Below are 57,671 nucleotides of genomic sequence, written 5' to 3'. Positions count from 1 at the left end.
AAGCTGAGCCGCCCGAATGGCGGCAATATATCCGCCGGGGCCTCCGCCCAGAATAACGATATCGTAAAGCTCCATCCGTATCCTCTCCCCAGAAGATTATTTCTTCGCCTTTAGTTGCTCCGTCAGCTTGCGACCGGTTGGCGTTGCCGCCAGTCCTCCCAAAGCCGTCTCCCGATGCTCGACCGGCATTTTGGTACCCACCTCATGCATAACGCCAATCACTTCATCCGAAGGAATAATGCTGCGGACTCCGGCAAGCGCCATATCGGCAGCAGCAAGCGCATTAACGGCGCCAAGCCCGTTGCGAATGATGCAAGGGATTTCCACGAGACCGGCAACCGGATCGCAGATCAGTCCCAGCGTATTCTTAAGCGCAATGCCAACGGCATGCACAGCCTGAGCCGGCGAGCCGCCGCGCAGCTCGACCATCGCGCCCGCGGCCATGCCAATCGCCGAGCCAACCTCCGCTTGGCATCCCCCTTCCGCACCGGATATGAACGAATTGTTCGCAATGACATAACCGATAGCTCCCGCAGCGAACAATCCTAACACCACTTTCTCGTCGCTCCAGCCGAACCGCTCTTGAGAGCTGACGAGTACGCCGGGAAGAATCCCGCAGGAACCTGCCGTTGGCGTAGCGACGATTCGTCCCATCGAAGCATTCACCTCGGATACCGAAAGCGCGTAAGCCAGCGCTTTGCCCGCCCATTCCCCGACCAACGGTTCCCCGGCAAGGACATGCTCGTTCATCCTGAGTCCGTCTCCTCCGGTCAATCCGCTGCGCGACTGCGCGCCGCCAGGCTCAAGCCCTTTGCTTACGGCCTCTTTCATCACCTGATAATAGCTGCTCATCTTGGCTATAATGTCAGCCTCGGACTCATCCGTCTCACGCGCTTGCTCGGCGATCATTAGCTCCGCAATCGTCAGCGATTCAGCTTGGCATATGCTTTCTAGTTCTTTTAAGGTGCGGAATCGCATGCCTTCATCTCCTTCTTGCGACAAGTTTACCTGACATCGATTACCGACACGTTTTCTACGCTTGGCAGCTTATGGAGCGATTCAACCAACTCATCAGGCGGTACCCGGTCTCCTTCAATAATGGTCATGGCAGCGCCGCTGCGTGCCTTGCGGGCAACGTTCATGAACCCGATATTCAGCCCGGATGCGCTCACCATGCCCGTTATGGATGCGATAACGCCAACCTGATCTTGATGAGCGATAACAAGCGTCGGATAGTTGCCCGTGCAGCCCGCATCAAACCCGTTGATGGAATGAATCTCGATATTCCCTCCGCCGATGGAGGCTCCTTGAACGTTTGCTTCCCGCGAGCCTGCTCTTAGCGTAATTTCCGCAAAATTCGGATGAGGCATGACGCCGGTTCCAACGCGAATGTCGTAACGCATGCCAAGCCGCTCGGCTTCAGCGAACGCATCCGGAATCCTCGCGTCATCGGTATCGTAATCGAGTAAACCGCCGAGCAGCGCCAGGTCCGTCCCGTGACCGGAATACGTCTCCGCAAAAGAACCGTATAACGTAATCTCGGCCTCCTCCGGACTACATCCGAGCAGTTGCCGGGCCACGCGCCCGATTCTTGCCGCGCCGGCCGTATGGGAACTCGATGGCCCAACCATAACCGGCCCTATAATGGAGAAGACATGTTTGAAACGCATCGCAGATTACCCCCTATTATGCCCATGTTTCCTTTGGCAGCGAGGAATAATCGCTGCTTGCTGCTTTGGCGCTTTCCGCTTGCTCGCGCGCATGGTAAGAGCTTCGTACCAGCGGCCCCGCTTCCACATGAGCGAAACCGAGCGCCATGCCCGCTTCCTTCAATTCCTTGAATTCATCGGGATGATAATACCGATGAACCGCGATATGTTTAGGGGTAGGCTGCAAGTATTGGCCAATCGTTACAATATCAACGCCCGCTTTCCTAAGATCGCTCATCGCCTCTACCACTTCATCCTTCGTCTCGCCAAGCCCAACCATTAAGCCCGACTTGGTCGTTTGACCGGGGCGGAGCGCTTTTGCCGCTTGCAAAAGCGACAACGAACGGTCGTATTTCGCTTTTGCCCTCACCTTATCCGACAATCGCCTCACCGTCTCGAGATTATGATTCAGCACGTTTGGCTTCGCATTCAGAACGACAGCCAGCCGATCGGGTTCACCGCCGAAATCCGGAATAAGCACTTCAATATCGGTGAGCGGATTAAGATGGCGAACGGCCGTAATGGTCGCGGCAAACATCGTCGCACCATGATCGTTCAAATCGTCTCTTGCCACAGAGGTAATAACGACATGCTTCAGCCCCATCTCCTGGACGGATTGCGCGACATGCCTCGGCTCCTCAAGATCAAGCTCCGTTGGCATGCCCGAGGTGACGGCACAGAACCTGCAGGCACGCGTGCATACTTTTCCCAAGATCATAAACGTCGCGGTACGCTGACTCCAGCACTCAAAGATGTTCGGGCATTGCGCTTCCTCACATACAGTGTGCAGCTTACGCCCGCGCATCATTCCTTTTAATTCCTGGTAGCCATCGCCTGCGTTCAGCTTGATCTTCAGCCATTCCGGCTTTGGTTCTTTCGTTTGCCGCATCCTGCCGTCCCCTCCCTTAAATCCAGGTTATTTACCCTCGATAAAAGCCGCGTATGCCTCCGCGCTAAGCAGTCCCTCTACTTCCGCCGATGCGTCTCCGTCTACTTCGATCTCAATAATCCAGCCTTCTCCGTACGGATCTTCGTTAACCTTCTGAGGAGCGTCCAGCAGCTCTTCGTTAACTTGAACGACACGCCCGCCCACCGGACAATACAGATCGGACACCGTCTTAACCGACTCAATGGTACCCATGGCATCGTTCGCGTCCAGCTTCATTCCTACCTCCGGCAACTCCACAAATACAATATCGCCTAGCTGCGATTGCGCAAAATCCGTAATTCCGATCCTTACCGTCGTGCCGCGCGCCTCTGCCCATTCATGCTCCTCCGAATATCCCAAACCCGCTTTAATCTCGCTCATCATAAAAACTCCTCTCTAGGATCTATTCTCTCGAAAATAACGGAAACGCTCCTGCTAGCTCTGCGGTCTGTTGACCGATTCTGGCCATGGCAACCGGGTCATCCCGGTGCTTCAAAGCGCCGGCGATACATTGTCCAAGCATCTGCATCTCTGCCGCGCCCATACCTCTAGTCGTCAGCGCGGGCGTGCCGATCCGAACGCCGCTTGTGACGAACGGGCTTGCCGTTTCGCCCGGAATCGTATTTTTATTGACGGTAATGCCAACCTGTTCGAGCAGCTTCTCGGCTTCCTTCCCGGTAAGCCCCCAGGGCCTGACGTCAATCAGCATCAGATGATTATCCGTTCCACCGGATACAAGCGTTGCCCCTTCTTCTTTCAACGTGTTTGCGAGTGTTCTTGCGTTGCTTACAACCCGCTCGGCATATACCCGGAACGAAGGCTGAAGAGCTTCCAGGAAGCTGACGGCTTTCGCGGCGATCACATGCATGAGCGGTCCGCCTTGAATGCCCGGGAAAATGGATTTATTAAGGCCTTTGGCTGTCTCTTCGTCATTGGTCAGAAGAAGTCCGCCGCGCGGTCCGCGCAAGGTCTTATGCGTCGTGCTTGTTGTCACGTCCGCATACGGCACTGGCGACGGATGAAGGTCCGCTGCAACAAGTCCGGCAATATGCGCCATGTCGACCATCAATTTTGCCCCGACCAAGTCTGCGATTTCCTTAAACTTCGCAAAATCAATGATGCGGGGATACGCGCTTGCCCCTGCGATTATGAGAGAAGGTTTCTCTTTGCGGGCAACCGTCTCTACAAGATCGTAATTAATCAGATGCGTCTGTTCGTCTACCCCATAACTTGCGACATCGAACCATTTGCCCGACAGACTGACGGGACTGCCATGCGTGAGATGGCCTCCTTGCGACAAATTCATGCCCATAATCTTGTCTCCGGGCTTCAGGAAATGGAACAGAACGGCCGTATTGGCTTGCGCGCCGGAATGCGGCTGAACGTTGGCGTAAGCGGCGCCAAACAGTTGCTTGGCCCTCTCGATGGCGAGCGTCTCCGCTTCGTCCACGTACTCGCAGCCTCCGTAATACCGCTTGCCCGGATAACCTTCCGCGTATTTATTCGTGAGGACCGTACCCATCGCTTCCATCACTTCCGGGCTTACGATATTTTCGGAAGCAATCAGCTCCAATGTTTTTAATTGCCGTCCATGCTCCCGCTCGATAGCGGCATGCAGGTCGGGATCACGCGTAAGTAAACTCAAGTCAGAACACCTCCTATGTAGTAGACGGGAATAACAAAAAGGGACAGAGAACCGGCATGCGCCGTGTTCTCTGTCCCGGGTACCTGAGAGTTTAAACGATCTTCGTTAACCGAATCCGTTGTTACCCCTTTGGTGGCTTGTTCGCTCTCTCCAGAGTTGCGTCGGATGCAGGTACTTTTACCTGAGAGATTAATCTACGGCTGGCAGCCTTCGACTTGCTCCTTCGGTGCCTCCAGAGCCTATGCCCCTTCGGTCTCTCCCTTGCATCGTCATCCGCATATGAAATTTGGTAATGATTGCCCTTAGAATAATGCAGGGACAAGCCTCATGTCAATATACCTTACATAAAATTTTATTTTTCCGCGTTTTGTATTGACACCTATTCCCATACCTGTGTAATAATATAGTAAGACATTCCAAAATATGCGTATGAAGGCAATGGGAGAGATCGCCCGGTCAAGTTTGCGGCGGCGCCGAAGGAGTAACCCTCACATGGGAGGGGAATCTCTCAGGCAAAAGGACCTTTGCTGGACGCAACTCTGGAGAGAATCCCGCTTCGACGGGGTCGCCCACGGGGAAACTTGCTTAAGCGCAAGGTAACTCTCAGGTACAAAGGACAGAGCAACGAGGACAAGCGAGGACGGCTTCATAACCGTGCGCGCCGCCTTTTTGCTGCTGTCCTTTTTTGCGTACGGCATGACCAATCAATCGACTAGAGGAGGCGAATTGCAAATGACGCTCGATCTGAAAAAAACGCCGCTGCACCCTTATTATTCCGACCTTTTTGGCGTCCGCTGCATTGACTTTGGAGGCTGGGAATTGCCCGTTCAGTTCTCCGGCATTCAGAAGGAACACGACGCGGTAAGGCAGCAGGCCGGACTGTTCGACGTGTCGCATATGGGTGAATTTATGGTGACCGGAACGTTTGCCGAAAGCTTCCTGCAGCGCATGACGACCAACGATGTCTCCAAGCTATCCGACGGCCAGGCGCAATATACGTTAATGTGTTACCCAGGCGGAGGCGTTGTGGACGACCTGCTCGTCTACCGGATCTCGGCCGATCAATATATGGTCGTCGTAAATGCTTCCAATATCGATAAAGATTTTAGCTGGCTTGAAGAGCATCTCATCGGCGACGTTGTCCTTGAGAACAAGTCGGATCAGACCGCATTGCTGGCGCTGCAAGGACCACTGGCGGTGGAGATTATGAAAGCGGCCGGCGCCGATTCCGAGACGCTGGAACTCTCCTCCTTCCACTTCCGGACGGATACCGGATTGACCGGATTGCCTGTCCTCGTCTCCAGAACCGGGTATACCGGCGAAGACGGATTCGAGATTTACGTACCGTCGGAGCAAGCGGGTGACGTCTGGAAGACGTTGCTTGCGGCAGGCGAGCCGCTTGGCCTTCTTCCTGCCGGACTTGGCGCACGGGATACGCTTCGGTTTGAAGCCCGCCTTCCGCTGTATGGACAGGAACTTTCCAGTACGATTTCCCCGCTCGAAGCCGGCGTTTCCTTTTTCGTTAAGCTGGGCAAGGAAGATTTCATCGGCAAAGACGCGCTGGTTAAGCAAAAGCAAGACGGTCTGCCGCGCAAGCTGGTTGGCATCGAGATGATTGACCGCGGAATCCCGCGTTGCCACTATCCGGTCTACATCGGTGACGTTCAGATTGGCGAGGTGACAACCGGTACCCAATCGCCAACGCTGAAGCGCAACCTCGGGCTCGCCTTGATCAGCACGGAATATGCGGCTGTCGGCACGGAGCTCGAAGTGGAAATTCGCGGCAAGAAGCTGAAAGCAGCTGTAATCCCTACCCCATTCTATAAAAGACTTCCGAAGGAGTGATTCCCGTTATGCCAAATCTACACCGTTATATTCCGATGACTGATCAAGACCAAGCCGATATGCTCGCTACGATTGGCGTATCGAATACAGAAGAGCTATTCCGCGATATTCCGGAGTCGATCCGTTACCGCGGCACGTTGCCGATGTCATCGGCGCTCGATGAATGGTCATTACTTGAGCATATGAAAGAGCTCGCCGGACAAAACGCCGATACGGACCGCTACAAAAGTTTCCTAGGCGCGGGAATTTACGATCATCACCTTCCGGTTGTCATTAACCATATGATTTCGCGTTCGGAATTTTATACGGCTTACACCCCTTATCAGCCGGAGATCAGCCAAGGCGAGCTGCAAGCGATCTTCGAGTTCCAATCCTATATCTGCATGCTGACCGGCATGGCCGTGGCTAACGCCAGTATGTATGACGGCACAACCGCGCTCTCCGAAGCAGGCGCGCTAGCTGCGGGAGCAACCAAGCGGAAGCAACTCGTTATCTCCCGGACCGTTCATCCGGAAGCACGCGAAATGGTACTTACGATGGCCAAAGGGTTGAACCTGGAGGTCGTTGAAGTCGGTTATGCGAATGGCGTTACCGATTTGGAGGCATTGAAGGAAGCCGTAACGACAGATACAGCCGCTGTCCTGGTTCAATCGCCTAACTTCTTCGGCGCTGTTGAAGATCTTGCAGCCATTGAACCGATTATTCACGGCGTAAAAGGGTTGTTCGTCGTAAGCACGAACCCGATGTCGCTTGGCCTTCTCGAGACGCCGGGCAAGCTTGGCGCGGATATTTGCGTCGGCGATGCGCAGCCGCTTGGCATCTCGATGTCGCTCGGCGGTCCTACTTGCGGATTTTTCGCCGTAGCCGAGCCGCTTACCCGCCGGATGCCGGGACGGATCGTCGGACAAACGAAAGACCTCGACGGCAAGCGCGGATTCGTTCTTACGCTGCAAGCCCGCGAGCAGCATATCCGCCGCGAGAAAGCGACGTCCAATATCTGTTCCAACCAGGCATTGCTTGCCTTGTGCGCATCCATCTACCTGTCGACAATGGGCAAGCAAGGATTGATTGACGCCGCCAATCTGAATGTGCAGAAGGCGCATTTTGCGGCAAGCGAATTGCAGCAGCACGGCTTCGAGCTTGCATTCGGCACACCGTTCTTTAATGAATTTGTCATTAAACTCCCTGAGGGCGCTTCTGTACGCGAGACTAACCTTAAGCTGCTCGAAGCCGGCTTTATCGGCGGTTATGATCTTGGCATTTCCTATCCCGAGCTTAAAGGCCATATGCTGATTGCGGTCACGGAAAAACGCACGCGCAGCGAAATCGAGAGCTTTGCCAATAGATTGGAGGAGTCGGTAGCATGATTACGATGAATACAAAAGCAGAGAAAACAGAAGATGCGGGTAAACCGGAAAAAGCGCTGATTTTCGAATTAAGCAAACCTGGACGTGTCGCTTACTCCCTTCCAGCCTGCGACGTACCGGAGAAACCCGCTTCCGAATACATTCCGGCTTCCATGCTGCGCCAAGCACCGGCTGAGCTTCCCGAAGTCTATGAAGTGGATGTCATCCGCCATTATACCGAGCTTTCCCGCCGCAACTTCGGCGTAGATAACGGCTTTTATCCGCTAGGTTCCTGTACGATGAAATATAACCCTAAGATTAACGAAGATACGGCCCGCTTCGCGGGTTTTGCCAAAATCCATCCTTACCAGCCGGAAGAGAGCATTCAAGGCGCTCTTGAACTGCTCTATACGTTGCAGAACGATCTGGCGGCATTAACAGGCATGGACCAAGTGACTTTGCAGCCTGCCGCCGGAGCACACGGGGAATGGACTGGTCTGATGATGATCCGCGCCTATCACGAAAGCCGCGGCGAGGTGCGCACGAAGGTAATCGTACCGGATTCCTCCCATGGCACAAACCCCGCAAGCGCGACAGTTGCCGGTTTCGAGACGATTACGATCAAGTCGAACGAACGCGGCATGGTCGATCTGGACGCTCTCCGAGCAGCGGTAGGCAGCGATACGGCGGCGCTAATGCTGACGAACCCGAGTACGCTTGGTCTATTCGAGGAGCAAATCGTCGAGATCGCAACTATTATCCACGAAGCTGGCGGACTGCTCTATTATGACGGAGCAAACTCCAACGCTATTATGGGCATTACGCGTCCGGGCGACATGGGCTTTGACGTCGTTCACCTTAATCTGCATAAGACGATGAGCACTCCGCATGGCGGCGGCGGTCCCGGCGCTGGTCCGGTTGGCGTGAAGAGCAAGCTCATTCCGTTCCTGCCGAAACCGATTGTAGCCCAGGCGACAGACGGCTCCTACTTCTTCGATTACGACCGTCCGGCATCGATCGGCCGCGTCAAAGCGTTTTATGGCAACTTCGGCATTCTTGTTCGTGCTTACACTTATATCCGGACGTATGGACCGGAAGGTCTGAAGCATGTATCGGAATGCGCGGTGCTTAACGCGAACTACATGATGGCCCGTCTGGCCCCTTACTACGAAATGCCATACCCTGGCGTCTGCAAGCATGAATTCGTGATGTCGGGCCGCGGCTTGAAGGCGAATTACGGCGTTCGCACCTTGGATGTGGCGAAGCGATTGCTCGACTTCGGCTACCATCCGCCAACGATCTACTTCCCGCTTAACGTGGAAGAATGCATTATGATCGAGCCTACCGAAACCGAAAGCAAAGAAACGCTGGACGGCTTCATCGACACGATGATTCAAATCGCCGAGGAAGCCCGCACCAATCCGGAGCTTGTGCTGAACGCACCATACGGCACCGTCGTCCGCCGTCTCGACGAAACAACCGCGGCACGCAAGCCGATTCTGAACTGCTCCTGTAACTAAGCCGGTAACTTTACACAACTAACAAAGCGGCTGATCTCCGGATCAGCCGCTCTTTTTGGGATCAGCACACCATTCCCCCTTGTTGGCACGATGCTCCATCCCTATTCGCATTATCAAGCCACGTTATCTCACTCCAACAATAAAACAGGCCTCTATCGCCGAACAGCTGCAGTATACTTCAATTTCATCCCATACAGGCCATGCTACGCTTTTTCACTACTTCACACTGTCCTTCGTTCTTTCCCTACGTTGCACAGAATACATCATAAACGAGCAAATGAACCCCGTTACTCAGCATATCCTGCACGAAGTGCAGGATCATCTTGCAGTGCAGCCAAATTCGGCTCGATTTAGCGGAATATAGTGCATTCGGTGCAACCGATCTCCTCTACTCCACCTTTTTAGAGCCATTATCCTGCATTCCGTGCAGGGCGCTCCATAACAAAAAAAGGACCATCTAACGGTTAGCCACTCAGCTTCCCGATTAGATGGTCCTTCAGCTATTAAATTCGCTACACCGTCACTACTGACGGCTGCGATTGGCTTGCCGGCGGCTTCACTTCAGCCGGGAACGGGGCCACATACGTCTCGCCGCCAAGCCGTTCCAGCAGCTCGACCTTCGCTTTCGCGATCAGCGACGGGTCGAGCACCGCCGCAATGGCTGTGCAGGCCATCGCTTTACCGGCCAGCAACATTCCCTTATGCGCATAGCCGCTTTTCCCTTGCGCTACGGCCTGCCAAGAATGGGCTTGCGTCGCGAAGGCCCATGTTGCCGTACCGCATTGCGCCGTAGGGACATTCCAACTGACGTCTCCAACATCCGTAGAACCAGGCATAACAATCATTCGGTCCATCAGCGGAGCTACAAAGCCGGCAAGCGGCATCTCCATCAGCATAGCTGCGGCATCTTTCCCTACTTGTGCCGCGGCAGCCTGCCGGTCATCAGCCGGAATCGTATCCAGAATAGCCTTGGCAAACGAGATCTCTTCATCGGTGTATAGCGGCAGGTCCAGCTCTTGCAGAAATTCATGCATTTTGCCTTCCAGCGTTGCGTTTGGTATGAGGTTAGATGCCCCTCCCTCATAGTGGTAGGACATTTTCGTGCCTGTCATTAACGCTGCACCCCGCGCCACATCTAGTACTCGTTCGAATAGCGGGTGGACTTGGAACGCTTTAGGCGCGCGAATTAAATAATTGACCTCTGCTTCAGCCTGCACCACGTTTGGCGCAAACCCGCCCGTGTTGGTTACGGCGTAATGAATGCGGGCTTCGCTGATCATATGCTCGCGGAGGTAATTGACCCCTACATTCATGAGCTCCACAGCATCGAGCGCGCTCCGTCCAAGATGCGGCGCGGCTGCCGCATGGGCGCTCTTGCCCGCAAATTTGAAGTGGACATGCAGATTTGCAAGCGAGGACATATGCATCACGACGTTTGTCGTCGCCGGGTGCCAGCAGAATGCCGCATCGACGTCCTCGAACAGCCCCGCTCTCGCCATGTATGCCTTGCCGGAGCCGCTCTCTTCCGCCGGACAGCCATAGTAGCGAATTGTACCTGTTATGCCTTGCTTAACAAAGTAGTCCTTCACCGCTACCGCCGCGGCAAGCGAACCCGCTCCAAGCAAATTATGCCCGCAGCCATGGCCGTTTGCGCCCGGCATGACCGGAGCAAACGACGCTTTTCCCGCTTCCTGGCTTAAGCTTGCCAAGGCGTCAAACTCGCCAAGAATAGCAATGACGGGAGATCCGCTGCCATAACTGCCTATAAATCCGGTGTCGAGCTCCGCAACGCGACGTTCCACGTGGAACCCTTCTTGCTCAAGCGCCCGACATAACAGTTCGGCAGAACGGACTTCTTCAAACCTGGTTTCCGCATAACCCCATATTTGATCGCTGACCTGAATAAATAAATCCCTCTTACCCTCAATCGCTTCCGTTACCGCTTGAACGATATCCTTGTTCTCCTTCATCCTTGGCACCTCTCTAGTTCATTTTCCATTGCGATACGTTATTCACGAGGCCGATTGCGCTCGTCTCAATGCCTTTGCCAAGATTGAGATCTTTGGACGAGGCATACATTTGTTTGTCCGCATAGAGGGCAATAAAAGGAACATCGTCGTGCAATATTTGCTGAATTTGTTTGTAGATATCAAGACGTTTGGCTGGATCAAGCTCCATTGCTCCTTGGCCGATCAGTTTATCGACCTCTGCGCTAGAGTATTGCGGAATATTGTAAGGAACGCCGGTTAGGAAGAATCCGAATACACTGCCCGGATCAAGAATGAATCCAAAGTTCATAATCGTCAGATCGTAATCATGCTTCAGAGCTCTTTGATACGTAGTCGGAAAATCAAGCTTCGTTACTTGCACTTTCAATCCGGCTGCCTTCAGATTCTCGGCGGCGATATCGGATGCTTGTTCACGGATTTTGTTGCCCGTCGGAACAACAAATTCAATTGGCGTACTGAAGTCCCAGCCTGCTTCCTTCAGCAGTTGCTTGGCTTTCTCCGGATCGTACGAATATTGCGGAATATCGGCATTATAATAAGGATGCATCTTGCCAAGCATGCCGTCGACAAGATCGCCTTGCCCCTTCAGCAGCTGATCCACGATAAGCTGGCGGTTGATCGCATAAGCGATAGCCTGACGCACTTTCGGATCCGTGAATTTCTGCGTGTTGATGAACAATACGTTCGGATTGTTGGCATCGCCGAAGCCAGTCGCGACATTCGCCATGTTCTGAACTTTATCGAAGTCCTGAATCGGAATAAGACCTACAGCTGGAGCCGTCATCTGAATATCGCCGGTCTGCAGCTGCGCAGCGAGGTTTGTTGCCGGCATCATTTTCACGAACAACTCTTTAATAGACGGTTCGCCGCCGTAATAAAGCGGATTGGCTTCCATCTGAACATATTGGTCTTTGGCAAACTTCACGAATTTGTAGGCGCCGTTAGTAACGGTAGGGTTCATCATAAACTCGTTTTTGTTAAAATCAACGGGAGCGACATCCTTCAATACGTGTTTAGGCAAGTAACGCACATACGTACCGAATTGGGACTCGAATTGCGTCGCTTCCATCGGGTTTTTCGTTTTAATCGTAAAGGTGTAGTCATCGGTCTTCGCATAGAACGGAAGCGTAGTTTGATCGGCCGTCCGTTTGCCTGCCGCATCCAGACCGTCCAGGAAGGTCAGGTTAAGCAAGGTTTTCACGTTGGCATCGGTAAACATGCTGAGCGTAAATTCCACGTCGTCGGCCGTAAACGGCTGGCCATCGCTCCATTTCGCGTTTTTGTTGAGCTTGATCGTGTACGTCTGATTGTCGGTCGTCTCAATCGACTCCGCCAGCTTCGGATCAAAGCCGTAATCCTTATTAAGCGCCAGAAGCGTATCGCTCATGAAGGAATTGACGAACAGGCCCGCATTATCCAAGTTGAACACGTCAAAAGTGGTTACAGGGTTAACGAGACCAATCGACAGCGGTTTGCCCGAGTTGCCCGATGCGGCTGCGGAAGCCGACGGACTAGCGCTTGATGCCGCGTTCCCCGTATTGCTCGCGTTATTGTTATTCGAGCCGCAAGCCGTCACCAAAATCATGCATAATGCCAAGAATCCGCCTACCCATGCCATGCGTTTCTTTCCCATCCAAACCCCTCCACCTCTATATTTTTGAATCCTTGTTGCTATTGTTTAGGATCAAACGCGTCGCGCAAACCATCGCCAACGAAGTTGATCGCCAGAACGATGACCAGAATCATAATGCCCGGCGGCAGCCATAACCAAGGCTGATCGGTCATAACGCTGATCGATTGGGCGTCTGTCAGCATGTTGCCCCAGCTTGCCGTCGGAGGTTGAACGCCCATTCCGAGGAAGCTCAGTCCGGACTCGGCCATAATCGCCGCCGCTACGCCAAACGTCGCGTTAACAATAATAGGAGCAAGCGCATTGGGCAAAATGTGGCGGAACACGATTCGCGGCGTGCTTAGACCAAGGGACACGCCCGCTTTTACATAATCCATTTGCTTAAGCGTCAATACGCTCCCCCGTACCAGCCTTGCGATCGCCGGCCAGGAGAATAAAGCCAGGACTAGAACCAGCGTCCATAAGGTTGGGCCAAGCACGCTGACAACAACCAGAATAACCATCATATAAGGGAAAGCCATAAACATATCGGTGATGCGCATCACGAGCATATCTACCCAGCCGCCGATGTAAGCGGACAATAGGCCAACGACGGTACCAAACGTTACATACAGCGCCACCGTTCCGAAACCTACGATAACCGATACTCTTGTTGCGTAGATCAAGCGGGCCAGCACATCCCGGCCTACCTGATCGGTACCGAGCAAGTGGACGGAGGATGGCGCAGCCGAGAATTCGGCGGTTACCGCATAAGGATTATGCGGGGATAGCCATGGAGCAAAAATTGCAATAAAGATAAGAAATAACGTGATGACAAGACCAACGACGGCTAACTTATGCTTCATGAAGCGCCGCGACATTTGGCGGAAAGCCCCTTCGGAACGTTCTTCGCGGACGGCGTAGACCACCGTTCCCGGGGTAGCCGTTTTGACAGTAGACATCGTGCCCGCCCCCTCTCCTTGTTAGTGATACTTGATCCGCGGGTCCGCTACCGAATAGAAAATATCCGTAAGCAGATTGGCAGATAAGACAATAATGGCGGCGACCAAGTTCAGTCCCATAATCGTTGAGTAATCGCGCGACATAATCGATTGAATGGTCAGCTGGCCGATCCCCGGCCATTGGAACAGCTGCTCCACGATAACCGCACCTCCGAAGAGCAGCGGAATTTCCATGCCCACGACAGTAATAACCGGAATAAGAGCATTGCGGAGCGCATGTTTATTCGTTACGAAAAACTCCCTCACTCCTTTGGCACGTGCGGTTCGGAGATAATCCTGTTTCAGTACGTCCAGCATACTGGCGCGAATATACCGAACCTTCCGACCGGCGATTCCGACGGCAAGCGCTACGGCCGGCAGCACGATATGCAAAATCCGATCACCTATGCCGCCACCCCCGCCTAACGTTTCCGTGCCTCCGACAGGCAACCAACCGAGGTTAACCGCGAAGATATAAATGCAGACCAGACCGAGGAAAAACTGGGGGATCGAAGTTCCGACAAAAGACAAGCCGGTCATCACATAATCGAATTTCGAGTTTTGTTTGACCGCGCTCATAATGCCGATCGGCAGGGCGATCAGGAGACCAAGCAGCAGCGCGCAAAATCCAAGCAGCATCGTTTGGCCAAGTCTCTCTCCTATAATGGATCCGACAGACTCGCTCGTACTGAAAGAGTAGCCAAGGTTGCCTGACAGCAGCTGCCCCAGCCACTTGATGTATTGCACGATTATCGGATCATTCAGGCCAAGCTGTTCCTTCCTAAGTTCCAGCAGCTCGGGAGGCGTATCCGGAGTCATGTACATGTCCACCGGATTGCCCGGCGCGAGGTTGATAATGACAAAATTAATAATCGTAATGCCCAACAGGACGGGAATCGCGATCAGAATTCGGCGAATGACGTACGTTAGCATGGAATCACTCCTTTCCTGTCTCCTGGACTATGTAGCGGCGAGGGGATAATGGCACGCCGACGCGTGCTCGCCGCCTTCAAGCTGAGGTTCAATCTCCTTGCATATGGCTTGCGCAAAAGGACACCGCGTATGGAAGCGGCAGCCGGATGGCGGATTAGCCGGGCTTGGCACGTCGCCTTGCAGGACAATTCGCTGTTGCCCGCGCTTTCGCGGCTCGGGAACGGGGTAAGCATTAAGCAACGCTTGGGTGTAAGGATGACGGGGGTTTGCGAATATCTCCTCCTTCGTCCCGATCTCCACGACTTTGCCGAGATACATTACGGCAATTCGGTTGCTTATATATTTGACTGCCCCAAGACCATGGGCGATGAACAAATAAGTCAGTCCCAGCTCCTTCTGCAAATCTTTCAGCAAATTGAGAATTTGCGCCTGAATCGACACGTCCAGCGCAGATACCGGTTCATCGCATACGATCAGCTTTGGATTTAAGGATATCGCGCGGGCAATGCCGATCCGCTGCCGCTGCCCCCCCGAGAATTCATGAGGGAAGCGCTGCTTGTAGCTGCGGGGAATGCCGACCATATCCAGAAGCCAGTCAATCCGCTTCTCCAGTTCGCCGTCAGGGACGATTCCGTGAACCCTCATCGGTTCAGCAAGCAGCTCCCCTACCCGCATCCGGGGATTAAGCGAGGAGAACGGATCTTGGAAAATCATCTGCATCTTTGGCCGTACCGACCGCAGATCGGATATGGAATGTTTCGTAATGTCTTCCCCATCGAACCAAATCGAGCCGTCCGTCGGATTCTCCAGCCGGATAATGCTTCGGCCAATCGTTGACTTGCCGCAGCCCGATTCGCCTACAAGGCCAAGCGTCTCGCCGGGATACAACTCGAGCGTAATATCGTCAACGGCCTTCACGTTGCCAACCGTCCGGGATAACAGCCCGCGTCTAATCGGATAATAGGTTTTCAAGCCTTGCACGCGCAGCAGCGGCTCGGCAGCCGTCGTGGTCGTTATTGCCTCTGTCATACCGCTTCCTCCTCTCGGGGTTCAAGCTGCCATACTTCCGGCTCCTGCGCTTTCCAACAACGAACCGAATGTCCTTCCGTCACCGGCTTGAACACCGGAGCATCCAATTGGCATTTCTCGCTTGCGAATGCGCACCGGTCATGGAACCTGCAGCCGGCAGGCATATTGGTCAGCGGCGGCACGGCCCCTGGAATAGACTCCAGCGTGTCTCCGGTATCATTATGGAGATGCGGAATGGACTTCATTAAACCTTGCGTATACGGATGAAGAGGATTTTCGAACAAGGTATAGACATCCGTCTCTTCCACGACCTGACCGGCATACATAACGACTACCTTGTCAGCCATCTCCGCAATAACGCCGAGGTCATGCGTTATGAGCATGATGGAAGCTCCGATCTCTTCCCTAAGCCCCTTCATCAGATTCAGAATTTGAGCTTGTATCGTCACGTCGAGCGCAGTCGTTGGTTCATCCGCAATAAGCAGCTTTGGTTTGCACGAGAGCGCCATGGCAATCATGACCCTTTGTCTCATCCCGCCGGATAAGGCATGCGGAAAGCTCTTCATAATGGCGTCAGGGCGGGGAATGCCAACCTTCTTCAGCATTTCAATCGCATATTCTTCCATGGCTTTGCCCTTCAAATCGGAGTGAAGCCGGATCGCTTCAACTAATTGATTGCCGACCGTAAATACCGGATTTAGGGAAGTCATCGGTTCTTGAAAAATCATCGCCATCTCGCCGCCGCGCATTTGCCGCAGCTCGGATTCGGACAGCTTGGCGAGATCCTTGCCCATAAAGCGGACTTCTCCTTCTTTGATTCGTCCGTTTTTGCCGAGCAGCCTCATAACCGAAAGCGATGTAACGCTTTTCCCGCAGCCAGACTCTCCGACAATGCCGATGGTTTCCCCTTTGCCAACCTGTATGCTTACTCCGTCTACCGATGTAACCTCGCCTTTTTCCGTTTTGAAGACGGTCTTCAAATCTTTAATCTCCAGCAGCATGGTTCACCCTCCTAAAAAGAAACATCAGTGTCAGGTATTATGACACTGTTTGATCAGACCCTTGGAACCTTTGTGCAAACGCACATTTTTGTCGCTCCATAATTGTGGGGTTCTACCTACTCTTCTACCTGCTAATATGGTATATTCGCGGTAAGTTCCCACCTGTTCGAGCGTAAGCCCCTGCCAACAACCGACTGCTTTCTATGTAACTTTATTTAACATCAATATTACAGAACATTACAGACCCTTCTCTTAAGCAGATAGGATTCATTTTTTAACTTCCCGGATGGTCCAAGGCTAAATAGGTATCTAAATTTTAGAATTGTCTGAAAACTTCTCTTGGGAGGTGGCGGATTTGTACAATTTATTGATCACAGATGACGAGAGCGAAATCCGTAACGGACTAAGCAACTATTTTCCTTGGCATGAATTTGGCTATCGCGTCGTAGGACAAGCGAGCGACGGCGAAGAGGCGCTTGCTTTTATTGCCGGGCAGCCGGTAGACGTACTGCTGTGCGATATTCGAATGCCTGCTCTAACGGGAATCGAAGTAGCGGAAAGACTGTTTCGGCAGCAGTCGGAAGTGAAGGTTGTTCTGCTCAGCGGTTTCCGGGAATTCGAATATGCCCAATCCGCCATGCAATACGGGGTTAGAAGATATTTGACCAAACCGACCAAATACGCGGAGATCGCCGAAGTATTCGGCCAACTGAGGAACGAACTCGATCAGACCAAACAGCTTCCGGCCGTCCCCGCCTTGGCACCGGATATCCCCTCGGGTGATCAGACCATTGAGAAGGTAAAGGCGTATTTACATGACCATTTAGCAAGCGCCACGCTTGAATCGGCTGCCCGGCATGTTTTTTTGAACCCCTACTATTTAAGCAAATACTTCAAAACCAAGACGGGAGAGAACTTCTCGGATTTCTTGACCAAGCTTCGCATGGATAAAGCGGCTGAACTGCTACGCGCAACCGGATCGAAGACGTATGAGATTAGCGAAGCCGTAGGATACAGCAACGCCAAAAACTTCACAAGAATGTTCCGCAGCTATTTCGGAGTGACGCCAAGAGAATACCGAAACGAGGACTAATACCGTGATGACGACGACAGCCCGCTTTTTCACCCAAAATTTGCTGATTTTTTTGCTGCCTATGCTCATTCCGCTTGTCGTCTTAGGGGCTTTGTCCGCTTTTCTCATCCAGCAGTACGCCGTGAACGAGATTAACAATCGAAATACGAACATGCTGAAGCAAACGAAGGAAAACATTGAACTTCTATTTAACGAACAACAGTCTTTGAATCTCCATATTATTGCTAGCGCAACCCAGTTCATGAACTTGAAAAGCATGCTGAACAAGCCGCGCCCGACCGCAGCGGACGAGGAACAGCTAGCCGCTTTGAAAAACTTTATCGACTCTCCCTCCATTGCGCAGCCTTACATCGACTCCATTTATATTTATCTAAGAAACGATAACAAACGGTTTATCTCTTCGGTCTCCGGCGGATTCCTCTCCCTCGAAGAAGATCCTGACCGCACCTGGTACGCCAGTTATGAGAAACATGCCGGAGACAAAGATATTTGGACCGAGAGCCGGATTATTCCCCGGTATAATCTCAACAAACAACTCGTTAATAACAGCGTGATTACGATGTACCGCAACTTCAAAGTCCGCGATAATACGGAAGGCGTCATTGTCCTCAATATTAAGCGGCAATATATTGAACGGCGGCTGAACGATTTATCTACCCTTAAAGGGCAAAAGCTGCTTGTCGTAGACGAGTTTGGCTCCGTTATGTTTGGCAATGACGCCCGGACCGGACTGAAATCAAGCGAGATTAAAAGCATTATTGCCCATGCCAATCCTTCCTTTTCCATAACCGCGGCCGGCGAGGCTATGCTCATTAACAAGATGAATTCGGTACCGTATAACTGGACATTTATTTCGGTATCGCCGAAGAAATCGCTTTATACCACGCTTCAGCGGCTACTCACCATCAGTGGAATTTTGCTCTCTTTATCGCTTATTGCCGCCAGCTTGCTCGCTTACAAATTAACGCAAAAGAACTACCGGGATTTAAAACTCATCATTTCGATTCTCGACGCGGCAGAAAAAGGCAAACCTCTTCCCGTTCACCGCACAAGGAAAAACAGCATGCATAGCCAAATTATCCGCAGCCTGCTGCAAAATTTCATCGAACATAATTACATCCGAATTCAGCTGTCGGAGAGCCAGTACAAAACCAAAGCCGCGGAGTTCGCCGCCTTGCAGTCCCAGCTAAATCCTCATTTTCTGTACAATACGCTGGAGACCATTCATTGGAAAGCGGCTAAATATACGGACGGGCCTAACGAGCTGACGGGCATGGTGGAACATTTATCGGATATTTTGCGCTATTCCCTTGAAGGTCAAAGTTCCCTAGTGCCGCTGCGGGTAGAAATCGCAAATACAAAAAGCTACGTGGCCATCCAGAGAATTCGGCATGGCAAGCAGTTCGACATTTGGTGGGAATACGATGCCGAGCTTGAGGAATTTGAAGTGCTTAAGCTTATTTTTCAACCGCTTATTGAGAACAGCTTGGAGCACGGCCTTCGACCAGGCTCCAAGATATCGATTAAAATCAAGATTCAGCGGCAAGGCAGCCAACTTCGGCTTGCTGTCATCGATAACGGGAATGGCATAACGCCAGAGAGAATGATGAGGATTAGAATGATGCTCCAAAGCGATTCGCCTCCGACCAATCATATCGGCCTTATTAATACGCAGCGGAGAATTCAGCTGGCTTATGGGCATAGAGGCGAGCTGCAAATAAAAAGCAAACCGGGAAGAGGAACGCTGATTGCGATCCTGCTCCCGATAAATGAATGAGGGGGATGAGTGCATCTAGCTTAGCGCTTAGGAAGAAGAACTTAGGTGACAAGCGAGGTATACTTTCAGCCAATCATCTGGATCATCCAGATCGATATCCAGCAGTTCTTCGATCTTGCGCAGACGATGATACAACGTATTGGTATGAACATGTAGTCTCTCGGCTGTTACGGCAGAGGAGCGGTTAGCCGCCATATACGTCTTAAGCGTATGTTCCAACTCGCCGGAACGTCCTTGGCCTTTGAGCGAGCGAAGCGGCATCAGCACATCCTGGACATAGGAATCTATCTCTTCCGGATCCTGATTAATAAACAGCCGGTTAACGCCTATATCGCCATAGCGCGTAATTTCCGGATACCCGCGGCTCTTCATATAGGCAAGCGAACGGTTTGCTTCTTCATGGCTTTTGGCGACATGCTCCAATCCTTTGTACAAGCCGCCAATTCCGCCATACAGCGTCGTTCCGGAAACTTCCGACCATCTGCGGGCGACCTCATTCAACTTGCGCGTAAACAAATATTGTTTCTTCTCGTCTTCAGCGGAAGCCAGAATGGTCACTTTGTTATGGGCGCCAAACAGCAAATGATGGCCTCTTCCAAACTCTTTCTCAACCCCGGAGACAATGCGCCTTAGCTTGCTTTCCCTCAGCTTGGCGTCCGACTGCTCCTCCGCAAGCTCCAGAACGCCTACAAACATGGCGTTGTGTTTCGACAAACCGAATCCTTTCAGTCGTCCCTCTAGCTTCTTCGGCTCGCGGCAAACAAGCAGTTCGCCAAACAGCTCCTGATTGCTTCGGAAGTGCATCTCGACGAGGGAATGCGTATTCATCATTTCTAGCGCAGTCACGGCGCTGCCTTGCTCCAGAACGACCAAATCAAGCTGTCCAAGCTGGCGTACCAGCTTAACCGCAAAGCTGCCGAGAAGCACCGCGCCGTTTAATACCGGGTACATATAGAAGCTACCATTATCCGGAGTTTCCATTGTCCATGTCGATGTCTCGTATCTAAGCCGATTATGCTGAAGTTCATCAATTATGCCTTGAATATCGCTCGCCGCGGGATACCATTCATCCTTCGTTAAATCTACAAAAAACACGGGTAATCCAATCATATCGCTCATGGTCCGGGTTACCGTCTCCAAATCTTTGCCTTCTACGGACAGCTTGGTGAATATGCCATGGATTTCGTTGCGACGGGTCAAATAGCGGTTCTTCTCTTCCAGCTCGGCAAACATTCTGGCATTCGAGATCGCAATAGCCGCTTGATCGGCAAAGCCTTGAAGCCGCTCTAGATCCCGCTTGTCCAACTTGGCATGCCTGCGGAGCTGGTGAACGAGCATAACGCCGATTTTCTCGTTATTCATCATAACCGGCACGGCCATCGCCGTCTGAACAAGATCCTCCGCCCCGTCAAAAGCTTTGGACAGACTGGCAAAGTTGCTCTCCGACACGTTGTCCATCGCCGTGGAGATCGCTTCCCTGGAATCGTAGACATGGCCTTCTCCGCTTTGAAACACTTTGCCCGTTATGCCTTCGCCGGGATAGACGCGAAATTGATAGATGGAATCCTGCATACCAACGCTAGCGCGCGGTACGAGCATGCCAGACTCGGGTTCGTACATCATAAAGAATCCGTAACTCGCGGAAGGGATAACCGTTAACGCCGTTCGCATGATGCGAAGAAGCAGCTCATTCAAATCCAGAGAAGTCGTTAATTCCCTAAGGCCCCTAAGCCATTCCTTATGCTCCTTCTGCTGTTGAAGCACCATTTCCTCAAGCCACAACTCGCGAATTGTAGAGCGCAGCCGCTCTTCCTTATCCTGATGAAATTCCACTCCGGCTGGCAAAAGAACCACCACCTCTCGCCAGAGAGGCTCCCCATAGGCAAAGAACAGCTGCTTGGCATCGCCGTATGCCTCCGGCAAGCCTTCAACCTTTGTTGCTTCCGAAGTCGCCGCTTCTTCTACATTCCCTGTGCCTCTCCACTTGCGCCAATCGTCATCTACGCCGTTGCGCATCCATATACCAAAAGAACCTTGTTGTTCCCATTCAGCTAGCCATCGCATTAGCTCGTGATTTTCCACGGAAACCACCGCTTTCATGTCAGTTTATGTGACTTCAAACTCTATATTCTGTTAATTCATAGTGTAATCCAACAAGATTAAGCTGTAAATATCTAAGATTTCAACAATGATTCGTAGGAATAAGCGGGCTATAATGTAAGTGATTCTAACATCATACTGAAAAGTGAGGGATTGTGAGTGAGCAAACAAAACATCCTGGCCTGGATCGATAGCAACGCTGCCGTATTTACCAAGATGGCCAAACAAATTTGGGAGAATCCCGAAGTGGGTTACACGGAAAGCTTTGCTTCCGCGCTGCAAGCCGAAGCGCTAGAAAAGGAAGGTTTCCGCATTACGCGCAACGTCGGCGAAGTATCCACCGCGTTTGTGGCCGAATATGGGAAAGGCAAGCCGATTATCGGCATCCTAGGTGAATTTGATGCTCTGCCGGGCTTGTCGCAAGAGATCAGCTTTACGGAGAGCCCGATCGTAGAAGGCGGGCCCGGGCATGGCTGCGGCCACAATCTCTTGGGCACGGCCGGTGTAGAAGCAGCGTTTGCCTTGAAACAGGCTATGGCTGCAGAAGGATTTAGCGGTACGATCCGTTATTACGGTTGTCCGGCCGAAGAGTTGTTATCCGGCAAAACTTACATGGCCCGCGCCGGAGCTTATGATGATTTGGACAGCGTCTTAACTTGGCATCCCGGATCTATGAATATGACGGCTACGATGAAGATGCAAGCTTTAACTTCCGTTGAATTCTACTTCTCGGGACGTACGGCACATGCCGGCGCGGCCCCCCATCAAGGCCGTAGCGCGCTTGATGCCGTGGAACTTATGAACGTTGGCGCCAATTACTTGAGGGAACATGTGCCTGACGGTTCCCGTATCCACTACACGATCACAAACGGCGGGCTTGCGCCAAACATCGTGCCGGATAAAGCAAGCGTCTATTATTTCCTACGCGGCAAAAACCGCGGCGAAGTGGATCATCTTCTGGAGCGCCTAATCAAGGTCGCGCAAGGAGCTGCCATGATGACCGAGACTTCTGTAGACTGGGGCATCAAAGCCGGCTGCTACGACACCCTACCCAACGTTGCTCTAAACGAGCTGATGTACGAGCAGTTTGCCCTCATTGAACCGTTATCTTACACGGAAGAAGAGTACCGGTTTGCCGAAAATCTTCAGAAAAGCATCGATCCTGCGGTCCTTGCGAGCGGCCTGAAAATGTTCCCGGTATCCGATATTTTACCTACCGATACGTTTAACCCAAAACAATTGGCAGGCGTAACTTTCGGCGGTTCCTCCGACGTCGGCGACGCTTCCTGGATTACGCCGATGGGACAAATCATGACGACATGCATGCCGGCGGGCACACCGGGCCACACCTGGCAATTAACAGCTGCCGTAGGTTCCTCGATTGGCATGAAAGGGATGCATTATGCTGCTAAAGCGATGGCGCTTGCCGCATACGATCTTCTGCTCAATACGGACGGTATTCTGGACAAAGCCCGTCAAGAATTTGCCGAGAGCACAAAAGGCCATACTTATCAATCCGGTATCCCGATGGAGGTCAAACCTCCGTTTTATAAAGAGTCTATTCCTGCAGGCTAATTGCAAGCTTCGTAATCATAAGTTCACTATCAAACCATGAAATGAGGGATTGTGAAATGAGCAAGCAAAATATCCAGAACTGGATCGAGAGCAACGCTGACGTGTTTACTGAGATGGCTACTCGAATTTGGGAAAACCCTGAGGTAGGCTATACGGAGAACTTCGCTTCCGCCCTGCAAGCGGAGACCATGGAGAAGGAAGGATTCCGCATTACGCGCCATGTTGGAGAAGTATCTACGGCATTTGTAGCGGAATACGGCAAAGGCAAGCCGATCATCGGTATTCTCGGAGAATTTGATGCTCTGCCGGGCTTGTCGCAAGAGATTGGCTTTACGGAGAGCCCCATCGTAAAGGATGGACCCGGACATGGCTGTGGCCACAATCTCCTCGGAACAGCCGGCGTGGAAGCTGCTATTGCCTTGAAGCAAGTCATGGCTGCTGAAGGATTCACCGGAACCATCCGCTACTACGGATGTCCGGCCGAAGAGCTATTGTCAGGCAAAACCTACATGGCACGCGCCGGCGCTTTCGATGATCTGGACAGCGTGTTAACCTGGCATCCGGGCGCGATGAATATGACGGCTACCTTCCGTTCGCAGGCACTCATCGCGGTCGAGTTCTATTTCTCCGGACGCACGGCTCATGCCGGAGCCGCACCGCATCAAGGAAGAAGCGCGCTTGATGCCGTTGAGCTGACGAACGTTGGCGCCAACTATTTGAGGGAGCATGTGCCGGATGGATCCCGTATTCACTACACCATTACGAACGGCGGATTAGCGCCGAATATCGTGCCGGACAAGGCGAGCGTCTATTACTTCCTTCGCGGCAAGAACCGGGGCGAAGTTGACCATCTTCTTGAACGCTTGATTAAGGTCGCGCAAGGTGCCGCCATGATGACCGAAACCTCCGTTGACTGGGGCATCAAGGCCGGCTGCTACGATACGCTGCCTAACGTAGCGCTTAATGATCTGATGTTTGATCAATTTGCTCTTATCGAGCCTTTGTCGTTCACGGAAGAAGAGTACAAATTTGCGGAACAACTACAGAGCAGCGTGGATCCCGGCGTGCGCGAGATCAGCATGAAGATGTTCCCTACCTCCGGCATTTTGCCTACAGACGCATTAAATCCTAAACAATTCTACGGAATCACCTTTGGCGGTTCCAGCGATATCGGCGACGCCTCTTGGATTACGCCGATGGGACAAATCATGACGACTTGTTCCCCTAACGGCATTGCTCCCCACACTTGGCAAGCCACCTCTGCCTTCGGCTCCTCCATCGGCATGAAGGGCATGCACCATGCCGCCAAAGTAATGGCGCTTGCAGCGTATGATCTTCTGCTCAACACGGACGGTATTCTGGATAAGGCCCGCTTGGAGTTCGCCGAAAGTACCAAGGGCCATACCTACAGCACCGGCATCCCGATGGATGTGAAACCTCCGTTCTTCATCGAGTCCGTTCCGGCGGGCTAACGTTTACGTTCAAATATGCAAAAAAGGATGGCGCCCGCCATCCTTTTTTCGTATCATTTTTTGTCGATATTCACACCTTTTTGTCCTAAATAATCGATGAAATCCGTATATAATAAAGCTATTTCACTATAGGCGTTATCTGCGTAATCGGTAAAAATCACATCTTTTACAAGCTTGGTTCCTAATAACTTAACAAATATGAAATCCATCATTCCGTTTGGTATTTTTAGCGCTACCTTGAACATGGAAGGGGATACGTTTACTCCCGCCTTTTCCGCTGCTCTCAAATACGTTTTGAGCGAAGTCGTAATAAGATGTGCCGTCTCTTTGCTTTGGGCCGTGAGGTAATCCATTCGCACATGGTCAACGTATAAACTGCGGATTAAGGCCAGTTGGAGCACCGCATGCGTGATTTGGAAGCCCGTCATGTCTTTGGAGATCGTGTACGGGATCCGAGCCGTTCTAAACAGCCTTGCAAGCGCTTGTACCCGCTCCGTCACCTGACCGTTGATTTCCCCAAACATCGTCGCTTGGATGATACGAGGGCCAAACTGAGAATGCAGAACCCCATCTACAATCTGTCCGCCTGCGCTTGGAAACCCGGGAAGCAGCCGGTCTCCAACGATGTTCAGCCATTCCGAATAACCGGCCGAGGTGTTCGTCATCGTAACGATCGTTTGACTCTTATTCTTTTTGATGGCATGCAAGGCGGACTCGGCATGGTCGTAGCGCACCGGGACAAATATAAAATCGTAAATATCATCTTCTTCAAGCTTATCAATTACATTTATGTTTAACGATTTTACCGTTCCTTTATCCGTATATTGCAGACCTTTTTCCTTCAGCGTCTTTAATCTATTGGAACGGGCAAGCAGCGTTACATCTAAGCCGGCCTCGATAAATTTAACGGCATACGTGCTGCCGATGACGCCTGCGCCAAAGATCAGTATTCTGGGCTGTTTCCGTATTTGCATCATAATGACATCCTCTCCGAATAACAATCAGGCAACAACTGGCTTGAAAGCAACAGCTGTATGTTATTATGGTAAGACGCATGACCCCAAATCTCAATCAGCAAAAACCGAAATGTGTTGCTTAGGCAACACAAGACTAAATCTGATAATGCCTCAATGAAAGGAAGTCTCAGAATGGCACTGCAAGAAGGCAATGATCCCCGTGTCGTACGTACCCGGCTCCTGATCCAGGAAGCTTTATTGTCGCTAGCGCAACATAAAGAATTCGAGTCCATCTCCGTCAAAGATATTGCAGAGACCGCTTCCATCAACCGGGCGACCTTTTACGCGCATTATGTAGATAAATATGCTTTATTGGATGAAATGCTCTCCGAGCGGTTCACCGCTTTAGTCCACGAGCGAATCCCTGCCGATCAGCCTTTTAACGAAGCTGCCGCTCGGCAACTGATCGCTTTGCTTTGCGATTTTCAAATATTGTTTTATAAGGAGTGCAAGATTGCTTCAAGGTCGATTGCCGCGGTTGTCGAGACCAAAGTCCAGCACGAGCTGCAGCAAATTTTGGCGAATCTCCTTCATAAGGAATACCAAAGCAAAAAAGCCGACAATATCCAATTGTCAGCCCATATCATTGGTTCTTCCCTATATAGCGGCACAAGATATTGGTTCAACAATCAGCAGTCTCAGCATGCCGATGCCCTTCTTGATGACCTGCTTGTCTTTACGATGTCCGGCATAACCGCCTTGCACGGAGAGCCGCAATGTTAAGCTATACGACAAGGAATTCGGCGGTTGCATCCTTGCACAAGTCGCAGCTGCGCGGCGGATCCCAATCCGCGAATTCGGTTTCCTTCAAATCGACAATATCCGGCGCATCCTCATACTCGTCCACAAATTTATCAATGGCTAGCTCTACATGTTGTTTGCATACACAATACATTCGAATTTCGCTTCCTCTTCAACGTTGTTTATTATACCGTTAGCATAGCAAACAAGCTTCCCAATGTGAAGCTTTCCCTTTCATTTCCTGCTTTAAGCTACAAAGATAGCAAATCACGAAAAGGAGCCCTTCCCTTGTTAATAGCTATTATCTTGTTTGTAATCGCCGGCCTTGCCGAGATTGGCGGCGGTTATCTCGTGTGGCTTTGGCTGCGCGAAGCGAAGCCGCTCTGGTATGGTATTATCGGCGGAATCATCTTGATTGCATACGGCATAATACCCACCCTACAAAATTTCCCCTCTTTTGGCCGTGTCTATGCTGCCTATGGAGGCGTCTTTATTATTCTTGCCGTCCTATGGGGATGGCTGATCGACAAGAAAGCGCCAGACCTCTACGACTGGGTCGGCGCGGCTGTCTGTCTCGTTGGCGTAGCCATTATGCTCTACGCTCCGAGAGGCGGATAATTGTTCAGCAAAAAAATCCACCCAGGCTTGCCCGGGCGGATTAATCTTTTATGGCTGGCTAATCCGAATACTGCCGCTGTCCGTGCGCACCTTAATAATCTCGCCGGAAGTGCCTTGCTGGTCTGGCTTATGAATGGAACCGGAATCCGAGTCCAGGTCGTACATTCCGCTGTACGTCACCGGAATTTGAATTTTAACGCTTCCCGAGTCGCTGTTCACATCCGCGCCGGTTGTATCGTCCTTCACAATCCGGATGCTGCCGGAGTCGGAACGGACGACCGCCTTGCCGCTCAAGTGATCCACGGTAATGCTGCCCGAATCGGATGTCGCATTCAGCTCTGCAGCAACCGTTCCTGCATGAATGCTGCCCGAATCCGAATGGATCGACAAGCTGTTACCCGTGAAGCTGTCCAGCTTGATACTGCCGGAATCGGACTTCAGAGATAACGTGCTGCCTTCGAAGCTGTCTAGCTTAACGCTTCCGGAATCGGAAGCCACAACCCCGTTAGCCGCCTTTGCCCCGTTCACCTTGATGGATCCCGAATCGCTGATCAGCTTAAACGTATCTAGCGAACGCATCGCTTCTTCCGTTAGCGTGACCGTTACAAGCTGCTTATCGTTCCAGCCGGAGAAGTCGAAGAAGGTAAAATGCCATTTATCCTTCAACCGGATATTGAGCTGGCCGTTCTGAACCCTTGCACTCTTAATTTGATCAATAATCTCTTGCTTCGCTTTGCCTTCAAACCGGATCGAATTGCTGCCGTCCGTGCTTGGCACAAAATTAATATCTAGGCCTAGGCTGTTGTTTATTATACTCAATTCCTGGAGCTGATCCTCCAGCTTTAACGTATAATCGTATTCCTTGCTTTTTGCGCCGCCGAATTGATACTGCAGTAACGCCATTATCCCAATCGCCACAAGAATCACCCCAATCGTATTTCTCGCCCATCTTCTTTTCATTTGTTTTCTCTCCTTCTCTACCCTTCGCTCCGTTCTACTTGCTTTTAGTTTACGCCAGCGGGCAATTGCCATAAACCTTCCAGAGAAGGGTCTACAGGTTAGACTTTAGTCGGGGAGGTTCTTGTACGCAAGCAAAAAAAGCCGTGCCAACAGTTGCCCGTCACCACAGCTTTTCCTTCACGCGTTATTCGTCTTTTGTTTTCTCCGCCAGCTTGAACGACGCTGTCTTCAGCTTGCCGCCGCGGTAGTAGGTGACTTTAATCTCGTCGCCGATATGCTTCTCTTCGTACAAATATTGGCGAAGCTCCATCGTGCTGCTAATACTCTTATCGTCGAGCTTGACGATCACGTCATTGAGCTTGATGCCCGCTTCCTGCGCCGGTCCAACCGCCTCCAGGACAATAACGCCTTCGAATACTTCATCCGGCAAATTGAGCTCCGGCAGATCCGTAGCTTCACCGCCAGGCGTTGCTCCTTGTCCCTGCTCGGTTGTACCGTCGCCTGCAGCCGCTTGACCGTCCATATTCTTCTGGGCGAAATACTGCTCCAAATCAACGGTGTACACGCCAAGATATGGACGGGATACATAACCTTTGTCCATCAGACTATCTATAACCGGCATTGCATTATCGATCGGAATCGCAAAACCTAACCCTTCAACGCCAACCTCGGCAATCTTCATGCTGTTGATCCCGACGACCTTGCCGTCCATATCAATAAGCGGCCCGCCGCTGTTGCCTTCGTTAATCGATACGTTGACCTGAATCACTTCCTGCTGCCAATCGTACACGCCGTCCTCATTCAAGGATACCGGCACAACACGGTGGGTCTTGCTTACAATCCCCATCGATAGCGAATCGCCTAGACCAAGCGGATTGCCAATCGCCAGAACGAATTCAGCTGGCTGAAGCTTGGACGATTGTCCAATCTGGGCTACCGTCTTGATGTCTTTGCCGTCCATCTCGAGAACGGCCAGATCCGTAATCTGATCGCTGCCGACGATTCTTGCTTCCCGTTTCTCGCCGTTTACGAGCATCACCTTCACCGATTCCGCTCCGGCAATGACATGGTTATTCGTAATGATGTACGCTTTGCCGTCTTTTAGCTTATAGATGACGCCAGAACCAACGCCAACCTCCTGCTTCGAACCGGATAGCTGTCCTTCTTCTGCGGTACCGCCTTCCGCTTGACCGTCACTCTTGCCCGTATCCGGCAGCAGCCCGTATGGAACCGTCTGCTCATTAATGACGCTCACAACCGCCGGACGAACCTTAGCCGAAGCTTGAATTGTTCTCTGCTCGAGCGAATTGCTGCCCGATGCCGAGACGCTAGCCGCACTAGAACCTATGTCTAATCCGCCTCCGCCAAAGACAAGCACGAACAACAACAATACGGCCGCTGCGCTAGTGAAGGAAGCAACGAAGGCAACTTGAACATTCGACCAGCTTCGGATTCCTTTTTTATTAGAGAAGGCAAATTCATCCCTCGAGGAAGTGGAACGAGCGCGTCTTGATACTTTGGTCGAATAGAAATCGTCATCAAACAATCCCATCGTTACCGCCCCTTTCGATGCTTGGTGCTTGCCTTTGAAAATCAACAAGACTATTTTTCGAATCTAAGAATGTTTTCAGAAGATTAGACTACAATAATAATAGATTTACACGCATACTCCTCCATCATAACGAAAAAGGAGCGAATCGTATCTATGAAATCAAAACCATTCTCCCCCTGGGAGCAAGTTGAGCTTGCGGCCAAGCTGGCCGATCTGAAGGAAGACCATTACCGGACCGTCCTTACTCTCAGCGCCATGCTTGAGCTGCTGGTGGACAAGGGGCTAATTACCCGCGAAGAACTGAATGCCAAAGCCGATGAGCTCGACAATCAGTTGGAATCGTTTATTTCCGCTTCACTTCATCCCATGGCGTAGGCCGGTCATGATAGGTCGGGCGCAGCGGATTTTCATTTTGTTTGAAAAAGATTCCGTTATCCTCCATTACATTTCTCACCGTCAGCATCGCCAGATCCATCAGGTTATGGTCGAGGCTAAGATGGGCCAGATACACTCTTTTTGTCCGATCCGTGAGCAGCTCGCATAAAGCTTCGCCTGCGGCAACATTCGACAAATGTCCCACGTCGCTCAAGATACGGCGCTTAATGTTCCACGGGTAACGCCCCATTCGGAGCATTTCCGTGTCATGATTCGACTCGAGCACCAATACGTCCGAATCGATAATCGCCTGTTTCACCTTGTCGCTCATATAACCAAGGTCGGTGGCAAGGCTCAGCTTCTCCCCGTTATCCACGAACGTATAACCGACAGGTTCCGCCGCATCATGCGAGATCGGGTAGGAGCAGACCTCCATGCTGCCGAAACGCAACGTCTCGCCGGTCTGCATAATGACCCTTTTCTCAGGGGCGATTGTACCGACATGGCGCTCCATTCCGCCCCAAGTCCCTTCGTTTGCAAAGATCGGCAGCTCGTACTTGCGGGCAAAAGCGCCGAGCCCTTTAATATGATCGGAATGCTCATGCGTGACGAACAACGCCGACAACTGCTGGCCGGATACGCCTTGGTCGCGCATAAGCTCATCGATTTTTTTCATGCTTAGGCCGGCATCTACCAGCACCATTTTATCCCCGTTGCTTACTATCGTCGCATTACCCGTAGATCCGCTTCCCAATACCGTAAACGTAAGTCCCATCGCTCTATTTCTGTCCTTTCCCCTGCTCCCATGACACAAAAAGCTTTCTATCATCCGCATCCGATTGCCTGTAAGTTACCCTAGCTACCGTATGCGGTCAATCGGTACTTCTTCCTTCACCTGTGCGACTTCCCCGTTAATCGCATGGATGTAATACTCATTCCCGTCCTCCAGCAGCACCCGGTAATACGGAGCCGCTACCTGCGTCTCCGTATCAAACATCTGACCGTGGTAACCTAGCTGAATATCCGTTATAACAGCCCCGTCCGGCAGATTCCGCTCGATGAACGGCGCCATAGCCTTGGAGGCAGGCAATACGGTCTGAAGCTTGGCTTCGCCCGTACCCGTCAGATCAACGCGCACCTGACGAAAGCCGGTAATTTTCTGATTGCTGTAATACAGCTCCAGCTTAATGTCGAACATTGGGCGGTTATCCGCCACACGGTACAATACAAACACGCCGTCCCGCGTCATAGCCGGGTCAAACTTATATTTATCAAGATCGCTAATCTGGCTACCGAGCGTCTTTAGGAGATCCTTCTCGGAGAAAATAATACGGCTGTCAACCGGCGTCTCAAGCTTCGTCTCCGGCAGTTCCTCCATGTTGCCGCTGCGCAGCATGTAGGTTAAATCCCGCAGCTTAGGGGTTACGACAGGCAGATTGGCAGACAGTTCAATCCCCTTCTGCTTCATATAGGCGTAAGTCTCGCTTGGAAGCTCCGCCGTATTCTTATTGGCATCCAGCTGCTCGCCGATATTCGACCATACCTGATAGCCGAGCAATACGTTAAGCAGCAAGAAGGACATAATAAGCACGCTTTTGGCCCTGCCCCAATCCACCTGTTCGCTCCCTCCAATCGATTTGGTTTATTTGTTCCTACTCCTGGCTATCAGGCGCTATCGAATGCTGCAAAGGTTCCGAATCATCGAATAGGCTGTTGCCGTCCTTAGAGGCCGTCTCTTGCCCATTCTGATTATTGCCGTTTGTTTCTTTATTCGAGCCTTGTCCCATGCTTGATAGATTTTTCATTTCCTGCGGCACAAAGCCGGCCGGATAAGCCTCAACTAGCGCCTCCTGCGTACCGTCCTCAAGCTGTACCGCCCAAACCGGAATAAATTTGAGCTCATTATTGTCGAGAGGCTGTGCCTTCAGCGCCGGGAACAGCCGGACAACCTCGGAACGCCGGTCATAATGATCCAGCGCGGTTCGCAGCTGGGCTCCTCCGGGCAGCCATCTCGCTTCTCTTACCTTCGATCGGTCGGCAAGCGTAATGAGCGAACGGCTGTATTCCGTCACGACGCCTTGCTGCAGCGTGAGCCGTATGTTGCCGTATTCGAATCCTTTTGTTTCAATGACCGGATAGTTATCTACGTACTGTTGGAACTCCGCATATTTGCCGGTTTTCCCATCCTGGTTCATCCCCGGATTAATGAAACGGTGTACGCCATCCCATCCGCCATGCTGGTTAATAAATTCAATCGAAGAGAACACATTCTCGCTAAGCAGATTTTCTTCGCTTTGCGATGCGGCCGGGTTCGTGAAGATCATCCACATGCCCTTCTGCTCAATCTGTAGTCCCCGTTTGCCGTCCGTATAAATCTGCGAGCCGCTTCGGTCATACAAAGCCTTTGTAGCCGACGGATCACCTAATAAATTCTGCTGCATAACTTCCGATGAGTAGGTCTCGTAAGGATATACCATCTCTACCGACTGAATCGGCTGCTTCGGCAAATAGATGCCATCGGAGGTCATCTGGTATTTCGGCTGGTATTCGCCAAAGCCGACATAGTCCTGAACGTCCCGGACCGTGAGGTCGGCCTGCGTTGATTCATATACCTTCTGGCCGTCGCTACTGAAGAAGAACGTCCGTACTTCCTCCGAATCTTTCGCCTTGAAAATCCAGATCCGGTCGATCATTTCGCCCAGGAACAGCAAATCTCCTTGTACCTTGAGCAGCTTCTTAAGCAGCTCTACCGGAATGCCGTTCTGGAAGCGCAGCTCCACGCCGATATCGTTCTTCCGTACCTCGTCCCAGTTCAGCACATTAGCCGGATTGCGCTGGAAACCTTTAAATTCGCGGCCCTGGATCCGGTCTTTCAGAATCATATTGTAGAACGTTGTGCCCGGGTACAGCACGGTATGCTCGTTATCGCCGAAGTGGAGCACAATCTCCTCCGGAAAAATCACGTTCTCCACGCTCGACTCTTTGCCTAGCGGATCGGCGTTATATAAATCCTGATCGGTCTTAACCGTTGCGCCGATGCCCGGCATGCTATACGCGAGGAAGTAGGATTGAATCAAACTTAATGCAACGAGCATAACAAGCAGGAGCGTTTTTGCTTTCTCCATCATGCCGTCTCACCTTCCCCTTGCAGTGCCGGCAACGTGAACGTCACGGTCGTGCCCACATTCAGCTCCGACTTCAAAGAAACCGTGCCGCCATGCGCTTTTACGATTTCCCGGGCAATGGATAAACCAAGGCCAGTGCCGCCCATGTTGCGCGAGCGGGCCTTGTCCACCCGGTAGAAACGGTCAAAAATACGCGATAAATCTTTTTTCGGAATACCGATCCCGGTATCCTTCACGCTAATCGCGATTGTTGCGGTATCCTGCTTGTGGGCGCTAAGCTCGATTGACCCGCTCTCAAGCGTATATTTGATCGCATTGGAGATTAAGTTATCAAGCACCTGATCAATTTGGTCACGGTCTAGCCACGCCGACTTCAAATCGCGGTCAACGACAATCGCCGCCCGAATCGACTTCTGGCGCAGCTGGAAGGAGAAGCGGTCGGCCACTTCGTCCAGCATTTCATGGACGTTGGTTTTCCGCCGCCGCAAGGGCGCCTGATTCGAATCGAGACGGGACAGATGCAGCAGATCGGTAACCAGGCGGATCATCCGCTCCGTCTCGTTGCGAATAACGCCAACGAACCGTTCCGATAACTCCCGCTCATCCAGAGCGCCGTCATTTAACGCCTCCGCATAACTCTTGATGGTGGTGAGCGGCGTGCGCAGCTCGTGGGAGACGTTCGCCACGAACTGGCGGCGCGACTGCTCCAGCTTTTCTTGCTCGGTTACATCCTGAAGGACGGCAATCGTGCCGGTAATCCCTTTATCACGACGGTGAATGGGCGTAAACGTCACGCGAAGAACCCCTTCGGCATCATCGCTTCCGGCGTCCTCGTCATCCCCTCGGGACAATATAACGGTCTGCTCTCTTCCCATCTGCAGCTCCTGGAATTTCTGCTCCGGCATGCCTAGCAGGTCGGGCAGATTGCATCCTTCGCAGGTGCGGACATCCAGCATCTCCTGCGAGCGGCGGTTCCAGACAATCACCTTGCCGTTCTCATCGGCCGCAATAACGCCGTCGCTCATATTCGACAGAATGGAGGCGAGCTTCTCGTTCTCCTCTTCGTTGACCGAAAGCGCCTCCTTCAGCCGAATCGTCATATCGTTAAAGGCAAGACTTAGCCGTCCGATCTCGTCATCGCCAAGCACCGGCACCTGCAGATCGAATTTCCCGTCCGCCACGGCCGCCGCCTGCCTGGTCAGCCCTTGAATCGGACTCGTAATCGTATGGGCAAGCAAAATGCCAAGTATGCCGGTGAGGCCAAGCGCTATAATGGTCCCGGAGAAAAAGATCTGGTTCACCCTGTTGACCGTGTCGTACAGGTTGTCCATGGATGCCACCATGTAGACCGCGCCAACAACTTTATCGTTATCGTTGTACGTCACGGGCAAGGCGATGACCTTTTTCCGGATGCCGTTCTCGTCGATAATCTCTTCTTCGTTATCCGATATGCCGGTTAACGCGCGGCTGACCGCCAGCGACGTGTTTTTCTTCCCGATGTACGACTCCGGCACCTGCAGCGAGGTGGCCACAACGCGTCCGTTGCCGTCAAGCACCTGTACCTCGGTGCCGCTGATGCTGAACAAATTGCGGACGACCAAACTTAAATCCTCGGTGCTGTTCGTATCGGTTTCACTATCGCTATTCGGTTTCTCGGAAAGCTCCTTCGCCGCCAGCTTGGACAAAATATCCGCCTGCTCTTTCAAATTTGTTGTGAAGTTATCGGTCAGCGACGCTTTCACCGTACTGATGAAATAAACGCCGATGAGCTGCATCGCAACAAGAATGAGCAGAAGATAGATAATAACTAACTTGACTTGAATGGTGCGAAAAAACCGCCGCCCGCTCATGCGTAGCCAAGCCCTCCGGACTTCGGATTGCGCATCATATAACCAAGGCCGCGGCGGGTCATAATATATTCCGGACGGCTTGGATCATCTTCAATCTTCTCGCGAAGCCGGCGAATCGTCACATCCACCGTGCGTACGTCGCCGAAATATTCAAAGCCCCACACGGCTTGCAGCAAATGCTCGCGGGTCATTACTTTGCCGCTGTTGCGCGCCATGTAATACACCAGCTCGTACTCCCGGTGCGTCAGATCAAGCGGCTCGTCATCCTTATAGACGACATACATATCGGTATCAATAAACAGGTTGAATAGTTTAAGCCCTTGCTTCTCGCCCGCATGCTGGCCGCCATCGCCGCCGTTTGCGCTTTCGGCCGAAGAAGCAGTGGCTTCGGTTGTTTTTTGCTGCCGCCGCAAATGGGCTTTCACCCGGGCGAGCAGCTCGCGCGTGCTGAACGGCTTGGTCACATAATCGTCTGCGCCAAGCTCAAGTCCCAGCACTTTATCGATTTCCGTATCTTTTGCCGTCAGCATAATGATCGGCATCTGCAGGCGTGTCCGCACTTCGCGGCATACGTCCATGCCGTCTTTTACCGGCAGCATCAAATCAAGCAAGATAAGATCCGGCTGCTCTTCGAACGCAAGACGAACCGCCTCGCCGCCGTCAAACGCACAGATTACCTGATGCCCTTCTTTTTCGAGGTTGAATTTCAATATATCTGCAATGGGCTGTTCATCGTCGACCACTAAAATTTTGCCGTGCATCGTCACACCCGCCTGTCACTCGTCCTATTTTCACTCTTTTATTTTAACATAGTGAGTCGTCAAGTTCCCAATTAAAGTTCGTTCAGGCAGTCTCCAATAAAACTCATTATTAGAAAAAAAGAGGCGGTCCGTTAATGGACCGCCTCTTGTGGGTATAAGTTAAATTATAAGTACTTTAACGGATTTTGAAGCACGCCGTTTTTCGTAATTTCAAAATGCAAATGGACGCCGGTCGATTCGCCGGTGCTGCCCATAATGCCCAGCTTGTCTCCTTTTTCGACAATCTGGCCTTTCTTCACGCTAATCGATCTTAGATGGCCGTATAATGTCTTGTAGCCATTCTTGTGATTTACGATAATACAGTTGCCGTAACCCGTCTTCTGTCCAACAAATTCAACGACGCCGTTGTCGGGTGCCATAATCGTGCTGCCGCCCGTCATATCGATGCCTTTATGCATCCGTCCCCAACGTTGGCCGAATTTGCTCGACAGCGACCAGCCGGATACCGGCGACGAGAAATGGCCCGTGCCTTCGCCAAGAATGACTTTTGTTCCTCTTACTACGACTTCAGCGGTTGGTTTCACCGCAACCTGACTATCAACAAGCTCTTCCGTAACCACTTTACCGTTCTGCTTCACAACCCGGTATGTAAGAGTCTTCTTGCCGCTCTTGCCTTCTACCAGCACCTTCGACTCGCCAAGCTTCATCGAATCGCTATGCCGGATTTCAGTAGGAGCATCATAGGAAATCGTTTCGGTCTGGCGCTCTTCCGTCTTAACCGTGAGCTCCGGCTGAAGCACCGTCAGATCAAGGACATCGCCCTCTTTGATCATGTCTTGCTCAATCCAGCCGTTGTTATCGTAAATAACCTGCTCGGAAATGTTAAACTTTGTTGCGATACAACCGATACAGTCGCCTTTCTGAACCGTATACTTCGTTGGTTTAACGCTGCCTTTCACAAGCTTCAAGTACAGCTCGTTAGCATCCATGATCTTAGAAGGATCAGCATCAACTTCCGCTGTCTTCACTTCCTCCACGAACTTAACGCCAGTCAGCTTCTTGCCGCTATTCGAAGTTGTCGTCTTCTTCGTTGCTGCCGTCTTGGAGTAAGACAAGGTTGTTACTTCGTTGTTCTTCTTGTTCGCGGCCAGTTGCGGAGCATATTTGGTCTGCACCCGGTTTAGAATCGCATCCGCCGTCTCTTGGTCCTTCACGATACCGGCTACCTTGCCGTCGATGACCAGCTCCACGCCTTCGGCATGCGAAGTCAGAAGCCCCTTGAGTTTGGCTAACGTTTCTTCCGATGCAGGTTCTGCCTTAAATCCGCTTTCCCCGCTGTACGTAATCTCGCCCTTATCCAGCACCATGGTGAGATTCGGGTTTGCTTTTGTTACTTCTTCGGTCTGCTGCTGAATCAGCTGCTCCACTTCCGCTTTGTCGCCGATCGAGCCTACCAGATTGCCATCTTTATATACGTTGTAATAATCGACTGTGTTCGCTTGTACGTATCCGGTACCGCCGATACCGGCTGCTGCGAGGACTACCAGCACCCCTGCTGTAAGCATGACAGGTTTTCTCTTCCACATAGGCGTATGTGGCTGTTCTCCTGTCGAAGGAGGCTGCTTCTTGCCTTTCGAGTCTTGCGGATCACTAGGCCGAAAGAACTGAGTTGCTAGCTTCAGAGTCTTCCGGAGACGATCCTTGGGGCTGAAAACGGTCATGATGGTCTCCTTTTCGCACTTTTCTTGCAATATTATACGGATTCCGACATAAAAAAAGACGAATGTCCTGTCGGAGCACCCGCCTAATACTTTAACATACGCTTAATAAACGCGGCAACCATTCTTGTCAAGAGTCGAAATTAATATTTTTTCAGAATTGCCATCATTTGTTCATACTGATCACGGTCGAGATACTGTGCCATCAGCTGTTCGACCTGCGTGATTTCCTCATCCGTAAGCCCGTTTTCCATATAACCGGAGATCGTTTGCCAAGCCTCCTGCGGCAATTTACTCATTAATAATCCGAACAATTGATCCTTATCGGCTTCGCTCATTTGGCCTTTCATATCATTCAGATTCTCGGTTGTTATCGCGGTTTCCGATCCGTCAATAGAAGGAGCGTCATCGTCATCGGTTTGGGCGCTGCCTTGCGACTGGCCGTCCGTTTGGCCATCCGTTTGACCCTTCGTTTGGCCGTCCGTTTGGCCTTCTGTCTGTCCCGTACCATTATCCGTGCCGGTCTCTGCCTTCGTCCCGCTGCCAATTCCGATATCGGTAAGCGGCGCATTCGACGGCTGCTCGGCAAAAGCGTCCACAGCCACTTTGTCATCGCCATTGGCGTCGTCCGTGCCCGTCTTCTCCGTATCCTCGCCCTTGGCCGGCTCGGCGCCCCACAGTTTGCCCCAAACGCCGGACAAAGCCATCGGCTGTACGTCAATTGGCAAGTTATACTGTTTGACCAACGTCTCTACATAACTATTAACGATATATCCGGTTGTCCATATGGAGAGAAAGCTGACGATCATACCCGCCGCTATGATTTTCGCGATCCATACGGCTGCTTTTACATACATTAAGCTCATCCCTTTCCTTCTGCTATCTACCATTATGGTCAAAGAATAGGGCGAGCAAACTATGAAAACGACAAAAAAGGATAGTCCCGGCATCGCTGCAAGAGACTATCCTTCTATGGAAACACGTCTTATTTGTAGATTGGACGAACGACGTTCGTCTGCTCGCGGTTGCGTCCTACGGAGAAGATCGCAATCGGAATACCTGTCAGCTCCGATACGCGGTTCAAGTAGTTGAGCGTGTTCGCAGGCAGATCTTCGAGCGTCTTCGCGCCCGTAATGTCTTCGCTCCAGCCTGGCATTTCTTCGTATACCGCTTCGCATTCCGCCAGCATCTTCAGGCTCGCCGGATAATGCTCGATCACTTCGCCGCGGTATTTGTAAGCCGTACAGATCTTAACCGTCTCAAGACCGCTCAGCACGTCCAGCGAGTTAAGGGACAAGCCCGTAATGCCGCTGACACGGCGAGCATGGCGGACAACAACGCTGTCGAACCAGCCAACGCGGCGCGGACGGCCTGTTACCGTACCGTACTCATGGCCTTTGTCGCGGATCAGATCGCCGATTGCGTTCATTTGCTCCGTCGGGAACGGACCGTCGCCAACGCGGGTAGTGTAAGCTTTCGCTACGCCGATTACTTGCTCGATCTTCGAAGGACCTACGCCGGAACCGATACATACGCCGCCGGCAGACGGGTTGGAAGAAGTAACGAACGGATAAGTACCTTGGTCAATATCAAGCATTACGCCTTGCGCGCCTTCGAACAGTACTTTCTTGTCTGCGTCGATTGCATCGTTCAGAACAACCGAAGTATCCGTTACGTAAGGACGAAGCGTCTCTGCGTAACCGAGGTACTCGGCAATAATGGATTCCGCGTCCAGCGGCTCGCCGCCGTATACTTGCTGAATCATTTGGTTTTTCTCCACGACCATGCGGCGCGTTTTCTCCGTGAACTCCGCTGCATCCAGCAGGTCCGCGATACGGATGCCGTTACGGGCAGCTTTGTCCATGTAGCAAGGGCCGATGCCTTTGCGAGTCGTACCGATTTTGTTCTCGCCTTTGCGGTCTTCTTCCAGACCGTCCAGCACGAGATGGTAAGGCATAATGACATGGGCGCGGTCACTGATCTTCAGGTTGTCCGAAGAGAAGCCGTTGTCATGAATATAGTTAATTTCGTCGATCAGCGCTTGCGGGTTAATAACCATCCCGTTACCGATGACGCAAGTTTTATTTTGATTGAAAATACCCGATGGAATCATCGTCAATTTATACTTTTTGTTGTCAATGAGAATAGTGTGTCCGGCATTGTTACCACCTTGATAGCGAGCGACGACGTCGGCCCCATCCGCCAAGTAATCGGTAATTTTGCCTTTCCCTTCGTCTCCCCACTGCGTACCGACAACAACAACCGTAGACATAAACATACCCCCGTCCGGTGATTTTAAAGCACCGAAAATTACCGTCTTAGCATTAACCGGAACCGCGATTCTTACTCAGAATTGATCGGCGATCGGTAAAAGACAGCAATAACAGTGTAGCAGTCCCGTATAGAGAAGTCAAACAAAAAACGAACAATTGCACAGTCGCCCATACAATTGTTCGGATATTATATAAACCCTTATGATGCCTGTGACGGGTCCTCGTGGGTCCTGTCTAAGCTTACGAATTTATTGAATTGCTTCAGAAAAACAAGCTCGACCGTACCGACCGGGCCGTTACGCTGTTTGGCAAGAATGATCTCGATAATGTTCTTCTTCTCGGATTCCTTGTCGTAGTAATCGTCACGGTACAGGAACCCTACGATGTCGGCATCCTGCTCGATCGAACCCGATTCCCGAAGGTCGGACATCATCGGACGTTTGTCCTGACGCTGCTCGACACCACGGCTAAGCTGCGAAAGGGCGATAACCGGCACTTCCAGCTCACGGGCGATCTGTTTCAACGTACGCGAAATCTCGGATACTTCTTGCTGACGATTCTCGCCGGCTTTGCCGCGGCCCTGAATGAGCTGCAGGTAGTCGATCAGAATCATGCCAAGGCCTTTTTCCTTCTTCAGTCGGCGGCATTTCGCGCGGATATCTGCAACCGTAATGCCTGGCGTATCGTCTATAAATACATTAGCTTCCGCCAAAGCGCCTATCGCCATCGTTAGCTTCTCCCAATCGTCGCCCTCGAGCTGACCGGTACGCATCCGGGTCGCATCTACGTTCGACTCGGCGCAGACCATACGCTGAACAAGCTGCGCCGCGGACATCTCTAGGGAGAAGATCGCGACGGTCTCGCGGGCGCGGACGCCAACGTTCTGGGCAATGTTCAGCGCAAACGCCGTTTTGCCTACGGAAGGACGGGCCGCAATGATGATCAAGTCGCTTCGCTGGAAGCCGGCCGTCATTTTATCCAAGTCGACAAATCCGGAAGGAATACCCGTTGTGCCCGCGCCTTTCTGATTGTAGAGCGTCTCTACCTTCTCGAACACTTCCATCAGAACGTCGCGGATCGAGATAAATCCGCTGCTCGAACGCCGGTTCGAGATTTCGAGGATCTTTTTCTCCGCATCGCTTAGCAGAACGCTAACTTCTTCTTCGTTGGCATAGCCGTCAGACACAATGTTCGTCGCTGTCCGAATCAAACGCCGCAGCATCGACTTCTCTTCTACGATCTGCGCGTAATAATCGACGTTAGCGGCCGTTGGAACGGCGCTTGCCAGCTTGGCCAGATACGACACGCCGCCGATCTCTTCGATCAATTGCTTGTCCTGCAGATGGGCAGTCAACGTAATCAGATCGACCGGCTGCCCGCTCTCGCCGAGATCAACCATTGCTTCGTATATATGTTGATGAGGAACGCTATAAAAGTCTTCGCTGCGCAGCCGCTCCATTGCGGTGATCAGCGCCTCCGACTGAAGCAGAATCGCGCCGATAACAGCTTGCTCCGCCTCAAGGTTCTGCGGCGGCACCCGATCAAACATCAGCTCCGTGCTACTCATGCTCATGCTTTATGCTCCCCTTTAGAAAAAATGTTTAACTCCGAATCTATGATAGCCACAACGAACAGTGTAGCAGTTGCAAGGTGCCAAAAGCTATATAAAGAAAGTTCCAACCCGGCCATATAATTAGTAATAGCGATGCTCTCACATCGCTATTACTTGCCGTATTATTGCGTATTACTTCTAACGTAATAGATTACATTATTAAGTATTACTCTTCTGTTACATGAACGTTGAGCTTGGACTTTACTTCCACATGCAGCTTCACCGGCACCTGCGTTACGCCGAGGGTGCGGATGGCATCTTCCAGCTCAATTTTGCGCTTGTCGATCTTCACGCCGGCTTGCGCAGCTAAAGCTTCTGCGATTTGCTTGCTTGTAATAGCCCCGAACAACCGGCCGCCTTCGCCAGCTTTCGCTTTAATGACAATCTTCAGCTCTTCCAGCTTTTTGCCAAGCTCAACCGCGTCTGCTTTTTCTTTTGCTTTGCGTTTCTCTTCCGAAGCGTTTTGCACTTCAAGCGTCTTCAGATTGCCGTCGGATGCCAGCTTGGCAAGACCTTGCGGCAACAGGAAGTTGCGTACGTAACCTTCCGACAACTCTTTAACCTCGCCTTTTTTACCTTGGCCCTTAACGTCCTTCAAGAAAATGACTTTCATTCAAATAACCCCTCTTCCGTTTCAATTTGTTCAAGTACAGCTCTAAGCTTGGCTGCCACTTCCGATACGGTGCCTTCCAGTTGAGCCGCTGCGTTCGTTAAATGGCCGCCGCCGCCCATCCGTTCCATAACAACCTGCACGTTCATATGTCCGAGCGAACGGGCGCTTATGCCGATCAGTCCGTCAATCCGCTCTCCTATTACAAAGGAGGCGTAAATATCGGTCATATTCAGCAGCGTATCGGCCGACTGCGCAATAAGAAGCTGAGGAATTTTCCTGCCTGGCTCCGTTACGGCAATCGCCACATGGTCATAGAACACTTCCGCGTGCTTAATAATTTCCGCTTTGCGCACGTACTCTTCAAGATCTTCCTTCAGCATCCGCTGAATCATCATCGAATCGGCGCCATTGCGGCGCAGGAACGATGCCGCATCAAAGGTACGGGCCCCGGTTCTGAGCGAGAAGTTTTTCGTATCGACCGTAATGCCCGCCAGAAGCGCCGTTGCTTCCCGGACATCGAGCAGGATCCGGTCATGAATATATTGCAGCAGCTCCGTAACTAGCTCGCAGGTCGAGGAGGCATAAGGCTCCATATAGACCAGAATCGCATTTGAGATAAATTCCTCGCCGCGGCGGTGATGGTCAACTACTACAATTTTGTTCGTCTGAGACAATATCTTTGGTTCTTTCACCATTGATGCTTTGTGCGTATCAACGACGATGGCAAGCGTCCTGCCGTCCGTCAAGCCAAGCGCCTGATCCGGCGTAATGAACCGCTTGGAGAACTTCTCGTCTTCCCGAAGCATCTCCATCATTTTCTCAATCGCCGGATTAACGCCTTCCAATACAATATAAGCTTCCTTGCCAAATAACAAAGCTGCCTTCAAGATGCCAATCGCTGCGCCAATGGCGTCCATATCCGGCATCTTATGGCCCATAATGACCACGTTGCCGCTTTCTTTGATCAAATCGCGGAGCGCATGCGCAACTACGCGAGCACGGACGCGCGTGCGCTTCTCTACCGCATTGGTCTTGCCGCCATAGAACGACTGGCGTCCCCCAAACTTCACGGATGCCTGGTCACCGCCGCGCCCAAGCGCGATATCAAGGCTCGACTGCGCCCATTGGCCAAGCTCAACGATGCTTTCCGCTCCGGCCGCGAAGCCAATGCTTAGCGTAATCGGAATTTTCTGATCCGCCGTCATTTCGCGCACCTCGTCCAGAATGACGAATCGCGATTGCTCGAGTTGCCGCAGCGTCTTCTGATCGGTAATGAGCAGGAACCTGTCCGAGGTTACCCGCTTCAGATACAGCTGATACCGCTGCGCCCATTCCGTAATCTCGGTCGTAACCTTCGATTGGAGCGAGCTGCGCTGATGGTCGTCCATCCCTTGCGTAACTTCCTCCAAGCTGTCGATCATCACGACGCCCATAGCCAGCTTTTCGTCGTCGTACCGCTTGCTGACCTGCCAGAGCAGCGTAATATCCTGAACGTACAGAATCCGTTCCTTCTGCTTGAAGATCAATTGGTAGACATGTCCGTCAACCGTCGCTTCAACGGTTCCTTCCTTGTCCTTGACCTGCTGCAATGCCGGGAAGAGCTCCGTAAGCGGCATGCCTATAACGGATTCTTCACCGGCGATTTGCGCAATGTAAGGATTATGCCATTCAATTGAGCGGTCTTCATTGTACAAAATAACGCCAAAAGGCAACTCAAGAGTGACGTCATTCCCGACTTTTTTGACCCGGTAGGACAACGTCCCGAGATAAGACTTCAGATCCTTCCGGAAAGCCCGCTCCGCCAGTATTGAATAGACGGCAACGGCGATCGTAAGAACAAGTCCGATTACCCCAAGCACCCACCAAAACCAGGTAAGCACCACGGTCATTAGTACCATTAATGCGATAGACCAGACCTGATGCATCCCATGCCATCGCGTGACAAGAAACTTCGGCATTTCCTATTCGCTCCTATTGCTTATGATGATTTCGAAAACGACTTACGGATCGGAAAAGCAGCATCAAGTACGCCAATCAGGCTAAGCGGCGGGAAGAACAGCAGCGGAATCGCGATAATAACCGGAACCGCTTTGTTCCATCTACGCTGATGCGCAATGTAGAAGAAAAATCCGATCGCCTGAATCGTGAACGCATACCGCATGAGCGGCAACAGGTTCATAAGCGCTACGGAGAAGAAGGAGCTGCTGCTCGTGTCTTGGAACATCTCCAGAATATACACGACCAAATAGAAGAAGACCATGATGCGCGGAAGCATCCAATCCTTCGCCTTTGGCATCGTCGGTATATCCGGGATCGAAGAAACCAGCGCCTTGCGTGCAAAATATTGCGTGATGACCGCGTATACGAAGGAAACCAGGATAACCGCCTGCGGGATCGAATGAATCATAACCCGAATCACGGACTCCGTATAATCGCTGTCCCACTCTTTCGGAAGCACATGCTCCGACTCAAGATCGCTTACTAAGGAACGGACAAACTCGCCAATCTGATCAATAAACGACTGGTTCAGAACGCCTTCGAAAATAAGCAGCTCCGCCAACAGACAAAACAGAATCGTCAGCGTTGTGCGCCTTAATATATACGGCGCCGACGCCCGCTTCCGGTACATTTGCCCCATCACCATGGCGGGGATTAAGAAAAATAACGCGATAATAAGAACCGACGGCCCAAGTATTACGGCCGCTATGATCCATACCGGTACAAGATGCAGCAAAAAAGATCGTGTTGAGAGCGTCGTATACAATATGACATAAGGCACCATCAGCAGCATAACCGTCAGCATGTTAAATACAGGGACCGCTAATGACAAAATTAGAAGCAGGGACGCACCGCTCCATAGGACTGCTTTCATACCGGGCTTACCGTTCAAGCCGTTCACCTCTTGTTACATAATCATTAACCAAACATTCACACTCCATTATATCATAAAAGCAAAATAGATCACGAATATCCTTAATCGTTCCCTAACGCCTTGTCCGACGCCGTTCGTTCTTTGCCCAGCTGCTCCAAGAGCGAGAGCGGCATAAACATTCGGCTGCCAATCGAGAGCAAAGCGGTCTTCCGATCTGCCGCTTCCAGCCTATAGCCCCTCTCGAGCATCAACAGCCCTTCCGAAGGGGCAAGCTCGGCGCCGCTAAGAAGAGGGGGCTCATGACTGCTGCGGTTTGCGGTCATCATATGCTCGGTTTTATTCCAAACCAGCTTATAGCCCTGTTGTTCCAACGACCGGACATCGACATAAGGAATTCCTTGATAATCGACTACCGCATATTGGCGAGCCCCCCATCCTACCTGCCTAGCCCCGCTGACCCGCGCAAATTCGCTGCGGATCGGCTTGCCCATTCGGATATCTTTGTTCAGCTTGCCGTTGTCCATCGCCAATTGGCCTCCGACTAACACATAGCGGATCCCTCCCGACAGCCGCTCCGGATGTTCGACGGATGATCGGTCCTTGATCGTCTTGTAGTCGAAAATAACGATGTCGGCATCCATCCCTTGCGCGAGCCTGCCTTTCTTGCGCAGCGATGGCGCTTGTTTCTCCAGTCTTTGCGCGGGCATTAGGCTCATTTTGGCCAATGCCTCCATTAAAGAGAGCGTGTGCTTCTCTCTTACGTACAATCCAATCGTTCTGGCGTATGTACCGGATGCCCGCGGGTGGTTATTGTTGCCGGGCTCCAGAATCGCATCGCTGCCGATCATCACGAACGGCGCCTTCAAAGCGTCCACCACATCCCGCTCCGGAATCGCGTATGCGACAGCCAGCTTGCCTTCCGCCCGGTAACGGCCGAAAGTTTCCTCCGTTAGCCGACCCTTCGTACCGGCGATCTGAAGATCATGGAACGTAATGCGGAACCTCGACTGCCAGCCGTCGTCGAATCTGGCCGAGTTCAGGAAGGTCCCCCAATAATCGTACGGATAGACGCAAGAGGTCAGATCGATTCCCCTCATGCGGGCCGATTGAAGCATAGCCAGCGACTTCTTCATCGAGAACGTGCCGCCAGTGCTGTTGATATGATCGATATGGACCGCTGCGCCGGATTTCTGGGCATAGCCGATAATTTCCTTAATCGCATCGATGTTTGTTCCAGGCTCCTCCATATCGGAATATCTGGCGTGGAAGTATACCGGTACATTGTAGGCATGCGCCAGCTCCATGAGCGGCAGGATCTCCGCTTCAGTAATGCCTGGCACGTATTCCAGACTGAACGATAGGCCAAGCGCTCCTTCATTTAATGCCTGCTCCGCTTGATGAACGAGTTCGGCCGTCTGCTCCGGCAATGCGCTGTCGTAACGGCTCAGCTGGTAACGGTTGCGAGCTTGCGTATAAAAAAACGATGCCCCGTAGTGGACCGGTGTTCCGATCTCCGCAAAATAGCCGTACCACGACTCCGGGGTCGCCGTTCCCCCATGCATTGCGATATTCGTTGTAACGCCATCGGCGATTTTGTTCCAGACGCCAAGCGGGTTAGGGTCGTAGGAAAGATTATCGATAAAGCCCGGAGCTACAACTAAGCCCTTTGCGTCTATTACTTGCTTGCCCTTCAGCGGCTTTGGCGTAACCATCGCTACTTGCCCTCCGCTAATGCCGATATTCCATCCCGTCTGATCCAGCTTTGTTTCCGGATTTATGACGCGCCCCCCGGCTATTACCGTGTCGTACACCTTCTCCGGAGCTGCCGTAGCCGCTGCTGCTGCGCTAACCGGATAACAGACCGTTACAACGGCCAATATGCAAACAAAAAGACGGTACCGCTTGGGGCCTCCGTCTTTTTGGTGCTCATTCCTATTCATGTAGCCCCTCCTAAAGGTCCGTTTCGTGTATGGATGTATATTCTCCTAGAATATATAACCGTATACGAAACAAGAAAGGGCCTGGTTATTCAGGCAGCCTGCGTCAGGCTTCAAGAGCCAGCGTCGGATTGCCCGGTATAAAGGACTGGCAATAATCTATAATTTCGCTTCTGCGGACAATCCCGATGAAATGGCCGCGGTCGTCCACTACAGGCACGAAATTCTGCACCTTGGCAAGGGCGATCAAATCCTTCATGTCCGAGTCAATCCGAACCGAGCGGTTCGTCATGCGAAGCGGTACATCCTGCAGCTTCACCTTATTGGCATTCTCAAACGAAACGCCCGGAGTGTTCTTCATATACCAGAGCAGATCGCCCTCCGTTACCGTTCCCGCATAACCGCCTTCTTCATTAATAATCGGGACCGCCGAGTAGCGGTGATGCTCCATCTTCTCTAGGGTTTGCCTGAGCGTTGCCTCTTGCGTTACGGTCACGACTTCCTGCTTCGGAAGCAGAAAAAACGCAATATTCATCCGTCATTCAACTCCAATCTTTCCTTTTGAATTTCACTATACAATACGTAAAGACATATAACTTTTCGGACATGAATACAATCTACTCAAAGAGAGTCGATAATAGAAAGGATGAGATCCCCTCATGTCCAGCGCTTCCTTTGAGCCTGATCGTTCTTCAACAGGTATAGACCCCAAAGTGGCAGGACTGCTTGCTTATTTTTTAGGCTTCATCACCGGTATTATATTCTTGGTTGTGGAGAAACAGAGCCGGTTCGTCAAATTCCATGCCCTTCAGTCCATCGCCGTATCCGCCCTATTCATTGTCATCAATCTCGTGCTTGGTTTCATTCCCGTCATCGGCTGGCTTGTTGGCCTGATCCTGACACCGCTTGGCTTTATTCTATGGATTGCCCTGATGCTGCTTGCCCTTCAAGGTAAAAGCTTCAAACTGCCGTATATCGGCGACTGGGCAGAACAGCAATCATATAAATTCTGACGGCTAGGCAGTACCGGGCTTGCGAGCTCCCGTTGCTGCCTGTTTGTGCTGTCTATGTGATGGAACCCTAGGAATTCAGGAACAAGGTGGCATGGCAGTACCGTTTGGCGAGCGAATGGTAGAACGACGTGCGAATCGAGATTGCCGCTATGAACAAAATATGGCGCAATGCCTCGGTTTGCTCTTCGCTGAGCTGCGGCAAGATCTGCAGAAACGGCTCGGAAGCGCTAAGAAGCATTTGCTCCATAATCGCCTCGCTCTCCCGTGCATCCGTATGCGGACGAGCCATATCAAGCAGACGATACCCGCTTGCGGCTAGCTCTTCATACATCGCGGTATAAGAAGCGTAGAGCTCGAGAGGACCAATCAGGTCATCCGTCTCGTCATCCGGCTTGTTGAATAACCGGTCAAACAGTTTGCGGATCGAACCGAAATCCAGACTGGATTTCAAATCATCAATAATAAACAATAGCGCCGTTTGATTAAGCGAATATTTCTTACCAACTTTCGGGCAGTCGAAATAAGCCTTGAAATCTCTTTTTACCCAGTTTTGCATCGATGTAATCGACATATGCGAAAAATCTATCAATCCGCCTAACGCGGATATTTCCTGCAAAGAGAAGCCTTTGACCTCACGCCCCTTGATCAGTTTCACCAGGACAGGCGGAAGCGCCGTCGACAAAAAGGCCGGAAGGGTTGATCCCGACTCATAAGCATCCCGGTGCGACTTTTTCCAAGCCTGCTGGAGAACATGAAGCGGTTCACAGCAATTTCGGCCATGCAGCGCGAGCAGCAAATCCGCCATCTCTTTGCGAGTAAGCGTAAATGCTTCCATGCCGCTTACCTCCTTTTACGGATTGGCTTAATTACAAGCTCATCTGAACTTATCATACGCCCCTGTATAGAGCCTTGTAAAGACGAGGTATTTGCCAATATTGTCATGATAACTCCGAATTTTTCGGTATATCGGGTCCTAGTGCCCCCGTAAAGTAAAATAGCAAGTTTGCATCTGCTAGCTGAACTTCGTTATAGTAGATCATAGGAACTTATAATATTTCATAAAGGATTGTGAAGAACCGAAATGGACAGTAGTATAGGATTTAATTTGTTTATGATTGCTGTATTAATTGTATTAACCGCCTTCTTCGTTGCTACGGAGTTTGCGATCATCCGCCTTCGCGGGAGCCGCGTAGATCAGCTGGTGCTCGAGGGTAAGAAAAACGCGCTTGCCGTACAACGGGTGACAAGCAATTTGGATGCTTATCTCTCCGCTTGTCAGCTCGGTATTACGATTACCGCACTCGGACTTGGTTGGTTAGGTGAACCAACGGTTGAACGAATCATTCATCCGTTATTCGAGAAATTAGGCGTAAACAGCGATTTGAATCATATTATTTCCTTTGTTATAGCATTCGTTGCCGTTACATTCCTACATGTCGTTATGGGTGAGTTAGCACCTAAAACGTGGGCAATTCAAAAAGCCGAATTCATCAGCTTTGCCGTAGCTAAACCGATTATCTACTTCCACAAGATCATGTACCCGTTTATCTGGGTTCTTAACGGTTCCGCAACCGGCCTGATCCGCATGTTCGGACTGAAAGCCGTGAAAGAGCATGAAGAAGCGCATAGTGAAGAGGAAATTCAGATTATCCTGAACGACAGCTTCCAAAGCGGTAAAATCAACAACACCGAATTTGGTTACGTAAGCCGGATCTTCGCCTTTGACGAAATGTTGGCCAAAGAAATCATGGTTCCGCGTACCGACATGATTTGCTTATATACGAATAATTCAATGATGGAAAATATGGATATCATCCGTAAAGAGCAATACACCCGCTTCCCCGTTGCGACCGGCAGCAAAGATAACATCGTCGGCATGATCAACACGAAGCAGCTGTTCCTGGAATTCCAGGAGAACAAAGAATTTAACTTCCAGAATCTAGTTCATCCGGTTCTTGCCGTATCCGAGGTTCTGCCGGTCAAGACGCTCCTGAAGCGTATGCAGCAGGAACGTGTTCATATCGCCATTCTAATGGATGAATACGGCGGCACTTCCGGTATGATTACGATTGAGGATATTCTGGAAGAAATCGTCGGCGAGATCCGCGATGAATTTGATACCGATGAACGGAAAGAAGTCGAGAAGCTTGCCGATAACTGCTACCTGCTAGACGGCAAAGTCTCCATCGACCATGTAGCGGAATTGACCGGTGTTGATATCGACCAAGAAGACGTCGATACAATCGGCGGCTGGTTGTTCACGGTGTTTACCGAACCGAAGCCGGGCAAAGAGATGCAATACGAGAATCTCCGCTTTATCATTCGCGAGGTTGCCAAACACCGGATTAAGAAAGTCGAGCTTATTATTGAAGAAGAAGCCGATGATAGCAATCATGAAGCCGAAGTTGAAACGGCTTAACTTTATAAACGAGAAAAGGCAGCCGCTTAAGGCTGCCTTTTCTATTTATGCCCGCTGGCGCTCCTTCAATGTCATCTTGAGAAGCGGCGGTGTAATAAGCGTGGTTAGGATAACGACAAGCACAATTGACGTAAAGTATTTCTGTAACAGCAGGCCCGACTCCAGACCCGAGGCCGCAATGATGAGGGCGACTTCGCCCCGGGATACCATTCCTGCCCCAATCGCCAGCGAAGAGCGGTTATCAAAGCCCGTCAGCCTCGCTCCTACACCGCCACCGATTAATTTAGTTATGCAAGCGACTATCGTTAACAGAATAATAAACCATAACTGCTCCCCTACGCCGTCAAACGTAATATGCAGCCCGATGCTGACAAAAAACACCGGTACAAACAACGTAAAGGCAATCGGTTCGATTTTGGATTCCACCTGATGTTTAAACTTCGTTTGGGATATGGCAATCCCTGCGGCAAACGCCCCGATAATACCCGCAATCCCCATCTCTTCGGCAAAATAGGAGAAAGCAAAACATACGATCAGCCCTGCGCTCATGACGGCTTCCGTCACTTTAAGCGGCTCAAACCACTTCAGAAACCGCGGTACAAGCAGCCATCCCGCAACTAACACTACCGCAAAAAAGATCAACTTCTTGCCGATCACAAGTCCAATGGATACATCCGATACAGGCAATAACACGCTCATCATCACCGCGAGCAGAATCACGACAACGACATCGTCAACAACGGCTGCGCCAAGAATCGTGGTCCCTTCCCGCGTTTGAAGCTTGTTCATTTCCTTCAGCGTCTGAACAGAAATACTGACGGAGGTTGCGCACATTAAGAGACCAAGGAACATCGATTGTCCGCTCGTTAACCCAAAGGCTTTCCCCATCCCATACCCGCCAACAAAGGGAAGAAGAATTCCTCCAAGCGCTACCGCAAACGAAGCTTTCCAATTGCTCTTGAGCTGATCAAGATCGGTCTCTAGTCCAGCTATGAACATCAACAGCAGTACGCCAATCTCAGAGAAATGCCCGATAAAATCATCCGGATGAATCCACCCGAGCAATGCGGGGCCAATAATAATGCCGGCAAGCAGCTTGCCAAGCACGGCTGGCTGCCCAAGCTTGACCGATAACGCGCCTGCCAATTTGGTTGCAATCAATATAATCGCAAGGTAGAGAATGAACTCCATGTCGAACGTTCCTCCTTCTTTTAAGCATGACAAAAGGAGCCTGCAACTATGCAGGCTCCCCAAAAATAGACAGAAAGAGCCCGCTGTGGCAGGCTCCTCCAGGTCATGCGTATTTTCATATTCATACGGGCGAACCGAGAATCGGTTTCGTTTTCCGCAAGAAATATTATTTCAAGAACGAGAACAGACCGTTAACGTGAGTCAGGTAACGAACGTTACTTGCTTCTTTCATCAGTGTAGCCGCAGTACCTTTCAGTTTCAGCTGGCTAGCACCAATTGTGCCAATTGCGTCTTTGCGGCCAAGGCTCGCAAGTACGCCGGAGTTAACGAATTGGAACGATTTCATCGGCAGACCTTTCGCTTGCGCGAACAGGTTGTAACCGATGTACTCGCCCATTTGCCATGCGATTTGCGCGCTTGGCGGGTAAGGACGGCCTTCTGGACCCATAACGAACGCGTTGTCGCCAGCCAGGAAGATATCCGAGTGGGATGTCGATTGCAGGAATTCCGTTACCGATGCACGGCCGCGGTTCACTTCGATTCCACAATTAGCTACTACAGGGTTGCCTGTTACGCCGCCTGTCCAAACGAATGTATTCGTTTCGATCGAGCTGCCGTCTTTCAGCATAACCGTGTTGCCTTGAACTTCCGTTACCGCTACACCCATGATCAGGTTAACGCCACGGTTAGTCAGGCTGGATTTCGCGCGCTCAAGCAGGTCAGCAGGGAAGCCCATCAGAATTGTTGGACCAGCTTCGATGTTGTACAAGGAGATTTCGCTCTTGTCAACGCCGTATTGCTCGCACCATTTAGGAAGCATGTCAACGATCTCGCCGATCAGCTCGATGCCTGTCAGGCCGCCGCCGCCAACAACGATTGTTGCGTCTGCTTTGTTTTTCGTTTGCGCGTAAGCTGCAATGCGGTTTTGGATATGCGCGCTAACCGCTTTCGCTTCTTCAACGGATTTCAGCGTCAGGGAGTTTTCTTCCAGACCTGGAATACCAAAGAATGCTGTTTCGCCGCCGAGAGCAATGACCAGTTGATCATATCTTACAGTGCCGTTGCCAGCCAGCTTCACTTGTTTTTTCTCTGGATCAATGTTGTCAACGGTATCGATAACCAGGTTGATTGATTTGCCCTTGAGCAGTTTGTCCAAAGGAAGTGCCACGTTACCTTCATTCACGCCGCTTACAGCCAGACGGTGAAGCTCAGTGATGATTTGGTGGTAAGGAGTTTTGTTGATCAGTGTGATTTCAGCTTCTTCAGCCGAAATATATTTGCGAGCTGTCAGTGCGCTAAGAAGACCGCCATAACCGCCGCCAAGGATTAGAATTTGCTTAGCCATGTTTACCCTCCGCTCTTGTATGATTAACCGTTTTTACGCTCAGCCAATACGTTCAGGAACGATTGTGCGAAACGAAGCGTTGCTTGTACTTGCGGATCCTTCAGCATTTTCAGAATGCCAAAGAGACCAATTGTAGAGTTGTCGGCTTGTGCTGCGCGGTCGCCAGCTTCAACAGCTGCGTTAGCGATGCCTTTAGTCGTGTCTACGATTGGTTTAACGAATTCGCCAAAGCCGTGAACCATATCGTTCACAAGAACTTTGTCGTTAGCTACAGTTGTAGCTACATCATAAGCTTTAGTGAGCAAAGTCACCAGTTCTGCAAGCTTAGGCAGGTGTTCCACCAGTTGAGTCAGCGATTGCTGAATCTCTGGTTTCAGCAGTTGCTCGAGCACGTCCAGTTCACGTACAGAGCCGGATTCTTCAGGTAATTTCGTTACGGTTTCAGACATACGAATGCATCCCTCTTTCCATCTGTAATCGATCAGTTGATTTACTTGCATAAGCCGTCATTCCACATCTGTCATTTAAAGTGAAATTATTCACAATGAAGCACTACCATCATCGCCGACTTATATGCACGAACTACATCTTATTGTATTCCTCTTCCGCCAAATGATCAATTCCTATTTTTTGAATTGGGTACAGAAAAACGAAAAAAAAGCCCATCGGGACGTTAGTCCCAACAGGCTTTTCTTCACATACTACTCAGTAGTGTACGGCAGCAATGCTACAGTACGAGCACGCTTGATAGCAACCGTCAGCAGACGTTGGTATTTAGCGCTAGTTCCAGTCACACGACGTGGCAAGATTTTGCCGCGCTCGCTGATGAACTTTTTGAGCAGATCCGTATCTTTATAGTCAATGTGAGCAATTTTGTTCACAGTGAAGAAACATACTTTACGGCGTTTGTTGCGTCCGCCTTTGCGGCCGCCGAATTTGCGCTCTGGACGCTCTCCGTCTCCGCCTTCTCTTTGCTTGAAGCTCATTCGAACCCATCCTTTCAATTAAAATGGCAAGTCATCTTCCGATATATCGATTGGTCGACCGTCATCCGAGAACGGATCACGGCTGTTGTTGTTGCGTGGAGTACTAGGCTTGCTTCCGCCGCCGTTACCGCCGCCATATGGAGCGTTACCGCCGCCGCCAAAAGATCCTCCGCCGCTGTTGTTGCTTCCAGCATAACTGCCACTCTCTTGCGGAGCTCCGCCTTCACGGTTAGATTCCAAGAAGCGAACGTTATCGGCAATAACTTCCGTCACATAGACGCGTTTGCCTTCGTTGTTCTCGTAGTTACGCACTTGAATGCGTCCTTCTACCGCTGTTAAGCGACCTTTACGCAAGTAATTGGCGCATGTCTCAGCCAGCTGCCGCCAAGTTACGACCGGAATAAAATCCGCTTCGCGCTCGCCCTGACCGCTCGTAAACGGCCGGTCTACTGCTATCGTAAATTGCGTAACCGCTACACCCGCAGGTGTATAACGCAATTCGGGATCTCTTGTTAATCTGCCAATCAGTATTACACGATTCAACATCGCCTCTGGACCTCCCAATCGAACATCTAGCGTGGATTAAGCAACGTCTCTGACGATCAAGAAACGGATAACTTCATCCGTAATTTTCATGATGCGGTCAAGCTCATTAACAACTTCGTTGTTCGCGTTGAAATGAACCAGAACGTAGTAACCATCACGAATCTTATTGATCTCATACGCAAGACGGCGTTTACCGATCACATCTTGCTTCGTGACTTCCCCGCCATTGTTAATGATGCCACTGAATTTGTCGACGATGGCTTGAACGTTTTCTTGCTCAACGTCCGGACGAATGATGTACATCACTTCATATTTGCGCATTGTGTTTCACCTCCTTTTGGACTAAGCGGCCCTCGAAAGGGCAAGGAGCGAGATTATTACTCGCATCTACACAGTATAGCAAAACGCCTACACATTGACAAGTCATCAGGCGCTCCCGATTTCTGCCTTTCATGTCCCCGCCTTCTTCAGTCCATACTATAAATCGGACAAGGAGGTGAACAAGTATGGGTGAATGGACATTGTTTTCCCCTGGCGATCACGCGCCAAACGACGGCACCTATATTGAGACAGGCGTTAATTCCTACCACATGGGCGTTAACAATCCGAAGAAGGTTGAACTTAAGCGCGGCCAGAGATTCCCGGATACCTCTAATCATGAACGCAAGTGGAAACGGATGGCTCATTAATTTTTTCAACTATCCCGAATAACATCAAGGCATCCCGGACATTATAAGTATCGACGGTGAAGAGAGGTGTGGTTCCATTGGACCTGAATAGGGGCAAGGACTACTAAAAGAATTTATCTACTACTCATCACTTAAGAAGCGAGGCGTTGTGCTAAATACACGTTGCTGTAACACACGAGCAAACCACGATCGGATAAGCGATACCTGATGGAATTGTGTACCGATCTGTGATTATTGCACCTGGTTTTCTGCCCGTATGGATGTGGGAATTCGAAACTTACAACACCGTCGAAAAAGGGACTCGCGAGAGTCCCTTTTTTTATGTCTTCCTTTTCATTTTATACTACTCGTCTTAACGATCCCGACCAGCCAGCCATCTCCCTACGTATACGCCGCTAGCCGCAGCTTGCGATAAGGAATGGGTAGTCCCGGAGCAATCGCCAATTATATATAACCCCTTCACCCTTGTTTCGAAAGTTTCGCTTGTTTCGATCGCCGGCGAATACAATTTGCCGTCTATGGCATATAGAATCGTATCTTCGTCGATTGGCTCGCCCAGCAGCGTCTCCAGCGCCTTTAGAAAAGCCAGGGTAACCTCGATATAACGTTCCGGCACCTCATCCCTTAGATCCGTAAATTCAGCTTCTAAAGTCGGTATGACGCTTCTGGTGCCTTTGTCCGATGAGCTGTCACTCCGATCGCGAAGATCTCCCAGCCTTTGTGCCGCGATGCGTTGGCGGTTTTGGTTAATCCGCCTTACGATACCTCGCAAGTACGCGTCTGCCTCCGCCAAAGTCGGGAAACGGCTAGGCACAAATAACGTGAAATTCAGATTCGGACTGCCATCCTCCTTCTCCCGGTAGTTTTGCCCGTCAGGCATAGCAAGTCCCTCCTGGAGCTTTAAGACAACCCTTCCTTTCGGATTCATGCAATACGTTGTTGCCGTATAGTCATCTCCTGCAAAGCTAAGTTTCGTCTCGAAAGAATGCTTCAGGATTGAATCCAGCTGATTGCCTTTCATCTCCACCCGAAGCCCCAAATCAACCCTCGCTTCCCCTACTCCAATCTGAAGCGATTGGCACTGTCTAGCCAGCCATTCATTCCCGCTTCGGCCGGTGGCAATTATGATTTCTCCGGTCTCCACTATGGTCCCATCCGGTAATTCTATTGCAAAACGGCCATCCGAATTTCTCGTGATCTGTACGGGTTCTGCCTCAAACTTCATCGTAATCCGGGCCTCTAAATAATCATACATGCGCTGCAACACTTGCTTGGACAATTTGGTTCCCAAATGTCTGGTTCTTGTCGTCAGCACCCCAAAGCCCGCTTCGCGCGCCCGGGAAGTTAACTCCGGGTCGAAGGTATGGTACAATTCGGCTTCGCTGCCTCCGTACCGGCATAATAGATCATCAACATCCTCCATCAGCTTAAGCGCGGCATCATAGCCAGTCTTATGCTCGAGCTCTCCCCCAAAATCGTTCGTGAAATTATACTTGCCTTCGGACAGCCCGAGTCCCCCAAACCCTATGTAGCTGTCTTGCCGATCATTCAGCTTTGTTCCTTTATCAAGCATGAGTATATTACGTCCGCTGGTAGCTAATTCGTGCGCGGCAAAAATCCCGCTAACTCCGGCCCCTATAATTGTTATATCAAACACGTCCACTCACCCGTTTCTTTTATCATTCGTATGATTATGAAACAAAAAAGCTCCTACGATAAATCGTAGGAGCTTCGTTCTTATGTAACCGCCTTAGCGTTATAGACTATAAATGGCGGAGAAGGTGGGATTCGAACCCACGCACGCTTTGACACGCCTAGCTGATTTCGAGTCAGCCCCCTTGGGCCTCTTGGGTACCTCTCCGTTTGTATCAAGCAAAAACTATATTATCACAGGCCTTGTCCTAATGCAACAGTTTTTTAAAAAAACATTAAGACTGCTCGCTCTGCTCCGTTTCCGCAGCGGAGCGCAGCACTTTTTTCATGTTTTTTTCGAACTTTGCTCTAGGAATGAGAACGCTATGCTTACAGCCTACGCATTTGATCCGAATATCCATCCCCATGCGGATAATCTCCATCTCGTTGGATCCGCAAGGATGCTGTTTTTTCATCTGAACGATATCGCCAAGCTCAAACTGTTTACGCTCCATTCGTTTCGCCGCCCCTTTCATTGCGATGATACGTTACCATTCTCGGATACGGGATATCAATCCCATGACCGTCCATTATCTTTTTGATATAAGCATTTAGCTCTCTCGCCACTATGCCGTTCGTATTCGGCAGACATTCTGCCGTTACGCGCACTTTCACTTCCGTCGATAGCATAGTCTGAATACCAAGCACTTCCGGCCGCTTAACGAGGTTATCGTTCTCGAACCGCTCCAGCTCTCGACGGATAATCGCAATCGTCTTTTCCGCATCTTCTTCATAACCGATCGATACATCGATAAACGCAATTGAATTGTGCAAAGAGAAGTTCGTAACCTCATTAATCATGCCGTTCGGTATAATATGTACTTCTCCCGTCCAGCTGTGAATACGCGTGGCTCGAAGCCCGATCATCTCAACCGTTCCTTTGAACGTTCCGGTCTGTATGACATCCCCAACGGCGAACTGATCCTCAAATATAATGAAGAACCCTGTAATAATATCTTTCACCAGACTTTGAGCGCCAAAACCGATCGCCAGACCAATAACCCCGGCGCCAGCCAAGAGCGGTGCAAGCTGTACGCCAAATTCATCGAGTACAAGCATGCCGATAATGAAATAGCCGTAATACGAGATTATATTTTTGATCAAATTGCCGACCGTAGTAATTCTTCTTGTTTGAATCATAAGCCGGCTTTCCGTCCGGTTCAAGACGACACGGT

General features: G+C 51.1%; 54 protein-coding genes, 1 tRNA gene and 3 riboswitches (1 of these 58 running past the window's edge). Of the genes, 13 read left to right on the top strand and 42 right to left on the bottom strand.

Annotated features, from left to right (window positions below; genetic code table 11):
* The 6 genes in view from lpdA to glyA are tightly spaced (at most 27 nt apart) and all read right to left on the bottom strand, a layout consistent with a single transcriptional unit that may run on beyond the window.
* On the bottom strand, positions 1–75 hold the start of the coding sequence (gene lpdA / locus QQK89_RS20350; RefSeq protein ID WP_284240502.1) for a dihydrolipoyl dehydrogenase. 1,398 nt of this gene lie to the left of the window's left edge; only the first 75 of its 1,473 coding nucleotides appear in the window; its start codon is at positions 73–75; the stop codon falls past the left edge of the window.
* Between the two features lie 21 nt (positions 76–96).
* Positions 97–978, bottom strand: a complete 882-nt coding sequence (gene sdaAA, locus QQK89_RS20345; protein WP_284240501.1) for an L-serine ammonia-lyase, iron-sulfur-dependent, subunit alpha — start codon at positions 976–978, stop codon at positions 97–99.
* Positions 979–1,004: 26 nt separating this feature from the next.
* The gene (gene sdaAB, locus QQK89_RS20340) at positions 1,005–1,670 is read right to left on the bottom strand and encodes an L-serine ammonia-lyase, iron-sulfur-dependent subunit beta (RefSeq protein WP_284240500.1); all 666 of its coding nucleotides are present in this window, start codon (positions 1,668–1,670) and stop codon (positions 1,005–1,007) included.
* A gap of 16 nt (positions 1,671–1,686) precedes the next feature.
* Positions 1,687–2,598 carry a lipoyl synthase gene (gene lipA, locus QQK89_RS20335; RefSeq protein WP_284240499.1) on the bottom strand — a complete coding sequence of 304 codons (912 nt, stop codon included), beginning with the start codon at positions 2,596–2,598 and terminating at the stop codon, positions 1,687–1,689.
* Between the two features lie 27 nt (positions 2,599–2,625).
* Positions 2,626–3,018: a glycine cleavage system protein GcvH gene (gene gcvH / locus QQK89_RS20330; RefSeq protein WP_284240829.1), complete on the bottom strand. Its 393-nt coding sequence runs from the start codon at positions 3,016–3,018 to the stop codon at positions 2,626–2,628.
* Between the two features lie 22 nt (positions 3,019–3,040).
* Positions 3,041–4,282, bottom strand: a complete 1,242-nt coding sequence (gene glyA / locus QQK89_RS20325) for a serine hydroxymethyltransferase (RefSeq protein ID WP_284240498.1) — start codon at positions 4,280–4,282, stop codon at positions 3,041–3,043.
* Positions 4,283–4,442: 160 nt separating this feature from the next.
* Positions 4,443–4,554, bottom strand: a riboswitch (glycine riboswitch).
* A 157-nt stretch (positions 4,555–4,711) separates the two neighbouring features.
* Positions 4,712–4,816, top strand: a riboswitch (glycine riboswitch).
* A gap of 3 nt (positions 4,817–4,819) precedes the next feature.
* A riboswitch (glycine riboswitch) is annotated at positions 4,820–4,904 on the top strand.
* 110 nt (positions 4,905–5,014) lie between these two features.
* On the opposite strand from glyA, the gene gcvT reads away from it, so the two are divergent.
* The 3 genes from gcvT to gcvPB are packed head-to-tail and all read left to right on the top strand — an operon-like array spanning position 5,015 to position 8,993.
* The gene (gcvT, locus tag QQK89_RS20320; RefSeq protein WP_284240828.1) at positions 5,015–6,127 is read left to right on the top strand and encodes a glycine cleavage system aminomethyltransferase GcvT; all 1,113 of its coding nucleotides are present in this window, start codon (positions 5,015–5,017) and stop codon (positions 6,125–6,127) included.
* An 8-nt stretch (positions 6,128–6,135) separates the two neighbouring features.
* Positions 6,136–7,494 (top strand): aminomethyl-transferring glycine dehydrogenase subunit GcvPA, encoded by a 1,359-nt coding sequence (gene gcvPA, locus QQK89_RS20315; protein ID WP_284240497.1) that lies wholly within the window; start codon positions 6,136–6,138, stop codon positions 7,492–7,494.
* Positions 7,495–7,499: 5 nt separating this feature from the next.
* Positions 7,500–8,993: an aminomethyl-transferring glycine dehydrogenase subunit GcvPB gene (gcvPB, locus tag QQK89_RS20310; RefSeq protein WP_284240827.1), complete on the top strand. Its 1,494-nt coding sequence runs from the start codon at positions 7,500–7,502 to the stop codon at positions 8,991–8,993.
* Positions 8,994–9,505: 512 nt separating this feature from the next.
* Here gcvPB and QQK89_RS20305 read toward each other — a convergent pair.
* The 6 genes from QQK89_RS20305 to QQK89_RS20280 are packed head-to-tail and all read right to left on the bottom strand — an operon-like array spanning position 9,506 to position 16,575.
* Positions 9,506–10,963, bottom strand: a complete 1,458-nt coding sequence (locus QQK89_RS20305; RefSeq protein WP_284240496.1) for a M20 family metallopeptidase — start codon at positions 10,961–10,963, stop codon at positions 9,506–9,508.
* Between the two features lie 13 nt (positions 10,964–10,976).
* Positions 10,977–12,635 (bottom strand): ABC transporter substrate-binding protein, encoded by a 1,659-nt coding sequence (locus tag QQK89_RS20300; RefSeq protein ID WP_284240495.1) that lies wholly within the window; start codon positions 12,633–12,635, stop codon positions 10,977–10,979.
* Between the two features lie 38 nt (positions 12,636–12,673).
* On the bottom strand, positions 12,674–13,573 hold the full coding sequence (opp4C, locus tag QQK89_RS20295; protein WP_284240494.1) for an oligopeptide ABC transporter permease: 900 nt from the start codon (positions 13,571–13,573) through the stop codon (positions 12,674–12,676).
* Positions 13,574–13,594: 21 nt separating this feature from the next.
* The gene (locus tag QQK89_RS20290) at positions 13,595–14,545 is read right to left on the bottom strand and encodes an ABC transporter permease (RefSeq protein ID WP_284240493.1); all 951 of its coding nucleotides are present in this window, start codon (positions 14,543–14,545) and stop codon (positions 13,595–13,597) included.
* A gap of 27 nt (positions 14,546–14,572) precedes the next feature.
* Entirely contained in the window at positions 14,573–15,574 is a 1,002-nt protein-coding gene (locus tag QQK89_RS20285) for an ABC transporter ATP-binding protein (RefSeq protein WP_284240492.1), read from the bottom strand.
* On the bottom strand, positions 15,571–16,575 hold the full coding sequence (locus QQK89_RS20280; protein ID WP_284240491.1) for an ABC transporter ATP-binding protein: 1,005 nt from the start codon (positions 16,573–16,575) through the stop codon (positions 15,571–15,573). The genes QQK89_RS20285 and QQK89_RS20280 overlap by 4 nt, the downstream gene beginning before the upstream one ends.
* A 355-nt stretch (positions 16,576–16,930) precedes the next feature.
* Here QQK89_RS20280 and QQK89_RS20275 point away from each other — a divergent pair, with 355 nt between their 5' ends.
* Both QQK89_RS20275 and QQK89_RS20270 read left to right on the top strand, forming a co-directional pair.
* Positions 16,931–17,668, top strand: coding sequence for a response regulator transcription factor (locus tag QQK89_RS20275; RefSeq protein ID WP_284240490.1), 738 nt, complete (start codon positions 16,931–16,933; stop codon positions 17,666–17,668).
* A gap of 7 nt (positions 17,669–17,675) precedes the next feature.
* The gene (locus tag QQK89_RS20270) at positions 17,676–19,445 is read left to right on the top strand and encodes a sensor histidine kinase (RefSeq protein ID WP_284240826.1); all 1,770 of its coding nucleotides are present in this window, start codon (positions 17,676–17,678) and stop codon (positions 19,443–19,445) included.
* A gap of 27 nt (positions 19,446–19,472) precedes the next feature.
* On the opposite strand, the gene QQK89_RS20265 is transcribed toward QQK89_RS20270, so the two are convergent.
* Positions 19,473–21,527 carry a helix-turn-helix domain-containing protein gene (locus QQK89_RS20265; RefSeq protein WP_284240489.1) on the bottom strand — a complete coding sequence of 685 codons (2,055 nt, stop codon included), beginning with the start codon at positions 21,525–21,527 and terminating at the stop codon, positions 19,473–19,475.
* Positions 21,528–21,704: 177 nt separating this feature from the next.
* Here QQK89_RS20265 and QQK89_RS20260 point away from each other — a divergent pair, with 177 nt between their 5' ends.
* Both QQK89_RS20260 and QQK89_RS20255 read left to right on the top strand, forming a co-directional pair.
* A complete protein-coding gene (locus tag QQK89_RS20260; RefSeq protein ID WP_284240488.1) occupies positions 21,705–23,120 on the top strand; it encodes an amidohydrolase in 1,416 nt (471 codons plus the stop codon).
* 56 nt (positions 23,121–23,176) lie between these two features.
* Positions 23,177–24,592: an amidohydrolase gene (locus QQK89_RS20255; RefSeq protein ID WP_284240487.1), complete on the top strand. Its 1,416-nt coding sequence runs from the start codon at positions 23,177–23,179 to the stop codon at positions 24,590–24,592.
* A gap of 53 nt (positions 24,593–24,645) precedes the next feature.
* Here the strand turns inward: QQK89_RS20255 and QQK89_RS20250 are convergent, their stop codons facing one another.
* Positions 24,646–25,569, bottom strand: a complete 924-nt coding sequence (locus QQK89_RS20250; protein ID WP_284240486.1) for a ketopantoate reductase family protein — start codon at positions 25,567–25,569, stop codon at positions 24,646–24,648.
* Positions 25,570–25,740: 171 nt separating this feature from the next.
* Here QQK89_RS20250 and QQK89_RS20245 point away from each other — a divergent pair, with 171 nt between their 5' ends.
* Positions 25,741–26,331, top strand: coding sequence for a TetR/AcrR family transcriptional regulator (locus tag QQK89_RS20245; RefSeq protein ID WP_284240485.1), 591 nt, complete (start codon positions 25,741–25,743; stop codon positions 26,329–26,331).
* 1 nt (position 26,332) lies between these two features.
* Here the strand turns inward: QQK89_RS20245 and QQK89_RS20240 are convergent, their stop codons facing one another.
* Positions 26,333–26,503 (bottom strand): CxxH/CxxC protein, encoded by a 171-nt coding sequence (locus QQK89_RS20240; protein WP_284240484.1) that lies wholly within the window; start codon positions 26,501–26,503, stop codon positions 26,333–26,335.
* Positions 26,504–26,637: 134 nt separating this feature from the next.
* Here QQK89_RS20240 and QQK89_RS20235 point away from each other — a divergent pair, with 134 nt between their 5' ends.
* Entirely contained in the window at positions 26,638–26,967 is a 330-nt protein-coding gene (locus QQK89_RS20235; protein WP_284240483.1) for a YnfA family protein, read from the top strand.
* A 48-nt stretch (positions 26,968–27,015) separates the two neighbouring features.
* Here QQK89_RS20235 and QQK89_RS20230 read toward each other — a convergent pair whose 3' ends face one another.
* Positions 27,016–27,927: a DUF4097 family beta strand repeat-containing protein gene (locus QQK89_RS20230; RefSeq protein WP_284240482.1), complete on the bottom strand. Its 912-nt coding sequence runs from the start codon at positions 27,925–27,927 to the stop codon at positions 27,016–27,018.
* A 184-nt stretch (positions 27,928–28,111) separates the two neighbouring features.
* Complete coding sequence (locus QQK89_RS20225) at positions 28,112–29,479, bottom strand: S1C family serine protease (protein ID WP_284240481.1); 1,368 nt, start codon at positions 29,477–29,479, stop codon at positions 28,112–28,114.
* Positions 29,480–29,632: 153 nt separating this feature from the next.
* On the opposite strand from QQK89_RS20225, the gene QQK89_RS20220 reads away from it, so the two are divergent.
* On the top strand, positions 29,633–29,854 hold the full coding sequence (locus tag QQK89_RS20220) for a hypothetical protein (protein WP_284240480.1): 222 nt from the start codon (positions 29,633–29,635) through the stop codon (positions 29,852–29,854).
* On the opposite strand, the gene QQK89_RS20215 is transcribed toward QQK89_RS20220, so the two are convergent.
* From QQK89_RS20215 to QQK89_RS20150, 14 genes are all read right to left on the bottom strand, one after another.
* On the bottom strand, positions 29,823–30,629 hold the full coding sequence (locus QQK89_RS20215; protein WP_284240479.1) for an MBL fold metallo-hydrolase: 807 nt from the start codon (positions 30,627–30,629) through the stop codon (positions 29,823–29,825). The two genes, QQK89_RS20220 and QQK89_RS20215, sit on opposite strands and share 32 nt — an antisense overlap.
* Before the next feature lie 84 nt (positions 30,630–30,713).
* Positions 30,714–31,469, bottom strand: coding sequence for a two-component system regulatory protein YycI (gene yycI / locus QQK89_RS20210; RefSeq protein ID WP_284240478.1), 756 nt, complete (start codon positions 31,467–31,469; stop codon positions 30,714–30,716).
* A gap of 37 nt (positions 31,470–31,506) precedes the next feature.
* Positions 31,507–32,982: a YycH family regulatory protein gene (locus QQK89_RS20205; RefSeq protein ID WP_284240477.1), complete on the bottom strand. Its 1,476-nt coding sequence runs from the start codon at positions 32,980–32,982 to the stop codon at positions 31,507–31,509.
* Entirely contained in the window at positions 32,979–34,829 is a 1,851-nt protein-coding gene (gene walK / locus QQK89_RS20200) for a cell wall metabolism sensor histidine kinase WalK (RefSeq protein WP_284240476.1), read from the bottom strand. The genes QQK89_RS20205 and walK overlap by 4 nt, the downstream gene beginning before the upstream one ends.
* Positions 34,826–35,590, bottom strand: a complete 765-nt coding sequence (gene yycF / locus QQK89_RS20195; protein WP_284240475.1) for a response regulator YycF — start codon at positions 35,588–35,590, stop codon at positions 34,826–34,828. Before yycF ends, walK begins: the two co-directional genes overlap by 4 nt.
* 164 nt (positions 35,591–35,754) lie before the next feature.
* Positions 35,755–37,311 carry a LysM peptidoglycan-binding domain-containing M23 family metallopeptidase gene (locus QQK89_RS20190; RefSeq protein ID WP_284240474.1) on the bottom strand — a complete coding sequence of 519 codons (1,557 nt, stop codon included), beginning with the start codon at positions 37,309–37,311 and terminating at the stop codon, positions 35,755–35,757.
* A gap of 140 nt (positions 37,312–37,451) precedes the next feature.
* Positions 37,452–38,174, bottom strand: a complete 723-nt coding sequence (locus tag QQK89_RS20185; RefSeq protein ID WP_284240473.1) for a hypothetical protein — start codon at positions 38,172–38,174, stop codon at positions 37,452–37,454.
* A gap of 119 nt (positions 38,175–38,293) precedes the next feature.
* Positions 38,294–39,580, bottom strand: a complete 1,287-nt coding sequence (locus tag QQK89_RS20180; protein ID WP_284240472.1) for an adenylosuccinate synthase — start codon at positions 39,578–39,580, stop codon at positions 38,294–38,296.
* Between the two features lie 200 nt (positions 39,581–39,780).
* Positions 39,781–41,154: a replicative DNA helicase gene (gene dnaB / locus QQK89_RS20175; RefSeq protein WP_284240471.1), complete on the bottom strand. Its 1,374-nt coding sequence runs from the start codon at positions 41,152–41,154 to the stop codon at positions 39,781–39,783.
* 205 nt (positions 41,155–41,359) lie between these two features.
* Positions 41,360–41,806 carry a 50S ribosomal protein L9 gene (gene rplI / locus QQK89_RS20170; RefSeq protein WP_284240470.1) on the bottom strand — a complete coding sequence of 149 codons (447 nt, stop codon included), beginning with the start codon at positions 41,804–41,806 and terminating at the stop codon, positions 41,360–41,362.
* Positions 41,803–43,764, bottom strand: coding sequence for a DHH family phosphoesterase (locus QQK89_RS20165; RefSeq protein WP_284240469.1), 1,962 nt, complete (start codon positions 43,762–43,764; stop codon positions 41,803–41,805). The genes rplI and QQK89_RS20165 overlap by 4 nt, the downstream gene beginning before the upstream one ends.
* Positions 43,765–43,784: 20 nt before the next feature.
* The gene (locus tag QQK89_RS20160; protein ID WP_284240468.1) at positions 43,785–44,705 is read right to left on the bottom strand and encodes a DUF2232 domain-containing protein; all 921 of its coding nucleotides are present in this window, start codon (positions 44,703–44,705) and stop codon (positions 43,785–43,787) included.
* A 74-nt stretch (positions 44,706–44,779) separates the two neighbouring features.
* Positions 44,780–46,618 (bottom strand): amidohydrolase family protein, encoded by a 1,839-nt coding sequence (locus QQK89_RS20155; protein WP_284240467.1) that lies wholly within the window; start codon positions 46,616–46,618, stop codon positions 44,780–44,782.
* Positions 46,619–46,721: 103 nt separating this feature from the next.
* Complete coding sequence (locus QQK89_RS20150) at positions 46,722–47,150, bottom strand: CBS domain-containing protein (RefSeq protein ID WP_284240466.1); 429 nt, start codon at positions 47,148–47,150, stop codon at positions 46,722–46,724.
* A 124-nt stretch (positions 47,151–47,274) separates the two neighbouring features.
* Here QQK89_RS20150 and QQK89_RS20145 point away from each other — a divergent pair, with 124 nt between their 5' ends.
* Positions 47,275–47,628, top strand: a complete 354-nt coding sequence (locus tag QQK89_RS20145) for a DUF4870 domain-containing protein (protein ID WP_284240465.1) — start codon at positions 47,275–47,277, stop codon at positions 47,626–47,628.
* 67 nt (positions 47,629–47,695) lie between these two features.
* Here the strand turns inward: QQK89_RS20145 and QQK89_RS20140 are convergent, their stop codons facing one another.
* A complete protein-coding gene (locus tag QQK89_RS20140; RefSeq protein WP_284240464.1) occupies positions 47,696–48,463 on the bottom strand; it encodes a DUF1836 domain-containing protein in 768 nt (255 codons plus the stop codon).
* 276 nt (positions 48,464–48,739) lie between these two features.
* Here QQK89_RS20140 and QQK89_RS20135 point away from each other — a divergent pair, with 276 nt between their 5' ends.
* Entirely contained in the window at positions 48,740–50,047 is a 1,308-nt protein-coding gene (locus QQK89_RS20135) for a hemolysin family protein (protein WP_284240463.1), read from the top strand.
* Positions 50,048–50,092: 45 nt separating this feature from the next.
* Here the strand turns inward: QQK89_RS20135 and QQK89_RS20130 are convergent, their stop codons facing one another.
* The 6 genes from QQK89_RS20130 to rpsF form a co-directional block, all read right to left on the bottom strand.
* Complete coding sequence (locus QQK89_RS20130; protein WP_284240462.1) at positions 50,093–51,238, bottom strand: cation:proton antiporter; 1,146 nt, start codon at positions 51,236–51,238, stop codon at positions 50,093–50,095.
* A 166-nt stretch (positions 51,239–51,404) separates the two neighbouring features.
* Positions 51,405–52,583, bottom strand: coding sequence for an NAD(P)/FAD-dependent oxidoreductase (locus tag QQK89_RS20125; RefSeq protein WP_284240461.1), 1,179 nt, complete (start codon positions 52,581–52,583; stop codon positions 51,405–51,407).
* A 23-nt stretch (positions 52,584–52,606) separates the two neighbouring features.
* The gene (locus tag QQK89_RS20120; protein WP_284240460.1) at positions 52,607–53,032 is read right to left on the bottom strand and encodes a DUF1641 domain-containing protein; all 426 of its coding nucleotides are present in this window, start codon (positions 53,030–53,032) and stop codon (positions 52,607–52,609) included.
* Between the two features lie 252 nt (positions 53,033–53,284).
* Positions 53,285–53,569: a 30S ribosomal protein S18 gene (gene rpsR, locus QQK89_RS20115; protein WP_167281237.1), complete on the bottom strand. Its 285-nt coding sequence runs from the start codon at positions 53,567–53,569 to the stop codon at positions 53,285–53,287.
* Between the two features lie 18 nt (positions 53,570–53,587).
* The gene (ssb, locus tag QQK89_RS20110; protein WP_284240459.1) at positions 53,588–54,115 is read right to left on the bottom strand and encodes a single-stranded DNA-binding protein; all 528 of its coding nucleotides are present in this window, start codon (positions 54,113–54,115) and stop codon (positions 53,588–53,590) included.
* Positions 54,116–54,151: 36 nt separating this feature from the next.
* Entirely contained in the window at positions 54,152–54,436 is a 285-nt protein-coding gene (rpsF, locus tag QQK89_RS20105) for a 30S ribosomal protein S6 (RefSeq protein WP_091189332.1), read from the bottom strand.
* Between the two features lie 185 nt (positions 54,437–54,621).
* Between rpsF and QQK89_RS20100 the strand changes: the two genes are divergently transcribed.
* Complete coding sequence (locus tag QQK89_RS20100; protein ID WP_015847813.1) at positions 54,622–54,804, top strand: YjzC family protein; 183 nt, start codon at positions 54,622–54,624, stop codon at positions 54,802–54,804.
* 352 nt (positions 54,805–55,156) lie between these two features.
* Here QQK89_RS20100 and QQK89_RS20095 read toward each other — a convergent pair whose 3' ends face one another.
* The 4 genes from QQK89_RS20095 to QQK89_RS20080 all read right to left on the bottom strand — a co-directional run.
* Positions 55,157–56,461 carry an NAD(P)/FAD-dependent oxidoreductase gene (locus tag QQK89_RS20095; RefSeq protein WP_284240458.1) on the bottom strand — a complete coding sequence of 435 codons (1,305 nt, stop codon included), beginning with the start codon at positions 56,459–56,461 and terminating at the stop codon, positions 55,157–55,159.
* 113 nt (positions 56,462–56,574) lie between these two features.
* Positions 56,575–56,665, bottom strand: a tRNA-Ser gene (locus tag QQK89_RS20090).
* Between the two features lie 67 nt (positions 56,666–56,732).
* The gene (locus QQK89_RS20085) at positions 56,733–56,951 is read right to left on the bottom strand and encodes a DUF951 domain-containing protein (RefSeq protein ID WP_284240457.1); all 219 of its coding nucleotides are present in this window, start codon (positions 56,949–56,951) and stop codon (positions 56,733–56,735) included.
* Positions 56,941–57,671, bottom strand: a 731-nt coding sequence (locus QQK89_RS20080) for a mechanosensitive ion channel family protein (protein WP_284240456.1), incomplete at its 5' end; no start/stop codon positions are given. The genes QQK89_RS20085 and QQK89_RS20080, both read right to left, overlap by 11 nt.

It is taken from the genome of Paenibacillus glycanilyticus (assembly GCF_030161375.1).
In the GTDB taxonomy this organism is placed as follows: Bacteria; Bacillota; Bacilli; order Paenibacillales; family Paenibacillaceae; genus Pristimantibacillus; species Pristimantibacillus glycanilyticus_B.
This window is presented reverse-complemented; position numbering and strand designations above follow the sequence as displayed.

Coding starts and splice junctions, on each gene's coding strand:
- sdaAA (WP_284240501.1), bottom strand. CDS start 978: ATGCGATTCCGCACCTTAAAAGAACTAGAAAGCATATGCCAAGCTGAA.
- sdaAB (WP_284240500.1), bottom strand. CDS start 1,670: ATGCGTTTCAAACATGTCTTCTCCATTATAGGGCCGGTTATGGTTGGG.
- lipA (WP_284240499.1), bottom strand. CDS start 2,598: ATGCGGCAAACGAAAGAACCAAAGCCGGAATGGCTGAAGATCAAGCTG.
- gcvH (WP_284240829.1), bottom strand. CDS start 3,018: ATGAGCGAGATTAAAGCGGGTTTGGGATATTCGGAGGAGCATGAATGG.
- gcvT (WP_284240828.1), top strand. CDS start 5,015: ATGACGCTCGATCTGAAAAAAACGCCGCTGCACCCTTATTATTCCGAC.
- gcvPA (WP_284240497.1), top strand. CDS start 6,136: ATGCCAAATCTACACCGTTATATTCCGATGACTGATCAAGACCAAGCC.
- gcvPB (WP_284240827.1), top strand. CDS start 7,500: ATGAATACAAAAGCAGAGAAAACAGAAGATGCGGGTAAACCGGAAAAA.
- QQK89_RS20305 (WP_284240496.1), bottom strand. CDS start 10,963: ATGAAGGAGAACAAGGATATCGTTCAAGCGGTAACGGAAGCGATTGAG.
- QQK89_RS20300 (WP_284240495.1), bottom strand. CDS start 12,635: ATGGGAAAGAAACGCATGGCATGGGTAGGCGGATTCTTGGCATTATGC.
- opp4C (WP_284240494.1), bottom strand. CDS start 13,573: ATGTCTACTGTCAAAACGGCTACCCCGGGAACGGTGGTCTACGCCGTC.
- QQK89_RS20290 (WP_284240493.1), bottom strand. CDS start 14,545: ATGCTAACGTACGTCATTCGCCGAATTCTGATCGCGATTCCCGTCCTG.
- QQK89_RS20285 (WP_284240492.1), bottom strand. CDS start 15,574: ATGACAGAGGCAATAACGACCACGACGGCTGCCGAGCCGCTGCTGCGC.
- QQK89_RS20280 (WP_284240491.1), bottom strand. CDS start 16,575: ATGCTGCTGGAGATTAAAGATTTGAAGACCGTCTTCAAAACGGAAAAA.
- QQK89_RS20270 (WP_284240826.1), top strand. CDS start 17,676: ATGACGACGACAGCCCGCTTTTTCACCCAAAATTTGCTGATTTTTTTG.
- QQK89_RS20255 (WP_284240487.1), top strand. CDS start 23,177: ATGAGCAAGCAAAATATCCAGAACTGGATCGAGAGCAACGCTGACGTG.
- QQK89_RS20250 (WP_284240486.1), bottom strand. CDS start 25,569: ATGATGCAAATACGGAAACAGCCCAGAATACTGATCTTTGGCGCAGGC.
- QQK89_RS20245 (WP_284240485.1), top strand. CDS start 25,741: ATGGCACTGCAAGAAGGCAATGATCCCCGTGTCGTACGTACCCGGCTC.
- QQK89_RS20240 (WP_284240484.1), bottom strand. CDS start 26,503: ATGTATTGTGTATGCAAACAACATGTAGAGCTAGCCATTGATAAATTT.
- QQK89_RS20230 (WP_284240482.1), bottom strand. CDS start 27,927: ATGAAAAGAAGATGGGCGAGAAATACGATTGGGGTGATTCTTGTGGCG.
- QQK89_RS20225 (WP_284240481.1), bottom strand. CDS start 29,479: ATGGGATTGTTTGATGACGATTTCTATTCGACCAAAGTATCAAGACGC.
- QQK89_RS20220 (WP_284240480.1), top strand. CDS start 29,633: ATGAAATCAAAACCATTCTCCCCCTGGGAGCAAGTTGAGCTTGCGGCC.
- QQK89_RS20215 (WP_284240479.1), bottom strand. CDS start 30,629: ATGGGACTTACGTTTACGGTATTGGGAAGCGGATCTACGGGTAATGCG.
- QQK89_RS20205 (WP_284240477.1), bottom strand. CDS start 32,982: ATGATGGAGAAAGCAAAAACGCTCCTGCTTGTTATGCTCGTTGCATTA.
- walK (WP_284240476.1), bottom strand. CDS start 34,829: ATGAGCGGGCGGCGGTTTTTTCGCACCATTCAAGTCAAGTTAGTTATT.
- yycF (WP_284240475.1), bottom strand. CDS start 35,590: ATGCACGGCAAAATTTTAGTGGTCGACGATGAACAGCCCATTGCAGAT.
- QQK89_RS20190 (WP_284240474.1), bottom strand. CDS start 37,311: ATGACCGTTTTCAGCCCCAAGGATCGTCTCCGGAAGACTCTGAAGCTA.
- QQK89_RS20185 (WP_284240473.1), bottom strand. CDS start 38,174: ATGAGCTTAATGTATGTAAAAGCAGCCGTATGGATCGCGAAAATCATA.
- QQK89_RS20180 (WP_284240472.1), bottom strand. CDS start 39,580: ATGTCTACGGTTGTTGTTGTCGGTACGCAGTGGGGAGACGAAGGGAAA.
- dnaB (WP_284240471.1), bottom strand. CDS start 41,154: ATGAGCATGAGTAGCACGGAGCTGATGTTTGATCGGGTGCCGCCGCAG.
- rplI (WP_284240470.1), bottom strand. CDS start 41,806: ATGAAAGTCATTTTCTTGAAGGACGTTAAGGGCCAAGGTAAAAAAGGC.
- QQK89_RS20165 (WP_284240469.1), bottom strand. CDS start 43,764: ATGCCGAAGTTTCTTGTCACGCGATGGCATGGGATGCATCAGGTCTGG.
- QQK89_RS20155 (WP_284240467.1), bottom strand. CDS start 46,618: ATGAATAGGAATGAGCACCAAAAAGACGGAGGCCCCAAGCGGTACCGT.
- QQK89_RS20150 (WP_284240466.1), bottom strand. CDS start 47,150: ATGAATATTGCGTTTTTTCTGCTTCCGAAGCAGGAAGTCGTGACCGTA.
- QQK89_RS20145 (WP_284240465.1), top strand. CDS start 47,275: ATGTCCAGCGCTTCCTTTGAGCCTGATCGTTCTTCAACAGGTATAGAC.
- QQK89_RS20140 (WP_284240464.1), bottom strand. CDS start 48,463: ATGGAAGCATTTACGCTTACTCGCAAAGAGATGGCGGATTTGCTGCTC.
- QQK89_RS20135 (WP_284240463.1), top strand. CDS start 48,740: ATGATTGCTGTATTAATTGTATTAACCGCCTTCTTCGTTGCTACGGAG.
- QQK89_RS20130 (WP_284240462.1), bottom strand. CDS start 51,238: ATGGAGTTCATTCTCTACCTTGCGATTATATTGATTGCAACCAAATTG.
- QQK89_RS20125 (WP_284240461.1), bottom strand. CDS start 52,583: ATGGCTAAGCAAATTCTAATCCTTGGCGGCGGTTATGGCGGTCTTCTT.
- QQK89_RS20120 (WP_284240460.1), bottom strand. CDS start 53,032: ATGTCTGAAACCGTAACGAAATTACCTGAAGAATCCGGCTCTGTACGT.
- rpsR (WP_167281237.1), bottom strand. CDS start 53,569: ATGAGCTTCAAGCAAAGAGAAGGCGGAGACGGAGAGCGTCCAGAGCGC.
- ssb (WP_284240459.1), bottom strand. CDS start 54,115: ATGTTGAATCGTGTAATACTGATTGGCAGATTAACAAGAGATCCCGAA.
- rpsF (WP_091189332.1), bottom strand. CDS start 54,436: ATGCGCAAATATGAAGTGATGTACATCATTCGTCCGGACGTTGAGCAA.
- QQK89_RS20100 (WP_015847813.1), top strand. CDS start 54,622: ATGGGTGAATGGACATTGTTTTCCCCTGGCGATCACGCGCCAAACGAC.
- QQK89_RS20085 (WP_284240457.1), bottom strand. CDS start 56,951: ATGGAGCGTAAACAGTTTGAGCTTGGCGATATCGTTCAGATGAAAAAA.